Source organism: Rhodococcus sp. IEGM 1302, from assembly GCF_030056935.1.
GTDB classification, from domain to species: domain Bacteria; phylum Actinomycetota; class Actinomycetes; order Mycobacteriales; family Mycobacteriaceae; genus Rhodococcus_F; species Rhodococcus_F qingshengii.
Genome location: NZ_JASHKY010000024.1, coordinates 1 through 57,671, shown reverse-complemented (window position 1 = coordinate 57,671; position 57,671 = coordinate 1). Strand labels below are relative to the sequence as shown.

The 57,671-nt window shown below is 62.1% G+C and carries 51 protein-coding genes and 1 pseudogene (1 of these 52 running past the window's edge); 33 read left to right on the top strand and 19 right to left on the bottom strand.

What is annotated here, in order from left to right; translation table 11 throughout:
- From QM609_RS23945 to QM609_RS23910, 8 genes are all read right to left on the bottom strand, one after another.
- Positions 1 to 3,327, bottom strand: partial view of a serine hydrolase gene (locus QM609_RS23945; RefSeq protein WP_076948431.1) — the 5' portion only. Its footprint begins 33 nt before the window's first position; only the first 3,327 of its 3,360 coding nucleotides appear in the window; the start codon lies at positions 3,325 to 3,327; its stop codon lies beyond the left edge, outside the window.
- The gene (locus tag QM609_RS23940) at positions 3,324 to 4,115 is read right to left on the bottom strand and encodes an ABC transporter ATP-binding protein (protein ID WP_003940215.1); all 792 of its coding nucleotides are present in this window, start codon (positions 4,113 to 4,115) and stop codon (positions 3,324 to 3,326) included. Before QM609_RS23940 ends, QM609_RS23945 begins: the two co-directional genes overlap by 4 nt.
- Positions 4,112 to 5,992 carry a dipeptide/oligopeptide/nickel ABC transporter permease/ATP-binding protein gene (locus QM609_RS23935; RefSeq protein WP_225320135.1) on the bottom strand — a complete coding sequence of 627 codons (1,881 nt, stop codon included), beginning with the start codon at positions 5,990 to 5,992 and terminating at the stop codon, positions 4,112 to 4,114. Before QM609_RS23935 ends, QM609_RS23940 begins: the two co-directional genes overlap by 4 nt.
- A 1-nt stretch (position 5,993) precedes the next feature.
- The gene (locus tag QM609_RS23930; protein ID WP_003940249.1) at positions 5,994 to 7,007 is read right to left on the bottom strand and encodes an ABC transporter permease; all 1,014 of its coding nucleotides are present in this window, start codon (positions 7,005 to 7,007) and stop codon (positions 5,994 to 5,996) included.
- A gap of 62 nt (positions 7,008 to 7,069) precedes the next feature.
- A complete protein-coding gene (locus QM609_RS23925; protein ID WP_003940335.1) occupies positions 7,070 to 8,671 on the bottom strand; it encodes an ABC transporter substrate-binding protein in 1,602 nt (533 codons plus the stop codon).
- A 227-nt stretch (positions 8,672 to 8,898) separates the two neighbouring features.
- Complete coding sequence (locus QM609_RS23920; RefSeq protein ID WP_007731371.1) at positions 8,899 to 10,497, bottom strand: ABC transporter substrate-binding protein; 1,599 nt, start codon at positions 10,495 to 10,497, stop codon at positions 8,899 to 8,901.
- A 144-nt stretch (positions 10,498 to 10,641) separates the two neighbouring features.
- Complete coding sequence (locus QM609_RS23915) at positions 10,642 to 12,243, bottom strand: PucR family transcriptional regulator (protein WP_007731373.1); 1,602 nt, start codon at positions 12,241 to 12,243, stop codon at positions 10,642 to 10,644.
- Between the two features lie 49 nt (positions 12,244 to 12,292).
- Complete coding sequence (locus tag QM609_RS23910; protein WP_283337536.1) at positions 12,293 to 13,207, bottom strand: SDR family NAD(P)-dependent oxidoreductase; 915 nt, start codon at positions 13,205 to 13,207, stop codon at positions 12,293 to 12,295.
- A gap of 100 nt (positions 13,208 to 13,307) precedes the next feature.
- Between QM609_RS23910 and QM609_RS23905 the strand changes: the two genes are divergently transcribed.
- On the top strand, positions 13,308 to 13,925 hold the full coding sequence (locus QM609_RS23905; protein WP_050654829.1) for a TetR/AcrR family transcriptional regulator: 618 nt from the start codon (positions 13,308 to 13,310) through the stop codon (positions 13,923 to 13,925).
- A gap of 302 nt (positions 13,926 to 14,227) precedes the next feature.
- A complete protein-coding gene (locus tag QM609_RS23900; RefSeq protein ID WP_007731382.1) occupies positions 14,228 to 15,379 on the top strand; it encodes a magnesium and cobalt transport protein CorA in 1,152 nt (383 codons plus the stop codon).
- A gap of 88 nt (positions 15,380 to 15,467) precedes the next feature.
- On the opposite strand, the gene lppU is transcribed toward QM609_RS23900, so the two are convergent.
- Entirely contained in the window at positions 15,468 to 16,085 is a 618-nt protein-coding gene (lppU, locus tag QM609_RS23895) for an LppU family putative lipoprotein (protein ID WP_007731384.1), read from the bottom strand.
- A 109-nt stretch (positions 16,086 to 16,194) separates the two neighbouring features.
- On the opposite strand from lppU, the gene QM609_RS23890 reads away from it, so the two are divergent.
- The 13 genes from QM609_RS23890 (at position 16,195) to QM609_RS23830 (ending at position 28,986) form a co-directional block, all read left to right on the top strand.
- Positions 16,195 to 17,241 (top strand): ATP-dependent DNA ligase, encoded by a 1,047-nt coding sequence (locus QM609_RS23890; RefSeq protein WP_039973226.1) that lies wholly within the window; start codon positions 16,195 to 16,197, stop codon positions 17,239 to 17,241.
- Complete coding sequence (gene ligD, locus QM609_RS23885; RefSeq protein ID WP_050654827.1) at positions 17,241 to 18,281, top strand: non-homologous end-joining DNA ligase; 1,041 nt, start codon at positions 17,241 to 17,243, stop codon at positions 18,279 to 18,281. Before QM609_RS23890 ends, ligD begins: the two co-directional genes overlap by 1 nt.
- Positions 18,282 to 18,374: 93 nt before the next feature.
- A complete protein-coding gene (locus tag QM609_RS23880) occupies positions 18,375 to 18,875 on the top strand; it encodes a DUF6764 family protein (RefSeq protein WP_050654843.1) in 501 nt (166 codons plus the stop codon).
- A gap of 108 nt (positions 18,876 to 18,983) precedes the next feature.
- Positions 18,984 to 20,195, top strand: coding sequence for a serine hydrolase domain-containing protein (locus QM609_RS23875; RefSeq protein WP_003940004.1), 1,212 nt, complete (start codon positions 18,984 to 18,986; stop codon positions 20,193 to 20,195).
- 15 nt (positions 20,196 to 20,210) lie between these two features.
- On the top strand, positions 20,211 to 20,429 hold the full coding sequence (locus QM609_RS23870; protein WP_003939815.1) for a dodecin: 219 nt from the start codon (positions 20,211 to 20,213) through the stop codon (positions 20,427 to 20,429).
- A 10-nt stretch (positions 20,430 to 20,439) separates the two neighbouring features.
- On the top strand, positions 20,440 to 21,321 hold the full coding sequence (locus QM609_RS23865; protein ID WP_050654826.1) for a hypothetical protein: 882 nt from the start codon (positions 20,440 to 20,442) through the stop codon (positions 21,319 to 21,321).
- Between the two features lie 81 nt (positions 21,322 to 21,402).
- Positions 21,403 to 23,085, top strand: coding sequence for an FAD-dependent oxidoreductase (locus QM609_RS23860; RefSeq protein ID WP_050654825.1), 1,683 nt, complete (start codon positions 21,403 to 21,405; stop codon positions 23,083 to 23,085).
- Positions 23,086 to 23,301: 216 nt separating this feature from the next.
- Positions 23,302 to 24,225, top strand: a complete 924-nt coding sequence (locus tag QM609_RS23855; protein ID WP_007731397.1) for a L,D-transpeptidase — start codon at positions 23,302 to 23,304, stop codon at positions 24,223 to 24,225.
- Positions 24,226 to 24,299: 74 nt separating this feature from the next.
- On the top strand, positions 24,300 to 25,274 hold the full coding sequence (locus QM609_RS23850) for a carbohydrate ABC transporter permease (protein ID WP_003940557.1): 975 nt from the start codon (positions 24,300 to 24,302) through the stop codon (positions 25,272 to 25,274).
- Positions 25,271 to 26,173, top strand: coding sequence for a carbohydrate ABC transporter permease (locus QM609_RS23845; protein WP_003939837.1), 903 nt, complete (start codon positions 25,271 to 25,273; stop codon positions 26,171 to 26,173). The genes QM609_RS23850 and QM609_RS23845 overlap by 4 nt, the downstream gene beginning before the upstream one ends.
- Positions 26,174 to 26,210: 37 nt before the next feature.
- Positions 26,211 to 27,542, top strand: coding sequence for an ABC transporter substrate-binding protein (locus QM609_RS23840; protein ID WP_003940485.1), 1,332 nt, complete (start codon positions 26,211 to 26,213; stop codon positions 27,540 to 27,542).
- Between the two features lie 15 nt (positions 27,543 to 27,557).
- A complete protein-coding gene (locus QM609_RS23835) occupies positions 27,558 to 28,643 on the top strand; it encodes an ABC transporter ATP-binding protein (RefSeq protein ID WP_050654824.1) in 1,086 nt (361 codons plus the stop codon).
- A gap of 16 nt (positions 28,644 to 28,659) precedes the next feature.
- A complete protein-coding gene (locus QM609_RS23830; protein WP_003940244.1) occupies positions 28,660 to 28,986 on the top strand; it encodes a YnfA family protein in 327 nt (108 codons plus the stop codon).
- A gap of 67 nt (positions 28,987 to 29,053) precedes the next feature.
- Here QM609_RS23830 and QM609_RS23825 read toward each other — a convergent pair whose 3' ends face one another.
- Positions 29,054 to 31,012 carry a M13 family metallopeptidase gene (locus QM609_RS23825; RefSeq protein ID WP_007731407.1) on the bottom strand — a complete coding sequence of 653 codons (1,959 nt, stop codon included), beginning with the start codon at positions 31,010 to 31,012 and terminating at the stop codon, positions 29,054 to 29,056.
- 112 nt (positions 31,013 to 31,124) lie between these two features.
- Between QM609_RS23825 and QM609_RS23820 the strand changes: the two genes are divergently transcribed.
- Genes QM609_RS23820 through QM609_RS23810 form a run of 3 tightly spaced genes read left to right on the top strand, consistent with a single transcriptional unit; the run spans position 31,125 to position 34,403 of the window.
- Positions 31,125 to 31,574, top strand: a complete 450-nt coding sequence (locus tag QM609_RS23820; RefSeq protein WP_030535180.1) for a helix-turn-helix transcriptional regulator — start codon at positions 31,125 to 31,127, stop codon at positions 31,572 to 31,574.
- Positions 31,575 to 31,579: 5 nt separating this feature from the next.
- Positions 31,580 to 31,990 (top strand): VOC family protein, encoded by a 411-nt coding sequence (locus QM609_RS23815; protein WP_003940539.1) that lies wholly within the window; start codon positions 31,580 to 31,582, stop codon positions 31,988 to 31,990.
- A 52-nt stretch (positions 31,991 to 32,042) separates the two neighbouring features.
- Positions 32,043 to 34,403: an ATP-binding cassette domain-containing protein gene (locus tag QM609_RS23810; protein WP_050654823.1), complete on the top strand. Its 2,361-nt coding sequence runs from the start codon at positions 32,043 to 32,045 to the stop codon at positions 34,401 to 34,403.
- 13 nt (positions 34,404 to 34,416) lie between these two features.
- Here the strand turns inward: QM609_RS23810 and QM609_RS23805 are convergent, their stop codons facing one another.
- The 6 genes from QM609_RS23805 to QM609_RS23780 all read right to left on the bottom strand — a co-directional run bounded on the left by QM609_RS23805 (position 34,417) and on the right by QM609_RS23780 (position 39,873).
- Positions 34,417 to 35,370 (bottom strand): intradiol ring-cleavage dioxygenase, encoded by a 954-nt coding sequence (locus QM609_RS23805; protein ID WP_050654822.1) that lies wholly within the window; start codon positions 35,368 to 35,370, stop codon positions 34,417 to 34,419.
- 66 nt (positions 35,371 to 35,436) lie between these two features.
- Positions 35,437 to 36,363 (bottom strand): PaaI family thioesterase, encoded by a 927-nt coding sequence (locus tag QM609_RS23800; RefSeq protein WP_050654821.1) that lies wholly within the window; start codon positions 36,361 to 36,363, stop codon positions 35,437 to 35,439.
- 44 nt (positions 36,364 to 36,407) lie between these two features.
- Positions 36,408 to 37,190, bottom strand: a complete 783-nt coding sequence (locus QM609_RS23795) for a pirin family protein (RefSeq protein WP_003940511.1) — start codon at positions 37,188 to 37,190, stop codon at positions 36,408 to 36,410.
- Between the two features lie 115 nt (positions 37,191 to 37,305).
- On the bottom strand, positions 37,306 to 38,052 hold the full coding sequence (locus tag QM609_RS23790) for a pirin family protein (protein ID WP_003939960.1): 747 nt from the start codon (positions 38,050 to 38,052) through the stop codon (positions 37,306 to 37,308).
- 1 nt (position 38,053) lies between these two features.
- Positions 38,054 to 39,019, bottom strand: a complete 966-nt coding sequence (locus QM609_RS23785) for a pirin family protein (RefSeq protein WP_050654820.1) — start codon at positions 39,017 to 39,019, stop codon at positions 38,054 to 38,056.
- A 131-nt stretch (positions 39,020 to 39,150) separates the two neighbouring features.
- Positions 39,151 to 39,873: an IclR family transcriptional regulator gene (locus QM609_RS23780; protein WP_003939719.1), complete on the bottom strand. Its 723-nt coding sequence runs from the start codon at positions 39,871 to 39,873 to the stop codon at positions 39,151 to 39,153.
- Between the two features lie 138 nt (positions 39,874 to 40,011).
- Between QM609_RS23780 and QM609_RS23775 the strand changes: the two genes are divergently transcribed.
- The 6 genes from QM609_RS23775 to QM609_RS23750 all read left to right on the top strand — a co-directional run bounded on the left by QM609_RS23775 (position 40,012) and on the right by QM609_RS23750 (position 45,481).
- The gene (locus QM609_RS23775; protein ID WP_003940054.1) at positions 40,012 to 40,461 is read left to right on the top strand and encodes a nuclear transport factor 2 family protein; all 450 of its coding nucleotides are present in this window, start codon (positions 40,012 to 40,014) and stop codon (positions 40,459 to 40,461) included.
- A 49-nt stretch (positions 40,462 to 40,510) separates the two neighbouring features.
- The gene (locus QM609_RS23770; RefSeq protein WP_003939904.1) at positions 40,511 to 41,347 is read left to right on the top strand and encodes an SDR family NAD(P)-dependent oxidoreductase; all 837 of its coding nucleotides are present in this window, start codon (positions 40,511 to 40,513) and stop codon (positions 41,345 to 41,347) included.
- Entirely contained in the window at positions 41,340 to 42,122 is a 783-nt protein-coding gene (locus QM609_RS23765; RefSeq protein WP_037128614.1) for an SDR family NAD(P)-dependent oxidoreductase, read from the top strand. Before QM609_RS23770 ends, QM609_RS23765 begins: the two co-directional genes overlap by 8 nt.
- Positions 42,119 to 43,576, top strand: a complete 1,458-nt coding sequence (locus tag QM609_RS23760; protein ID WP_050654819.1) for an FAD-dependent oxidoreductase — start codon at positions 42,119 to 42,121, stop codon at positions 43,574 to 43,576. Before QM609_RS23765 ends, QM609_RS23760 begins: the two co-directional genes overlap by 4 nt.
- A 76-nt stretch (positions 43,577 to 43,652) precedes the next feature.
- Complete coding sequence (locus tag QM609_RS23755; RefSeq protein ID WP_007731424.1) at positions 43,653 to 44,966, top strand: MFS transporter; 1,314 nt, start codon at positions 43,653 to 43,655, stop codon at positions 44,964 to 44,966.
- 26 nt (positions 44,967 to 44,992) lie between these two features.
- A complete protein-coding gene (locus tag QM609_RS23750) occupies positions 44,993 to 45,481 on the top strand; it encodes a nuclear transport factor 2 family protein (RefSeq protein WP_030535188.1) in 489 nt (162 codons plus the stop codon).
- A 68-nt stretch (positions 45,482 to 45,549) separates the two neighbouring features.
- On the opposite strand, the gene QM609_RS23745 is transcribed toward QM609_RS23750, so the two are convergent.
- Complete coding sequence (locus QM609_RS23745; protein WP_050654818.1) at positions 45,550 to 47,190, bottom strand: ABC-F family ATP-binding cassette domain-containing protein; 1,641 nt, start codon at positions 47,188 to 47,190, stop codon at positions 45,550 to 45,552.
- A gap of 208 nt (positions 47,191 to 47,398) precedes the next feature.
- Positions 47,399 to 47,956, bottom strand: coding sequence for a TetR/AcrR family transcriptional regulator (locus tag QM609_RS23740; RefSeq protein ID WP_050654817.1), 558 nt, complete (start codon positions 47,954 to 47,956; stop codon positions 47,399 to 47,401).
- Positions 47,957 to 48,007: 51 nt separating this feature from the next.
- Between QM609_RS23740 and QM609_RS23735 the strand changes: the two genes are divergently transcribed.
- The 8 genes from QM609_RS23735 to QM609_RS23700 all read left to right on the top strand — a co-directional run bounded on the left by QM609_RS23735 (position 48,008) and on the right by QM609_RS23700 (position 55,749).
- Entirely contained in the window at positions 48,008 to 48,967 is a 960-nt protein-coding gene (locus tag QM609_RS23735) for a DMT family transporter (RefSeq protein WP_030535190.1), read from the top strand.
- Positions 48,964 to 50,559 (top strand): amidohydrolase, encoded by a 1,596-nt coding sequence (locus QM609_RS23730; protein ID WP_050654816.1) that lies wholly within the window; start codon positions 48,964 to 48,966, stop codon positions 50,557 to 50,559. Before QM609_RS23735 ends, QM609_RS23730 begins: the two co-directional genes overlap by 4 nt.
- 516 nt (positions 50,560 to 51,075) lie before the next feature.
- Entirely contained in the window at positions 51,076 to 51,612 is a 537-nt protein-coding gene (locus tag QM609_RS23725; RefSeq protein WP_050654815.1) for an alternate-type signal peptide domain-containing protein, read from the top strand.
- A 3-nt stretch (positions 51,613 to 51,615) separates the two neighbouring features.
- Entirely contained in the window at positions 51,616 to 52,170 is a 555-nt protein-coding gene (locus QM609_RS23720) for a hypothetical protein (protein ID WP_050654814.1), read from the top strand.
- Positions 52,167 to 52,802, top strand: a complete 636-nt coding sequence (locus tag QM609_RS23715; protein ID WP_024488237.1) for a signal peptidase I — start codon at positions 52,167 to 52,169, stop codon at positions 52,800 to 52,802. The genes QM609_RS23720 and QM609_RS23715 overlap by 4 nt, the downstream gene beginning before the upstream one ends.
- On the top strand, positions 52,795 to 53,391 hold the full coding sequence (locus QM609_RS23710) for a SipW-dependent-type signal peptide-containing protein (RefSeq protein ID WP_030535194.1): 597 nt from the start codon (positions 52,795 to 52,797) through the stop codon (positions 53,389 to 53,391). The genes QM609_RS23715 and QM609_RS23710 overlap by 8 nt, the downstream gene beginning before the upstream one ends.
- 82 nt (positions 53,392 to 53,473) lie before the next feature.
- Positions 53,474 to 55,090 (top strand): signal peptidase I, encoded by a 1,617-nt coding sequence (locus tag QM609_RS23705; protein WP_256670297.1) that lies wholly within the window; start codon positions 53,474 to 53,476, stop codon positions 55,088 to 55,090.
- A gap of 41 nt (positions 55,091 to 55,131) precedes the next feature.
- Positions 55,132 to 55,749: an alternate-type signal peptide domain-containing protein gene (locus tag QM609_RS23700; protein ID WP_158170642.1), complete on the top strand. Its 618-nt coding sequence runs from the start codon at positions 55,132 to 55,134 to the stop codon at positions 55,747 to 55,749.
- 98 nt (positions 55,750 to 55,847) lie between these two features.
- Here QM609_RS23700 and QM609_RS23695 read toward each other — a convergent pair whose 3' ends face one another.
- Positions 55,848 to 56,555 carry a hypothetical protein gene (locus QM609_RS23695; RefSeq protein WP_125051942.1) on the bottom strand — a complete coding sequence of 236 codons (708 nt, stop codon included), beginning with the start codon at positions 56,553 to 56,555 and terminating at the stop codon, positions 55,848 to 55,850.
- A 354-nt stretch (positions 56,556 to 56,909) separates the two neighbouring features.
- Here QM609_RS23695 and QM609_RS23690 point away from each other — a divergent pair.
- Positions 56,910 to 57,671: pseudogene (locus tag QM609_RS23690) on the top strand (hypothetical protein); the annotation flags it as partial.

Below are 57,671 nucleotides of genomic sequence, written 5' to 3'. Positions count from 1 at the left end.
TCCGACGTGTAGCAATTGTGTACTCCCGTTGTCGGAGAAAGTGATCCGGATCCAACCCGCTGATTGAGGTAGTTGGGTCGCGAATACTCCAGGGTGAACTTCGATCAGGCTGAGAGAGACGGACTCTGCGCTTTCGGCGGTGACCGAAGGGTCGATGTGATCGGTGCGGCGGGCGGTCAGGGAACCGCCGGTCCTTTCCAAGACGAAATCGGCTGCGGCATCGCGGTACAGGCCGCACAGCGCATCGAGTTCTTCAGGTGAGGACGTGACGCGGGTGTGGGGGTCACCAGGCGAGAATGCCGGTGTCACACTGACGCCGCCTATGGAACCGATTACTTCAGCCAGAAGATCGCCGGAGAGAGCGTCCATTGCTCCACCGTTGGCCATCAGGACCACGGCTAGACCGCACGACGGCACCACTCGCAAGAACGACTGCTGGCCGAGAGTTCCGCCATTGTGGCCATGAGCCAGTACCCCGCCCCAATTATGCAGCAGCCACGTGGTTCCCATGATGTCCGCTGACGACACGTCACCGATCTGGCGGCGCTCCTCGAGCATCGCCAGATGGGTGGACCGCTGAAGCAGAATCGGATCCTCGCGCATCGAATCCTGCGCGAACAGAAGAAGGTCCTCGGCGGTGCTGTTGATGAGACCGGCGGGGCCCATCGAGCGAGGGATGAGGAATTGTGGTGTCTGCTCGAGGTCGTCGGCAGCGCCGACGTGCCCGACTGCAGCGCGGTGCAGTGCCGTCTCCTCAGGCAGGGTCGTGGTTTTGGTCAGGCCGAGCGGTTCGATGATCCGCTCGCGCAGAACCGCGTCCCAACTCTTACCTCGGAGAACCTCGATGATTCGTCCGGCGATCACGAATCCGGTGTTGCAGTACGACCAATCGGTGCCGGGGGCGAAGAGCTGCACCGTTGATTTCAGTGATGCGACGTATCGCTCGACGCAGTCGTCGCCGCGCCCGCCGTCGATGAAAACGTCACCGTCGATGCCACTGGTGTGAGTCAACAGGTGGCGAGTCGTGACCGTTTCGGTGGCTACCGCGTCGGCAACTGCGAAGTCCGGCAGGATGTTCCGGACAGGTGAGTCGAGATCCAGCAATCCTTCTTCGACGAGCTGCATGATCAGGGTGGCCGTCCAGACCTTGCTGATCGAACCCATCTGGAACAGCGTGTCGGGCGTAGCCGCGACGCCGGTGCGGGTACTGACGACACCGGACGTGACCACGGTGCGGGAGAATCCGCTGCGGGTTGTGGTCAGAATTCCCAGTGAGGCGCCGGGCACCCCGTACTTCGCACTCAGGGTGTCGAGTCGGTACTGCCAGTAGTCGGGATCGACCGTGGTCAGTGCGGGCTTGGGGGAGAGGTGCCGTTCGATCCAGTCGACGAGACGAGTGCTGTACTCCAGTCGGTGGGACGGCCGACCCGTCAACACGAAGGCATGTGACGCGTCCGGGAAAACCACCAACTCGGTCGGGGTGCCGGCCAAACGCAGTCCACCGAACCACTGTTCGGCCTGGTTGACCGGGCAACGGACGTCGCTGCCGCCGTGAAGGATCAGCGTCGGTGTCGTCACCTGGGAGACTCGCCCCAGCGGCGAAAGTTTCCGTACCCGAGATGACTGCGGGTCGAATTCGACCGTCTGCAGCAAGATGCCCTCGTCCGAGGGGCCGGCTGTGTTCGCGATGTCGCAAACGAGACCACCGGCGACTGCGACGGCAAACCGATCGGTGACGGACGTCAGGGCGCACGTCATGAATCCGCCGTAGCTGTAGCCCGTGAGTACCAGTTGCTTCGGATCGGCCATCCCCTCGGCGACAAGGGTTTCGACCGGTTCGAGCAGGTCGGCACGATCCGCCTCACCCCAGCCGTCCCGCACACCGTCGAAGAAGTCGTTTCCGTAGCCGTCACTTCCGCGCGGATTGATCATCAAGACCGTGAATCCCAGCGCGACCAGTTCCGCGTGGTATGCGTGCATCACGGTGGGCGTTCCGGTCCAGGCATTGTGTGGTCCGCCGTGGACGTCCAGAACCAGCGGACCGGCGCCCGTGACGTTCGGGTCGCGCAGGATCCAACCCTGAACACGGGTGCCGTCGCTGATGTCGAACCAACGCTCGGAGGCGACTGGAAACGCGACGGAAGTTGTCAGTTCCGTGTTCAATTCGGTGACGGTTTCGACTGCACGAGTCTCGAGGTCGATGACGGCGACCTCGCCGAAGGATGTCGCCGTTGCCAGCGCGACGACGGCTCGCCCGGACGTCAGGGCAAGGCCTGAGACCACGGTCTGCTCGCCGGTGAGAAGTGGTGAGACGGAGCCTGATCCGAAATCGACCTTGTGCAGTTCGGTGGAGCCGTGGTTGCGGATGCAGAAGACGATGTCGCCGTCGGCGGTGAAACTCGGTGCGCCACCGGGATAACCGGTTCCGCCCGGCATGACGTTTCGGTCGAGTCCGGACGTCAGGCTGCGGTCTTCCACTCGCTGGTCGCGGTGCAGGACAAGAAGCTCGTTGTTGTGAATGATCGGTGTGTGCCAACCGACGGCTACGACCGCGTCGCCGGCAGGTGTCCATGCAAGTGGTCCTGCGATGCCGCGTGCGTGCCCCAACATCCGCGGAGTGGAGGCGAGATCAGTCAGCGATACGGTCCAGGCGGAACTCGCCCGCGTCAGATCGGCGTCGCCGTCCATCGCCGCGGTGAAAGCCAGTTCGGTGCCGTCGGGACTGTACGCGGGATGCGAAGCGTCCCAATCGCCGTCCGTCAGCTGCCGAAGCGAGCCGGCGGCCAGATCGAACTCGAACAAGTGCGCCCGAACGCTGCCCCGGACACCGGATCCGTCGACCTTGTAGTTGAGGCGCTTCGCCACCAAGAGGCATGACGATCCGGCGGCAGTGCGGTCGACGGGGGCGCTGAAGGCGATCCGAGCGCCGTCAGGAGAGAACACCGGTGCCCCCGCGCCGAGCGGGAGCTGCGCCGTGGTGGTCAGCTGTGTTGCCGGACCCCCGGTGGCGTCGACCTTCCACAGTTGTGGTGTGCCCGAGGAATCCGGCCGAACGAAGACCAACAGCGTCGAAACGGGATGCCAAGCCGGCGAGGTGTCGGCAGGTCCCGCGGTGAGCTGTAGTTGCGGGGAAGCCAACCAGATCGAGTGCTCGTTGGTATCCGCAGCCGGATTCGCTTCGGTACGTACGTATGCAATGCGTCCCGACGCCGATACGGCGATGTTGGTCGGTGTAACCACGGACGCGTAATCCTGGATTCTCGCCGAACGACGTTCTTCGGCACGGGCTACGGCAGCGGGGGAGTCGAGAGTGGTCGGCGTTGTCATTGGAACATCGGCTCCCCGAATGTCGGGATCGCGGACAACAGCTTTGCCGTGTACGGCTCCTTGGGCGAATCGATCACGTCGAGAACCGGCCCGTGCTCGACGATCTCGCCGCCGAGCATGACTGCGACGTGGTCACAGACGTAGCGGATCACCGCCAGGTTGTGACTGACGAACAGAACCGTCAGACCAAGCTGCTTCTGCAGATCCACCAACAGATTCAGAACCGCGCCCTGCACGGACACGTCCAGAGCGGAGGTGATTTCGTCGGCAAGCAGAACTGCCGGTGCGGCTGCCAAAGCCCGCGCGAGGGCAACGCGTTGGCGCTGACCACCCGACAACGACGATGGGTATTCGTGCGCCTTCTCCACCGGCAGTTGGACGGTGGTGAGGAGTCGAGCGACCTCGGCGGCGCGGTCGCCGCGGCTGCGCCGAGCTTTGTCACGACGCTCGGTGGACCGCAGCGCCTCGGCGAGTGACTGGCCGATGGTCATTCGCGGGTCGAGGCACGAGTACGGATCTTGGAAGACCATCTGGATCCGGTGGCGCAGACGAGCCGTCGCGCCGCGGGCGTGAGCGACGTCCACACCGTCGAGAAGGATCTGGCCGGAACTGGGCTCGGCCAGGCCGACAGTTGCTCGCGCCAGTGTCGACTTTCCGGAACCCGATTCACCGACGAGACCGACCACCGATCCGGAGGGGATGTCGAGATTGATGTTCTTGACGGCGTGGAATTTTTTCGAACCGCTACCGAGGTGGACGTTGACGTCACGGAATTCGAGTCTGCTCATCGGATCTCCTCTGCAACAGCCAACAGTTCTTCCAACTCGATGTCGGCGGTGCTCTCCTCGGCGTCGAGGCTCTCCACCTGCCAGGCTTCGTCGACGGTGGCAAGCGGCTTGTCGCGATCGGTGCTCATGGTGGGGACCGCGGCGATCAGCGCGCGGGTGTACGGATGCTTTGCACGGCCGGCAATCAGATCGTCGACTGCGATGTCTTCGACGATTTCGCCGGCAAACATGACGAGGACACGGGTGCACATGCCGGTGATGACGGCCATGTCGTGCGAGATGAGAAGGATTGCGGCGCCGGTTTCTTCGCGAACCTCGTGGAGCAGCCCGAGGACCTCACGCTGAACGGTCACGTCGAGCGCAGTGGTGGGTTCGTCCGCGATGATCAGAGCGGGCTTACCCATCAGACCCATGGCGATCATCGCGCGCTGACGCATACCGCCGGAGAACTCGTGGGGGTACTGCTTCGCACGCCTGGGCGCGTCGGGGATCTTGACGGCGTTCAGTCGCTCGACTGCCGCCTTCTTCGCGTCGGCCTTGCTCATACCTTCGTGGAGCCAACCGATCTCGGCGACCTGGTATCCGACCTTGAGAGACGGATTCATGGACGACATCGGATCCTGGAACACCATCGCCATACGTGTGCCGAGTTGGCGGGCAACCTTGCGCGAAGCCGCGTCGTCCGGCCGCTTGCCGTCCTTCATCAGCACGGTGCCGTCGAACTCGATGAGCCCGGCGTCGACCACGGTGGGGTGGTCGGTCAGCTGCGCGATTGCCATGCAACTCAGTGACTTTCCGGATCCGGATTCACCGACGATTCCCACGGTTTCGCCACGGTGAACTGTAAAACTGATGTTGTCGACGGGGCGACGCCAGTCGTCACCCGCGGGGACTGCGACGGACATGTTGCGGACGGTCAGTACCGCGTCTTCGTCGGTGGGCGCCGAATCGGCCTGGGCAGTTTTCCGGTTGATCGGCTTCCACTTCGGCAGGCGACTGCTGATCGGGCTGCGAACTCCCGCGCCGCGAGCAATGGCCTCGCCGAGCAGCGTGAAGGTCAAGCCGGCGAGCACGACGGCGATGCCGGGGGCGAGTGCGGTGGCCGGGTTGACGAAGATCTTCGACAGACCTTCGTTGAGCATCCGGCCCCAGTCGAATGCAGGCGGCTGAATGCCCAAGCCGAGGAACGAGAGTCCGGCGAAGACCACGAGGCCGCTGCCGACAGCGATGCTGGCATTGACGATGAGTGGTTCACGGATATTGGGGAGAATGTGGCGGAACAGCAGCCCCGGCTTGGTAACCCCGAGGATGCGCGCTGCGTCGATGAAGTCGCGTCCGTTGACCGACGAAGCCAGTGCGTACGTCAACCTCGCGAACGGCGAGGCCAGGGCGAGACCGATGGCGATCACCGCGCTGCCAGCACCCTGTCCGAGAACGACCAACAGGAAGATCGCGAGGAGCAGTCCGGGGAATGCGATGGCGAAGTTGAGGAATGCCACGACCATTCGTCCGACCCAGCGGGGAGCGAGCGTCGGGAGCGTACCGAGTATCAGGCCAATTGTGACACCGAGTGCGACGGCTCCGAGAGCCATGAGCACCGACAGTCTCGCGGCGGTCATCGTGCGGGCGAAGACGTCACGCCCGCCGGCGTCGGTGCCGAAGATGTGCTCGGAACTAGGTCCCTGAGAGAGTGCCTTCGGGTTGGCTGCGACAGCGGCGTCACCCCAGATCATCGGTCCGAAGATGACGAGGGCGATCAGAGCGGTCAGGAAGGTGAGGGCCAGGATTCCCAATGGGGTGCGGAACGTTCCGACGATCCAGTGTCGTCGCGGGGGCGTCTTGGGGGCCGCAGTGGGGGCCGTAGGTGAGGTGCTCAACTCAGTTCTCCCGAATTGTGGATCGTGGGTCGATGAGAGCGAGCACCACGTCGACGATGAAATTGATGAGAAGGACGATGGCGCCGTAGATCACGACCAGTGTCTGGGCGAGCGGGTAGTCCTTCTCGGTGATGGACTTGACCAGCGCCATGCCCATGCCGGGCCAGGCGAAGATGCTCTCGATGAGCACGGTGCCGGCAATCAGACCACCCAGGAGGAGTCCGGCGAGCGTCAGCGTCGACGTCATGAGGTTGGGCATTGCATGACGGAAGTAGATTCGTGCCACGGGCATTCGCTTGGCGCGCGCCGTACGGATGTAGTCCATGTCCAACACGCCGAGCGCCTCTGCACGGACGATGCGCGACATCGAGGCGATGGCACCGATCGACATGGCCGCGACCGGGAGGATGTAGCTTTCCGGTCCACCTCGGCCGGCGACGGGCAGAACAGGGAACGTGACGGCAAAGAGGTAGACCAGCGCCGTTCCGAACATGAACTCGGGGATCACGGCGATGGTGCCCGACGTTGCGGTGTAACCGATCTCGACTCCGCGTCGTCGACCGTTGCGGGTCAGTGCAGCGAAGATGAGGCCGATCGGAATGCCCACTAGCAGCACCGTGACGACTGTGAGTACAGCCAGTTCGAGTGTTGCCGGTAGGCGGGACGCGATCACCTCGAAGACCGGAGTCCTCAAGGTGATCGAGTCACCGGGATTCCCGCTCAGCAACCCGCCGACGAATCGGAAGTACTGCTGCCACAAGGGAAGGTCGTAACCGAGCTGAGACCTCGTTGTCTCGACCAGTTCGACCGGTGCGTTCATTCCCAGTGCCAACCGAACCGGGTCTCCCGGAATCAGTTGGAGCATCAGGAACGCCGCAGTCACCAGCGCCCAGAGTGAAATCACGAAGGTGCCGAAACGACGCAGAAGATATGCGGGCCAGCTGTCGGACTCGAGCCACTTTGCTCGAGCCTGAGGCGCCGCTTCTGGTTTCGCGGCTTCAATAGTTTGACTCATGGGCTGTCTTTCCGGAGGGCGGGATGCTGGGGCGGGAAGATATTTCAGAGTGGGTGGACGGCCTACTGGTAGAGACGCAGCGCAGAACCGTTGAGCGACTTGCCGAATGAGAGTCCGGCCTTGTTGAAGTACACGTTCATGACGGAGTCTGCGAAGGGCACGGCCGCGATCGTCTTGGTGAGCTCCGACTCGGCGTCGGCCCAGGCGTCACAAGCGTCGCTACCGGTCAGACCGGAAGCCTTGGTGGCTGCTGCTTCGTAGGCGGGGTTGCTGACAGATCCGAAGTTCTTGCCTGCTGCGGGAACCGGCCCGGCAAAGTACGCAGTGAAGGTGCTGGGCAGCGAGGAGTTGACCTGGACCCAGGCGATGTCCCAGGCAGAGTTGTCCTTGCCGCTCAGAATGACGTCGATGATCTTGTTCGAGTCGCCCCCGGTCACCTCGACGTTTGCGCCGAGTTCGGACCACGCCGACTGAGCAAGTTCGGCCGCCGCGTTGCGCGGATCGTCGGTGCCGTCGTACACGAGGCGGAGATTGAGCGGCTTGCCATCCTTGCTTCGCTTGCCGTCAGCGCCGGCGGTCCAACCAGCGCCGTCCAGTGTTGCCTTGGCGGCAGTGAGGTCGAAGTCCGGAATGTTGCCTGCGACAGAGTCGTAAACGCAGGCGCGCGGTTCGACGGCGACGAGGCTGGTTGCCCGGACCCCGTGTCCGGCGGTGATGACCTGAGTGAGGTCGTCGAGATCGACCGCTTGGATCAGGGCCTTGCGCACTGCGGGATCGCTGGTGGGATTACTCGCGATCTGGTTGAAGTACATCTGGCCTGCCGGCAGAGGCCGACCGACGGAGTCCAGATTGGCTGCCGCGACGCGGTCCTTGTCCGGACCGGCGATCGGAGCTGCGTTGAGTTCACCCGAGAGCAGCTGATTTGCGGCGGTGCTCACGTTCGGCGACATGGCGGCGACGACCGTCTTGGGGACGCCCGGGGTGTCGGAGGTCGTGCCGTCGGGGCCCCAGTTGTAGCCCTCGCGACGCTGGAACGTGTAGTGGTCGTTGGCGGCAACTTCGGTGACTTCGAACATGCCGGTGCCGAGCGACTTCTTGTTCGACGCTGTCGGATCTTTCAATCCGGCCTCGCACAGGATCGGCAGGCGACCGACGTTGAGAAGAAGGAACGGGCTCGGCGCCGGAGTGGTCACCGTGACACTGCGCGTTGCCGGATCGGCAGTCGCAGTGGCGCCGGTCGGCACGGAGGACCCGCGCAACTGTGAACCGTTGTCCGGGTTGGCCACGAAGTTGATGTTGTCCGCGACGGTCTGCGGTGTCAGCGTCGATCCGTCGGTACAGGTCACCCCGTCACGGATGGTGAAGGACGCCGAGGTCGGGGTCTCCTCCCACTTCTCCGCCAACCACGGTCCGACTTCACTGGTATCGGGATCCTGGTAGATCAGGTAGTCGTACGCCAAACGCGACAACTCGGCGGTCGCCGAGGCGGCCGACATGATCGGGTTGAGTGCACCCGGATCGGCCTGCAGGGCGAAACGGAAGGTCCCGTCGGTGGCCGGTTCACCGCCACTGGCGCCCGAGGACGTGCCTCCCGAGCCACAAGCAGACAACACAAGCGTGAGCCCTGCGGCTGCCGCAAGTGTTGGATAGAAGCGGTGTTTCATGGTGCCTCCGTGATGGAGCAGGGGCCCGAGCGAAAAACGTGAGGGCGCGGTTGAGTGTTGACTGCTAAATCTTGGCGCATGACGTGACGCGCATCTCTGTCGATCCTCACGAAAATCGGGTCGATTTTCGTCCGCTCCCACGAAAACCGTCAGGATCAGTGAATACCTGTCCGTATACCGACAGCGACCGGCGAAACACGACGATTTCCCCGGTCGCTACCGGCGGTCTACTGGTACAGGCGCAGGGCCGAACCGATGAAATTGCGGCCGAATGCAAGACCCGCATTGTTGAAGTAGAGAGTCGTGATCTTGTCGGCAAAAGGTACCGCCGAGTTTGCTTTGATGATCTCGGACTCAGCGTCTGCCCAAGCGGCACAAGCGTCCTCGCCCGTCAGCCCGGAAGCCTTGGTGACGGCTGCGTCGTAGGCCGGGTTGGAGATCGACGCAAAGTTCATTCCCGCAGCGGGCACCGGACCGGAGAGGAAGGGGACCAGCATGCTGGGCAGCGCGACGTTGATCGGCTCCCACGCGACATCCCACGCCGTGTTGTCCTTGCCGCTGAGTGCGACATCGAGAATCTTGTTCGAGTCTCCACTGGTGAGTTCAACGGTGGCGCCCAGGTCGTTCCACGCGTTGACTGCGACGTCGGCGGCAGCATCGGTCGCGTCGCCGAACGTCTCGTAGACCATCCGAATTCGGAGCGGTGTGCCGTCCTTGCTGCGTTTACCGTCCGCGCCGACCTTCCAGCCCGCAGACTCGAGAGTTGCTGCGGCCGCACTGGTATCGAAGTCCGGTAGGTTTCCGGCGACAGAGTCGTAGATGCAGGCCCGCGGTTCGATGGACACCATCGTGGTCGATCGGGTTCCGCGGCCGGCGGTGAAGATCTCGGCGAGGTCGTCGAGATTGAGAGCCTGGACCAGCGCCTTGCGTACGGCAGGATCGCTCGTCGGATTGCCGGGACTGTGGTTGAAGAACATCTCGCCCGCTGGAGCAGGCTGCTTGACGGTATCCAAGTTCGCGGCGTTCATGCGGTCCTGATCGGGGCCGGAGACGGCAGCGGCATTCAGATCACCGGACAACACCTGGTTGGCCGCTGTGCTGTTGTTCGTGATGATGGATGCGACGACATTCTTGGGTACACCGGCAGTGTCGGAGGTAGTGCCGTCCGGTCCCCAGTTGTATCCGTCGCGCCGAACGTAGGAGTAATGATCGTTGGCGACTGCCTCGGTCATCTGGAACATGCCCGACCCGAAGGTCGTCTTGTTTGCCGCCGTCGGATCCTTCAACCCGGCCTCGCACATGATCGGTATTCGCGCCAGGTTGAGAAGCAGGAACGGAGAGGGTTCCGGAGTTGTGACCGTTACGGTCCGGGTCGCCGGGTCGGCGGTGGCAGTTGCAGTTGCCGGTGCGTACACCCCGCGGAGAGCGGATTTGTTTGCTGCGTTGGTGATGAAATTGACGTTGTCGGCGACGGTCTGGGCAGTCAGAGCGGATCCGTCGTTACAGGTGACGCCGTCGCGAATGGTGAAGGACGCGGAAGTGGTTGTCTCTTCCCATTTCTCGGCGAGCCACGGCTTGGTTACGCCGGTATCGGGATCCGGATGGAGCAGATAGTCGTAGCTCAGACGCGCCAGTTGGTGCGCCGGCGAAGCGGCGGTCATCAGCGGATTCAGAGCGCCGGGGTCGGCCACGAGAGCCAATTTGAAGGTGCCGTCCGTGACGGGTTCACCCCCACCCGAACCCGATGAGCCACCCGTTGAGCACGCGGTCAGGGCAAGAACGGTGCCAGTTGCCGCAGCCAGTAGTGCGTAGGACCGTTGTTTCATGGTGCCTCCGGAAGGTGTGGTCCCGCCCGAGTGACGCGAGGTCTGTCGGGTCAGGAGCAAAAGACGATTGCTTGAATCTTCACCCAACAAAAGAACGAGAACATCGTCCGGATTTACGAATGTTTCGTGAGACTTGGTAGATCGCTACAACATTGTCGGATGGAAGAGACGAAGCTGGAGCATCAGGCTGAATCGAGTTTCCGGATCATCGAGATCGATGCCGGCAATCCCGGCAAGCTTCTTGAGGCGGTACCGGAACGTGTTGACGTGGATGTGAACCAAGGACGCAGCAGCCGGAATGTCGCCGAACGTGTCGAGCCAGGCGCGGAGCGTGTCGACAAGGTTGATGTCGTGACTGCGGTCGTACTCACGCAGTACCGCGAGCGGACCCGATGCGGTCTCGTTCTCGTCCGCCAGGGCGTCGGAGAGGCGCAGAAGTAGGGAATTGATCTGCACGTCGTCGGCGCGCGCGACGGTCCGGCCCGAAGAATTCCACGTCGACCTCAGAACGCGAAGCGCTCGGTCGGCTTCGTCGCGTGACTTCTCCAGCGTCATCACGTCGGCCACTGTCGCACCGATTCCGATGACCACCGACTTTTCCGAACGGGAACGGTCTGCAAACTCCGACGCGATCCGACGCACGTAGTCGTCGTCGGTCTGATGCCGGGTGTGTGGGATGACGGCGTAGACGGTGCCGCCGATCGCTGCCGCCACCGACAGCGGAAATACTTGGTCGAGATAGGTATTGAGTGTCAGGGCCAGTTGATCGACATCGGCTTCGGCCTCCAACGATGCACCGGCGCCGCTACGGAAGCCGGCCGCAAGTACGTTTGCCTTCGAGCGGCCGTAGCCCAGTCGCTCGGCCGCTTCCTTGGCTGAAGTGCCGCCACTCAGTAACGTGATCACCTCGCCCAACCTCAGCCGTCGTGCGGAATCGGCTGCCAGCTTGGCGCGAAGTAAACTCATCGCGGCTACGCCCGCCGCCTCGACGAGCGTTTTGACCTGCAATTCGTTCGGCTCCTCGTCCAGGATCACCCAGATCGAACCGAGGATCTGCGATGCCGCATGTATTCGCATGCCGACGCGGGGCCTGATGCCCGGCCCGATACCCGGTAGAAATACCGGCAGGGTAGAGCCGTAGATCTTGTTGAAATACCCCATTGACCTGAGCCGATCGGAATAGTGCTGCGGCACTTGATGTCCGAGGACACTCTGCTTACGTGCCTCGTCGCCGAAGGCTTGATCCGCCGAGAACGCGAGGATCCGGCTCGACTGATTCTCGATGGTGACCGGGCCGTTCAATACCTGAGCGATCGAGTTGGCAAGATCGAACAGGTCGGCGTCGGCGGCCGACGTGCGGTCCCCGTTGTTGCCGGATTCGAGGATCTCGTTGATCAACGACGCGCTTTGCAGCCAGCTTGCATCCTTGACCATTCCGAGGAGTGCGACGTCGGTGTCGGCCACCGCCTTCTCGACGAGGCCGTCGAAGTCCAGGGGCTCTTTGACGATCAGCGCTACCGCACCTGCCGAGCCGTATTCTCTTACCGCCGTTGCGATATCGGCCGAACCTGCGAGACCTGCGCCGAGTACGACGGCGCCCGCACTGTCCTGGGTAGCTTCGGACCCTTCGTGCAGGGTCACGCGGCTGACAGTGCGGGCGCCGTCGACGGTGTCGCCACCGCTGAGGAACGTCATTCCCAGTCTGTCGACGATGTCGACGATCGATACTCCCGTAGGTGTGGTCACCACCACACCTTAGGGGGAGCGGGGTCGATCAGTTGTCTGGTTGCTCTGCTCAGTTGCTGGGCTGCTCCGCCACGGCCTTCTCGACGAACCGGCGGGTCTGATCGAACGCCGCGGGCACCTGGACGGAATCGGTCATGTCACTGATCTCGGACCACCGTTCGGCGACGACCTCGGGGGAGAGTGCGCTTTCGGGGATGTAGACGCCCTGCGACTCTTCCATGCGAGCGATCGCGAAGACGCCGGCGCCGGCGCTGAGGATGGTCTTCGTCGGTGCGTCATCGGAGACCATGAACAGTGCGCCGGGTGAAATCGATTCGGGTGCAAGCAGAGCGAGAGTCTTCTCGTCGAGGAGGTCTTCGGTCATGCGGGTCGCGGCGGTCGGGGCCAGCGAGTTGACGCGGATGCCCTTGCGTTCGCCCTCGATGGCGAGAATGTTCATGAGGCCGACGACGCCGGACTTCGCGGCGCCGTAGTTCGCCTGGCCGAAGTTGCCGTAAATTCCCGATGCCGACGTAGTCATGAGGATGCGTCCGTAGTTCTGTTCGACCATGTGCGGCCAGACTGCCTTGGAACAGATGACGGAACCCATCAGATGCACGTCGATGACTTTGCGGAAGTCGTCGAGCTCGGCCTTGATGAACGACTTGTCGCGCAGGATTCCGGCGTTGTTGATCAGGATGTCCACGCGGCCCCACTTGTCCACGGCCGTCGCGACCATGGCGGCAACGGCGTCGACGTCAGTGATGTCGCAGTGGTCCGCGATGGCCTCGCCGCCCAGCTCGACGATTTCCGCCACTACCTTGGCGGCTGCGGTATCAGCGCCGCCACTGCCGTTGACCGAGCCACCCATGTCGTTGACGACGACGCGTGCGCCGCGTGCGGCGAGGGCCAATGCGTGTGAACGGCCGAGTCCGCCGCCTGCGCCCGTGATGATCGCTACCTTGCCGGAAAAATCCAACGACATTGGAAAACCTCTCTGATCTGGGATACTACTCAGTATTACTATGCGATGGCGTGGAAACAGTCAAGGGCCGGCAGGCAGTGTGAATGGGAGTGGAAGTCGAATGAGTAGTGATCTTCCGGTCGTGCGATCCGCGATCATCACCAGCGCCGCCGACGCCTTTGCCGAAGACGGTTACGCGGCCACGACTGTAGATTTACTGGCCGATCGAATCGGCGCCACCAAAGGTCTTGTCTACTACCACTTTCGTTCCAAGTTCGACATCTACCTGGCAATATACGAACGCGGGATGAGCCTGCTCCGCGCTGAGGTCGAGTCTCGGATGGGCGGGGCAGAAAGCGGCCTCGCGCGTCTCGAAGCGATGTCGCACGCCCACCTGGTCAATCTCATGACGCATCTCGGGTACCACCACACGATCCACCAAGGTGTCCGGGGCCAGATGAACTCCGCGCTCAAGCCGAGGCAACAGCAAGTCCTCGTGGAGCTGAATTCGCTGCGACTCGACTACGAGAATCTGTTCGTCGACGTGATGACCGAAGGCGTCGCGGATGGTTCCATTCGCGTGGGCTCACCACGGATGGCGGCAAAAGTACTCCTCAGCAGTCTCAACGGCATCGACCTCTGGTACCGAAGGCGTGAAGGGCAGACGTTGGCGGAGACAGAGTCGTTGGCGGACCAGATCGTCGAACTGTTGATCGGCGGATTGCGCGCTGCGAACTGACTGAAAGCTGCATTCGTCGAGCGGGTTTCCTCCGACCGGTTCGTGCTGTCCTGCGGCTTGTCGTTCGGTTTGTCGTGCTCTGACAGTCGGGGTAGCATGTTGGCGTCGTGCGCGGACTTGCGTAGGAATTCAGGGAAGAGGAGGTGTGGCTGTAATGCGTGGCCAACCTCCGAGTACCAACTGAAGCTGTAGCCGCCCGGGTTGATCCGGTATTTTGCTGCAGCTTCATCGTGTGTTCATCGGCTTCGGCTTTGCTGTGAAGCAAGCGTCGTCGTTCACTCTTCCCTCGAAAGCTGTTCAGCATGCGCGAATTTCGTCGTTCACGTTCGGTACTGCCGCGTCGTTCCGCGGGGCTCGGTGACTCACATCCCGGACACTCGCGTGCCGCACGCACCGTCGTCAAGGCGGCCCCGCCCGAGGCGGTGGCGCCCGTCGAATCGACCGTCGTCAACAGCGGCGTGTACCGCGACGGCGAGCGGATAGCGTCACCGTCCACGCTGGCGGAAGCACTGTCATGCCTTCCGGATTCGCAGTCGATGGCGTGGATCGGCATGTACCGGCCCGACGACGCCCAGTTGTATGCCGCTGCACAACATTTCGACCTCCACGAACTGGCGGTCGAGGATGCGATCGTCGCGCACCAGCGCCCCAAGCTCGAGCGCTACGGCAAGACACTGTTCGTGGTCCTGCGTGCTGCGCGGTACCGCGACGAGACCGAGCGGGTCGAATTCGGCGAGTTGCACATCTTCTGTGGTCCGAACTTCATTCTGACCGTCCGTCACAGTGAATCGCCGGATCTGTCGGCGGTGCGGACTCGCATGGAGAACGATCCTGACCTGTTGCGGTTGGGTACCGAGGCCGTTCTCTATGCCATTCTCGACGCGGTCGTCGACGGGTACGCGCCGGTGGTGGCCGGCCTGCAGAACGACATCGACGAGATCGAAACCGAAGTATTCAGTGGCGATCCCGGAGTTTCGCGTCGCATCTACGAACTGACCCGTGAGGTGATCGAATTCCAGCGGGCGACGCGTCCGCTGCTGGGAATGCTGCGTGGGTTGTCGGCAGGGTTCGACAAGTACCACACGGACGAGGAACTCCAGCGATACCTGCGCGACGTCACCGACCATGCGACGACTGTGGTGGAGCGGGCCGACGGCTTTCGTCAGTTGCTCGGAAACATCCTCACGGTGAACGCAACTCTGGTGTCGCAGAACCAGAACGAGGAGATGCGCAATCTGACGCAGGCAAGCTACGCGCAGAACGAGGAGATCAAGAAGGTCTCGGCGTGGGCGGCAATTCTCTTCGCGCCGACGCTCATCGGAACCGTGTACGGGATGAACTTCGACGACATGCCGGAACTGCACTGGCACTTGGGCTATCCGTTTGCGCTCTCGATGATGTTCCTGACCTGTGGAAGTCTCTACACGATCTTCAAGCGTCGGGGCTGGCTGTAGAAAGCGCCGGCTGTAGAAAGCGCTGTGCGCCTTGCCAACCGAGATCGGTTGGCAAGGCGCACAGGTGTTTTTCGGGAGGGCGCTCGAATCAGAGCGTTGCGACGCAGACCGTGAACTTACGTTCCGGGTGCTCGAATCCCGAGTCTGCCCCCGAACCGCATTCGTCGATCGACGTGGAGTTCTGCAGGATTTCGACGACCTCGACGACGTTGGTGCCGCTGGTATCCGAGCATTCGATGCGGGCGGGCTCATCCATTCCGCTGCCGAGGTCCATGCATCCGCCGACTACCCAGTCGACGTCGAGACAGACAGCGCCCTGCTCGTCACCCGCGAGGGTCTCGTAGTAGTACGAGTCGACGTCGGAGGCACACAGATCAGAGGTGGGAACCTTGGCGACCACCTTGTAGTTCGAATCCTTGCTACCGCAGTCCGCGTTGTCGATTTCTGCGGCCGTCGTGGTGCCTCCGAGCTTGACGCAATCACCGATCGACACGTCGATGTCGACGTCGCCGCCGTCGTCCGAGCCCTCCTGGCCGGTGATCTTCGAGGTGGTCGGGGCCGCGGAGGTAGTGGTCGAATCGGCAACCGAGGAAGATGATTCCGCAATGGCTTTCGGCTCGATGTCGGAACCGCAACCGACGGTGAAGGCGGCGATTGCAGAAGTTGCGATCACCGCAGTGCAAAGTCGCCGGACGATTCCGGACATAAGGACCCCTTTGTTGATTCTTGGATAATTCTGTTGGTTCGTGGATTGTTCGGGACCTATTCCAATACATCGGTAGTCGAATTGCCAACCGGACTGTCAGTATGGGTAGGTGGAGCTACCCCTGATGCCGCCGCTTGCCCCGATGCTCGCGAAGGCTGCGGCCACTGTGCCGCCTCAGCCCGAGTCCGGTGACCCGACGTGGTCGTACGAGCCGAAATGGGACGGATTTCGAGCAATCATCTTTCGTGACGGTGACGAAGTGGTGCTCGGATCGCGAGGAGGAAAGGACTTGGCGCGGTACTTTCCCGAGGCGGTGGAAGCCGTCAAGTCTGAATTGCCCGAAAAATGTGTGGTGGACGGAGAACTGGTGGTTCCCCGTGAGATCGACGGTGTGACGCGCCTGAGTTGGGAAGCGCTCTCCGAGCGGATTCACCCCGCCGCGAGCCGCGTCGCATTGTTGTCGGAACAGACGCCCGCGCAATTTGTCGGGTTCGATTTACTGGCGCTCGGGGATCGCGACGTCTCGATCGAGGACTTCGGGGTTCGACGTGCGTTGCTCCTCGATTGCGTCGGTGGCGGGCCGAGTTGCCACGTCACGGCAGCGACGGCCGACAGCGCCGAAGCAATGGCCTGGTTCGAAACCTTCGAAGGCGCGGGTCTCGACGGGGTTGTCGCCAAGAAGCTGGCGGGACCGTACCTGCCGAACAAGCGCGAGATGATCAAGGTGAAACACGCCAGGACCGCGGATGTCGTACTGCTGGGCTACCGTCCCCACAAGAGTCAGCCAGGTATCGGGTCGATGCTTCTTGGTCTGTACGACGGTTCCGAATTGAAGATGGTCGGTGGCGCTTCTGCTTTCACCGCGGCGCGGCGGATCGAGTTGTTGGCCGAACTCGAACCTTTGCGCCTCGGGGACGACGTTGTAGCCGAGGGAGAGGCCAGCCGGTGGAGATCGGCCGCAGACCGCTCCTGGATTCCGCTTCGTCCTGAGAGGGTGCTCGAAGTGGCGTACGACCAGATGGAAGGGGAACGCTTTCGGCACGCTGCACGATTCCTGCGCTGGCGTCCGGACAGGGTGCCCGACGAATGCACATTCGATCAGTTGGAGGTTCCGGTGCGATACGACTTCGCGGATGTTCTTGCAGGCGGTAAGTGATGGCGAGCCCGGCAGAGGAACTGGACGTCGACGGGATCGCGGTCCGATTGTCGAGCCCGGACAAGATCTACTATCCGCAGTTGGGTGAGGACGGCGGAACCAAACGGCATCTTGTCGAGTACTACCGAACGGTGGCGCTGCAGGGTGCAGCGTTGCGGGCGCTCCAAGATCGGCCCACGCATCTTCAGCGATTCCCCGACGGCATCGAGGGCGAAGAGGTTTACCAGAAGCGGCTGCCGGCAAAGCGGCCCGAGCACGTCGAATCCTGCGAGGTCACGTTCCCGTCGGGTCGCAAGGCCGACGTCCTTCGAGTGCGAAGTGCTGCGAACATCGTGTGGGCCGCCAATCTCGGGACTGTCACGTTTCATCCCTGGGCCGTGCGGTGCCCGGACACCGACCACCCGGACGAACTGCGCATCGATCTCGATCCGCAACCGGGGACCGGGTTCGACGAGGCCGTTGCCATCGCGGACGAGGTCCTTCGCCCTCTGCTCGCCGATTTGGGATTGGAAGGATTTCCCAAGACGTCCGGTGGCCGAGGCCTTCACGTCTACATCCCGCTCGAGGCGCGCTGGGATTTTGTCGAGGTCCGCCACGCGGGTATCGCCCTCGCCCGTGAAGTCGAGCGTCGTAGTGCCGATCGCGCCACAACCGCGTGGTGGAAGGAAGAGCGGGGTGAACGGATCTTCATCGACTTCAATCAGAATGCCCGTGACCGGACGATCGCGGCGGCGTATTCCGCTCGTAAGACGCCGATCGCAACTGTGTCGACGCCGGTGACCTGGGACGAACTGCGCGACGTGCATCCAGACGACTGCACCATCGCCACGGTTCCCGGCTTGCTCGCCGATCGTGGTGATCCGATGGAAGCCATGCACGACAAGGCCTTTGCCCTCGATGTTCTGTTGGAGATGTGGGAGAAGGATCTGGCGGCGGGACTGGGCGATCTGCCGTACCCGCCGAACTATCCCAAAATGCCCGGTGAACCCAAACGTGTTCAACCGAGCAAGGACCGCGATCGGAAGAACAAAGACGGGTAGCGTCAGAGGCGGACATATCGGGTAATTCGATCAGACGTCGAATGTACGGTCACGTCGAATGCACTGTGGGGGTTGGATATGGATCGCCGGAAAATGCGAGCAGCAAGCTTAGCGGTGGGCGGCGTGATTCTTGCCGCCTTCGGATTGTCACTCGGTAGCGGAACAGCGTCAGCCGCGACGTTGGATTGTTCGGCGCGCGGGCAAGATCAGACGATCGTCGACGGGTCATCCGCATGCCGAGCGGTGGCAGATGCCTCCAGTTACGCGATTTCACACGTCGAGGGCGACGGCGTCGGCGTCGCGGATTCTCGAGACGGCGGCAGGTCGGCAGGCCTCGGCCTCTTCGGCGGCGTTGCTGCGGCGGAGTCGCGCGGTGGGTTACTTGCCGCCGTCGCGTACGGCCCGGGTTCGCTCGCACTCGGTCGCACCGACTCCTCACCCTTTGCCGTCGTGCTCAGCGGACCTGGCGGCAGAGCGGCAGTGGGTGACGCGGACGTCGGGGCGATCTGCTCAGGTGGTCCCACCCTTGTTTTCAATATCGCCACAGGTCAGGGATGTTTCAGCGACGGCACTTCGACGTGGGTCACCCCGTGAGGGCACCCCGGCCCTGAGCCTCTTGCGTGACAGTGGTCACAATGGTGTCAAGCTCCTGCCACCGATCGGGTGACCGGACAACTTGATCAGCGGGGATCGGAGGACGCGATGACTCCCAGTGCACGACGGGGTTCGCTCGCCCGGGTGGAGGTGCCTTCGCGCACCGAGCTGTACGTGGACCGGCGATTCCTTCCCTTGGCCGACCGCTTTTTCGCGATGTATCGCCAACCGCAACAAGGCGGCGGCGCGCTGGTCGTGTACCTGGGAGGCGAGAAAGTTCTCGACATCTGGGCCGGCAATGCCGATCGTGATCGGCGCTGGGACCACGACACGGTGTCGCTGTCGTTCTCGACCGGCAAAGGCGTCGCCAGCACCGTCGTTCACCGACTCGCCGAACGTGGGTTGATCGACTACGACGCCCCGGTTGCTCGGTACTGGCCTGAATTCGCGGCGGCCGGCAAGGACAAGATCACCGTCCGTGAACTGATGTCACATCGCGCGGGCCTTCACCGAGTTCGCGGCTTGATGCCGCATCCTCTCGACCTGATGGACTACGACGCGGTCGTTGCCGCCCTGGCTGCCGAGAAACCGGATCCGCGTCGGCTTCGAGGCCCCGGCTATCACGCTGTGACCTACGGCTGGTTGGTAGCCGAACTTGTGGCCAGGGTGTCCGGTCAGCCGTTCATCGACGTCGTACAAGCGGAGATAGCGAAGCCCCTCGGAGTCGACGAATTCTGGTACCGCGTACCCGAAACCGAGCGTCCACGGATCGCGAAGCTGTTCCCACATATCAACCCTGCCGGCTTGAACTGGGCCTTCGCGTCGACCGTGCTCTCACACGTCGGTCCGACTCGCGGACTCGCGGAGGCCGCGATGCCGGACGGTTTCGACGTCATGGTGCGCAACCCGGCTGTCCACGACGCCGTCATGCCGGGCTGGAACGGAGTGTTCAGCGCGCGTGCTCTCGCGAAGATGTACGGCGCCATCGCGAACGGCGGCGTGATCGACGGGAAGCGGTTCCTGAAGGAATCGACCATCGACCAGATGTCGACCATCCAGACTCGCGATCGGGATTACGTGCTGGCGGTGCGGCCCAACTGGACTCTCGGTTACCACCCGCCGATCATTGCCGCGCGGCGGCAGCCGCGGAATGCGATAGGCCACTACGGAGTCGGCGGTTCAGGCGCGTATGCGGACCTGTCCAGCGGACTCTCGCTCGGTTTCACCACCAACAGGTTGGGTAGTGCTGTGACAGCTCTCGGTGATCTTCGCCTTGCGAGGCTCGGCGCCGAGGCGCAGGAGTTGGTTCGTCGAATCTGACACGAAGGGAATGCCATGAGCAGCAACGTGTACCGGGTGACCGAGATCGTCGGCTCGTCCACCGAGAGCAGTGACGCGGCAATTCGCACCGCCATCGCCCGGGCGAACGAGACGGTACGCAACCTCGAATGGTTCGAGGTGGTGGAAACTCGCGGTCACATCGAGAACGGCGCCGTGGCGCATTTCCAGGTCACGTTGAAGGTCGGCTTCCGGCTCGACGGCGACGAATCTTGAGTCGTCGTTCATGAGTGTTGATCTCAGGGCGGCCGTCGGGTTCATGGCGGGACATGCCAGAACTCTCGATCGGCATCGACTGAATTTGATTCTCGGACAGGGTGACCGGACCGCGGCATTGGCGGCTGTGGACAGTTATCGCAACCCGGACGGTGGGTACGGCTGGGGACTCGAACCGGATCTTCGCTCGGCATCGAGCCAACCTGGCGGCGCGCTGCACGCCTTCGAAGCCTTTGCCGACATCGGAACGCCGACGCCCAGAGCGGTCGAACTGTGCGACTGGTTGCAGACCAATTCGCTGGCAGACGGCGGTTTGCCGTTCGCCTTCCCGATCGCCGACCCGGCCGGTTGTGCGCCCTTCTGGGTGGATGCGGATCCGTTGGCGCCGTCGTTGCAGATCACCAGCATCGTGTGTGCTGCAGCGGCTCGCGTTGCCGAATTCGACGAGGCCGTCGCCGAACATCCGTGGTTCGCCTCTGCCGTTCGATATTGCCTCGACGCGATCGACGGAGCGGATTCTCTGCACGCCCTCGAGCTGGCCTTTGCCTTGCAGTTTCTCGACGCGGTTCACCGGAACAGTCCCGAAGCGTCGTCGTTGGTGAGCACTCTTGGTTCGCGTATCCCGGCTGACGGCTTGGTTCACGTGGACGGGGGAGCCGAGGGCGAATTCATGCGGCCCCTCGATTTCTCACCGCTTCCCGGCGGCCCGACCCGCGCGTTGTTCGACGCATCAGTGATCGAGTCCGAACTGTCTGCGCTCGCTGCGCGACAACATGGCGACGGCGGTTGGGCGGTGGATTTCGACAGCTATTCGCCCGTCGCGGCGTTGGAATGGCGCGGTCACGCCACCGTGCAGGCGGTGTGGCTGCTGAAGCGCAATGGGGTGATCTGAAAACGATTCTCGCGCCAAATTGGAACACGTTATAGTCTGGGAACCAGTTCGAGCTTCGTGTTTCAGGGATAGGGGAATGTCATGGCGTATGTGATCACGCAGCCGTGCTGCAACGACGCCTCGTGTGTTGACGTGTGTCCGGTCAATTGCATTCACCCGACACCGGACGAAGCCCCGTTCGCGACCACCGAAATGCTCTACATCGATCCCGACACCTGCATCGATTGTGGTGCGTGTGTGGACGAATGCCCGGTCGAGGCGATCTTCCCGGACAACGAACTCGACGAGGACGACGCGCCGTACCTGCAGATGAACGCGTCGTACTTCGAGAAGCATCCGATGGGCCCGGATTGGCCCGAGCCGATCACGATGGCCAAGATCGATCCCGAACTGGGAACGCTGAAAGTAGCGATCGTCGGCTCCGGCCCGGCCGCCTGCTACGCGGCGATGGAACTGACCGGCAAGCCTCGCGTCGAGGTCGACATGTTCGATCGACTTCCCACTCCATACGGTTTGGTGCGCGCCGGCGTGGCGCCAGACCATCCCGGAACCAAGGGGGTCACCGATCAGTTCCGCGCCGTCGTCGCGAAGAAGACTGTGCGCTGCCACTTCAACGTCGAGGTGGGCACCCACATCTCGCATTCGGAACTCTTGGACCATCACCACGCAGTGATCTACGCGGTGGGCGCTGCCGGGGATCGCAAGCTCGAGATCCCGGGCGAGGATCTGCCGGGAAGTCACGCCGCCACCGAGTTCGTCGCCTGGTACAACGGCCACCCGGGATATGCCGATCGGACTTTCGATCTGTCCGGCGAGCGAGCGGTGATCGTCGGAAACGGCAACGTCGCACTCGACGTCGCACGCATCCTGGTGACCGACCCTGACCAGCTTGCGAAGACGGACCTCGCCGAGCACGCATTGGAAGCGCTGCGGAACAGCAAGATTCGTGAGGTGGTCATTCTCGGGCGTCGTGGGCCGGCGCAGGCCGCGTACACCAATCCCGAACTGTTGGCGCTCGGACAGATGGCGAACGTGGACGTAGTCGTCGACCCGATCGAAGCCGAACTCGACGAGGCCAGTCAGGCGTTCGTGGACAGCGATGCCGCCGAGCCGTCCGTCCTGCTCAAGGTCAAGCAGGCGCAGGAATTTGCTTCGCGTACCGCAGATCCTTCTCGCAAGCGGATCGTTCTCCGGTTCCTCACCTCTCCCGTCGAGGTCCTCGGCGACGGGGCAGTCTCACAGGTGAGGATCGTGAAAAACGAATTGGTGGCAACGCCGACCGGTCAGCTCTCCGCCCGGCCTACCGAGACCGAGGAGACGATCGACACTTCACTGGTGCTTCGGTCGGTCGGATACCGCGGCACACCGATGGCCGACTTGCCCTTCGACGACGCTCGCGGCGTGATCCCCAACGAGAACGGCAGAGTAATCGACACCGAGACCGGCACGCCGATCCCGGGTGTCTACGTCGCGGGTTGGATCAAGCGCGGACCGACTGGCGTGATCGGCACCAACAAGTACTGCTCCGCCGAGACCGTGTCGATGATCTTCGACGACTTCGCTGGTGGGCGCCTCGCCGCCCCGACCGAGGATGCCGACAAGTTGCAGGTTTTGTTGGCAGACCGGTCGCCGGATCAGGTGGACTATCAAGGTTGGCAGCGTATCGACAAGGCAGAACGCGCATCCGGTGCCGCAACCGGACGGCCGCGAACCAAACTCATCTCCATCGAATCCATGTTGGCGGCTGCCCGGAGCGAGGGATAGCAACGTTTGGGCGAACATCCGAATTGCTCGATTGCCGCTTTTGTGTGTTAATGACTATGGAAATGTGCGGTTTGCTCTCTTCGGTGTGCTCGGGTGTGTAGGTGTGCTCCGAGCGGGTGCGTCCGAATGGTGCATCGGCATCGGTACCAGGCGGGTATCGATGCCGGCCGCGCACGATCCACGTGAGTACGTGGTCAGTCGAGCGAAGGTAGTGACATGGGCAGCAAACAGGGTCGTCGGACGTCACGGGTTGCCGTGGCAATCGTCGGAGCAGTGGCCGCCGGCCTCGCTCTGGCCGGACCCTCCGCGGCTGTTCCGCTCTTTCCCGGTGGACCCGACATTCCGTTGCCCGTGATCCCCGGCGTTCCGTACCTCGACCCGGCAATTCCGGTTCCGGGCATCCCGGGTACGCCGATCCAGGCGCCCATCGGCGTCCCCAACTTCTCCGCTCCGTCACTCAATCCGTCTGCGGGTGAGACCGTCGGTATCGCGCAGCCGATCATCATTCGATTCAACGAGGCCGTCGGCGACCGTGCGACGGCCGAACGCGCTATTCGCGTGACCACCGATCCGCCGGTCGAGGGCAGCTTCTACTGGATCAACGACAGCCAGGTCCGTTGGAAGCCGACACAGTTCTGGCCGGCGAACATCTCCGTGACCGTCGACGCCGGTGATTCGCACTCCACGTTCAACATCGGTGATGCGCTCGTCACGGTCGCGGACGACAACACCAAGCAGGTCACGGTCACCCGCAACGGCGAGGTCGTGCGCACCATGCCGACGTCGTTCGGCAAGCCGGGCCACGAAACACCGAACGGCACGTACATCGTCGGCGAGCAGCTGCGCGACATGTACATGGATTCGTCCACGTACGGCGTTCCGATCGATTCTCCCGAGGGGTACCGCACCTACGTCGAGTACGCGACGCGAATTTCCTACAGTGGCATCTTCGTCCATGCAGCTCCGTGGTCGGTTGCGCAACAGGGTTTCACCAACGTCAGCCACGGCTGCCTCAATGTCAGCACCGAGGATGCCAAGTGGTTCTTCGAGAACGCTGGCAAGGGCGACCCGGTGATCGTGCAGAACACCGCAGGTGGAGTCCTCAGCGGCGCCGACGGATTGGGTGACTGGAACCGCTAGACATCGACGAGGAAGGCCCTGCGCGAGAAGTATTCGCGCAGGGCCTTTTTCGTGTCGCGTTCAGCTCGAGTGTCTTGTACGTTCACCATTCATTCGTTGCGGGCGGTCAGACTGCCTCAGTGAGATCGAGTCCGGAAAGAACGCTGCCCACTTCAGGCAAGCCAGGTCTGTGGGGCAGACCATGGCGTGATTACGCGCTGTTCGCGCTCTTGGTAGGTCCCAATCTCGCGTTGCTGATCTTGTTCACCTATCGCCCGCTGGTGGACAACATCCGACTTTCGTTCTTCGACTGGAACATTGCGGACCCGAAGGCGACGTTCATCGGGCTGAGCAATTACCGCGAGTGGTTCGGACGAAGCGACACCTGGCAGATCGTCACCAACACAGTGGTATTCACATTGGTCACAGTGGTGGGTTCGATGGTCATCGGTTTGGCGTTGGCCATGCTGCTCGATCGCAAGCTCGTCGGGCGAAACCTGGTCCGGTCGGCCATCTTCGCTCCGTTCGTCATCTCCGGTGCAGCGATCGGTGTCGCGTTTCAGTTCGTCTTCGACCCCAACTTCGGTCTGATCCAGGATCTCCTGCACCGCGTCGGACTCCAATCGCCCGACTTCTATCAGGACCCCCACTGGGCGCTGTTCATGGTGACGGTGACATACATGTGGAAGAACCTCGGCTACACGTTTGTCATCTATCTCGCTGCGCTGCAAGGAGTTCGGCAAGAGTTGAACGAAGCCGCCGAAATCGACGGTGCCAAGCCGTGGACCAAGTTCCGCCGGGTTCTCCTACCTCAGTTGCGCCCGACGACGTTCTTCCTCTCCATCACCGTCATGCTCAACTCGCTCCAGGTCTTCGACATCATCAACGTCATGACCCGTGGTGGCCCGCTGGGTACGGGGACGACGACGATGGTCTACCAGGTGTACAACGAGACGTTCCGAAACTTCCGGGCGGGCTACGGTGCGACGGTTGCCACCATCATGTTCCTGATCCTGCTGATCATCACCGTCTACCAGGTTCGTGCCATGGATCGGGGAGAAGAGAAATGACAGCGGTAGAGGAAAAGAAAAGCGCTGCTCCGACTTCCGTCGTTAGGCCGGGGCCGGACCGCAAGAACGTGGACCGGCGTGAGGTCGGTGTGAAGATCCTCGGCTATGCGGCAATGGTGATCGCGTTGGTCATCATCGTCCTGCCGCTCTACTGGATCGTGATGACCTCGTTCAAGGAGCGCCCGGAGATCTACACGCAGCCGGCAACGTGGTGGCCGTCGTCGCTGCATCCCGAAAACTATTCGGAAGCAACCACATCGGTCCCGTTCTGGATGTTCTTGCGGAACTCGATAGTGATCACGACGATTCTGTCGGCGGCGAAGTTCGTTCTGGGGACTCTCAGCGCCTATGGGCTTGTTTTCCTGCGCTTCCCGGGGAAGAACTTCGTCTTTCTCGGAATCATCGCCGCATTGATGGTTCCGAACCAGATCACCGTGATCTCGAATTACGCGCTCGTGGCAGAGTGGGGCTGGCGTAACACGTTCCAGGGCATCATAGTTCCGCTCGCGGGTGTAGCCTTCGGTACGTTCCTCATGCGCAACCACTTCCTCTCGATCCCTTCGGAGATCGTCGAGGCGGCGCGGATGGACGGAGCCGGCCACTGGCGGTTGCTCTGGCGCGTGGTGCTCCCCGTTTCCGGACCCACGATGGTGGCGTTCGGCATCATCACGGTGGTCAACGAATGGAACGAGTACCTGTGGCCGTTCCTCATGTCCGACGATTCCTCGGTAGCGCCGCTGCCGATCGGATTGACCCAACTGCAGAACAACGACGGACTTACCAACTGGGGTCCGGTCATGGCAGGAACGGTGCTGACGATGCTACCGATCCTGGTGATTTTCCTTCTGCTGCAAAGACACATGATCAAGGGCCTCACCTCCGGTGCGGTCAAGGGCTGACAGCTTTCCCGTCACATTTCTTTCTCGAGGAGCAGTAATGGCAAACATGAACAGGCGCGGATTCTTGAGCCTCGGCGGTGCAATCGCCGCCGGAGCCGCACTGACCGCGTGCGCGGGATCCGGCGGGTCGAGCGCTGATGCTGCGGGAACATCCGGTGCGTCGGGTGATTCCAACACCATCACCTTCTGGTCGAACCACCCGGGTAAGTCCACCGACGTGGAGAAGGAACTGATCAACCGCTTCCAGACCAAGTACCCGGACCTGAAGGTCAACTTGGTGGACGGCGGCAAGAACTACGAAGAGGTGGCACAGAAGTTCAACGCTGCCCTCTCCGGTGGAGATGTGCCCGATGTGGTTGTGCTGTCCGATGTCTGGTGGTTCAACTATGCACTGGCCGGGGCAATCGAGCCGCTCGACGGACTCTTCTCCGAGGTGGGGGTCGACTCGGCCGACTACGTCGATTCACTGCTCGCCGACTACCTGTTCCAGGGCAAGCACTATGCGCTTCCCTACGCGCGGTCGACGCCGTTGTTCTACTACAACAAGGCGGTCTGGTCGCAGGCAGGTCTTCCCGACCGTGGGCCGGCGACATGGCAGGAGTTCGACGAGTGGGGACCCGAGCTGCAGAAGGTCGTGGGCAACGGCAAGTTGGCACACGGGTGGGGCAACGCGAAGGATTACCTCGGCTGGACCTACGAAGGCCCAATCTGGACGTTCGGCGGCTCGTACTCCGACCAGTGGAATCTGCAGCTCGACAACGAGAAGACCATTGCCGCAGGGCAGTTCCTCTCCAGCATGATTCATGACAAGAAGTACGCCGCGGTCTCCACTGACATCGCGAACGAATTCGGTACCGGCATTCTGGCGTCGACCATCGCGTCGACGGGCGATCTGTCCGGCATCAAGAAGACTGCCAACTTCGACTTCGGCACCGCTTTCCTCCCGGCAGTGGACGGAACTCCCGGTTGCCCCACCGGCGGTGCCGGGCTTGCCATCCCGTCCAAGATCTCCGATCAGCGTAAGAAGAACGCGCTCAAGTTCATCGACTTCATCACCAATGGTGAGAACACGGCGTACTTCTCGCAGAACGTCGGCTACATGCCGGTCCGCAAGTCGGCAACCTCGGAGCCGAGCATGAAGGCGTTCCTCGACGCGAACCCCAACTCCCGTACCGCTGTGGATCAGCTCTCGCGTACGCGCTCGCAGGACTACGCACGCGTGTTCGTCCCGGGTGGGGATCAGATCATCGGCACCGGACTCGAGCAGATCGCTCTCCAGAAGGCCGACGTCGCATCGACATTCGCCGGCGTTGCCACGCAGTTGCAGCAGATCATCGACCGGCAGATCACCCCCAAGCTGCCGAAGTAGTAGGAGAGAACACTCATGGCCAACGTGCAATTCGCGGGAGTCACGCACCGCTACGAAGGAACCGATCGACCGGCAGTCGACCGTCTCGACCTCGACATCGCCGACGGTGAGTTCCTGGTACTCGTAGGACCTTCCGGTTGCGGTAAGTCCACCAGCCTGCGAATGCTCGCCGGTCTCGAGTCCGCGTCGGACGGCCGGATCGAGATCGGCGGCACGGACGTCACGCACCTCGCTCCGCGAGCACGTGACGTCGCCATGGTGTTTCAGAGTTACGCGCTGTACCCGAACATGACCGTCGAGCAGAACATGGGTTTTGCGCTCCAGAACGCGGGAGTGGGAAAGGCCGAGCGACGGGAACGGGTACTCGAGGCCGCGCGGATGCTCGAACTCGAACCCTTGCTCGGACGGAAACCGGCAAAGCTGTCGGGCGGGCAACGTCAGCGAGTTGCCATGGGTAGAGCCATCGTTCGCCATCCCAAGGTGTTCTGCATGGACGAACCACTCAGTAATCTGGACGCCAAACTGCGCGTCAGCACACGGTCGCAGATCGCCGCCCTACAGCGTCGACTCGGCACCACGACGGTCTACGTCACCCACGATCAGGTCGAAGCGATGACGATGGGGGACCGAGTGGCGGTGATGCTGGACGGTCGCTTGCAGCAGGTGGCGAAGCCGCGCGAACTCTACGACAACCCCGTCAACACCTTTGTGGCCGTCTTCATCGGATCGCCCGGCATGAACCTGATCGAAGCGCCGGTCGAGGGAACCGTCGCAGTGCTCGGTGATCTGCGGATTCCGCTGCCCACCGGGGCGTCCGAGCGGGAGCGGGTCGTCGTGGGAGTGCGCCCGGAATCGTGGGATCTGGTGGGAGCGTGGCGAAAGGGCTCGCTGGCCGTGGATGCCGATCTGCTCGAAGAGTTGGGAGCCGAATCGTTCGTCTATGCAAAGGGTGCCCCGGATTCGCAGTGGCAGAGCCGATCCGGTCGAATCGTCATTCGCGTCGACCGGAAGATGTCGGTGGCACCGGGGGAGTCGCTTCATCTGCTGCCCAAGGCCGGCGAGGTGTACTTCTTTTCCGCGGAGACCGGAGTACGTCTGTAGCGATACTGTGTGCGGCATGACCGTCGCACGTTCGCTGTTGCTGTTCGTACTCGCCGCGCTGCTCGAAATCGGGGGCGCGTGGTTGGTGTGGCAGGGAATTCGCGAGCACAAGGGATGGATCTGGGTGGGGCTCGGCGTCATCTCGCTCGGCCTCTACGGTCTGGTGGCCACCATGCAACCCGATGCGAACTTCGGGCGCATCCTCGCCGCGTACGGCGGGATCTTCGTCGCAGGTTCACTGCTGTGGGCGGTGGTGATGGACGGATTCCGCCCGGATCGTTTCGACATCGCCGGTGCGCTGATCTGTCTGGTCGGCGTCGGGGTGATCATGTACGCCCGGTAGGCCTTCGGCCCCGTGCGCGCTCAGGGAGTCCAGGGGGTCCCTAAGCGCGCACAGGGGCTTGCCCCTGCTACCAGATCTTCACACGCTTCTCCGGCTCCAAATACAGTGCGTCACCGGGCTTGACGTCGAACTCCTCGTGGAACGTGTCGAGGTTGCGGACGACGCCGTTGCACCGGAACTCCGGCGGCGAGTGCGGGTCGACGGCCAGACGGCGAAGCGCTTCGGCCTCACGGGCCTTCGTGCGCCATACCTGCGCCCACCCGAAGAACACGCGCTGCAAGCCGGTGAGTCCGTCGATGACCGGAGGTTCGGTACCTTCGGTCGCGATCTTGTACGCCGCGATCGCGATCGACAGCCCGCCGAGGTCGCCGATGTTCTCGCCGATCGTGAACTCGCCGTTGACGTGGTGGCCCGGCAGTTCCTTGGGCTCGAACTCGTTGTACTGCTCGATGAGAGCCTTTGTGCGCTTGCCGAATTCGCTGCGGTCCTCGTCGGTCCACCAGTCGACCATGTTGCCGTCGCCGTCGTACTTGGCGCCCTGATCGTCGAATCCGTGACCGATCTCGTGGCCGATGACGGCGCCGATGCCGCCGTAGTTGGCAGCGTCGTCGGCTGCCGCGTCGAAGAACGGCGGCTGGAGAATGGCTGCGGGGAAGACGATTTCGTTCATGCCCGGGTTGTAGTAGGCGTTGACGGTCTGCGGTGTCATGAACCACTCGTCACGGTCGACGGGGCCGCCCAGCTTGGCCAGGTCACGGTCGTACTCGGCGGCGTATCCGCGACGGTAGTTGCCCACCAGGTCGGTTGCCGAGATCTCGAGTCCGGCGTAGTCGCGCCACTTGTCGGGGTAACCGATCTTCGGGGTGAACTTCTCGAGCTTGGCCAATGCAGCCTCACGAGTCTGCGGGCTCATCCACTCGAGGTCGGAGATGTTGCGGCGGTACGCCTCCTGCAGGTTTGCGACCAGTTCCAGCATGCGGGTCTTCGCCTCTGCGGGGAAGTGTCGATCGACGTAGAGCTTGCCGACTGCCTCGCCGAGCAGATCCTGGACCAGGCTTACCCCGCGCTTCCAGCGCTCACGGTTCTCTTCGGTCCCGGACAGTGTGGTGCCGTAGAAAGCGAAAGTCTCGTCGACCAGGGCCGAATGCAGGTAAGGGGAGCGGGCATGAAGCACCTTCCACGCCGCCCATGCCTTCCAGTCGTCCAGTGACTCCGACGCCCAGAGTGCGGTGAAGGTGTGCAGGAATTCGGGCTGGCGGACCACGATCTCGGCGAACTTCTCCGAATCGGCGCCGAGACCGGACAGCCATGCCGCCCAGTCCAAACCGGGGTTCTGCTCGGTCAGTTCCTCGAAGCCCACCAGGTTGTAACTCAAATCTGCGTCACGACGCTTGACGACGTCCCAATGCCCGGCCGCGATCTTCTTCTCGAGCTCGAACACACGCTGGGCGTCGTAGCCGACGCCGGCGAGGGTGAACATCTTGTCGATGTGCGCGACGTACTTCTCGCGGATCTCCGCGTAGTTGTCCTCGCGGTAGTACGACTCGTCGGGGAGGCTGATTCCCGACTGGCTGAAGTGGATCAGGTACCGCTCGGAGTTCTTGGCATCGGTGTCGACGTAATGCGAGATGGCACCGCCGACGCCGACGCGCTGGTGGCGTCCGATCACGGTGGCCAGCGACGACCGGTCCGGCGCATCGGCGACGGCGTCGAGCTCGTCGTCGATGGGGCCGAGGCCTGCGGCCTCCACGGCGTCGGCGTCCATGAAGCTCGAGTACAGGTCGCCGATGCGCTGTGCATCGGTACCGGCGGCCGAGTTGGACTCCGCGGCTTCAGTGATGATGGTCTGTACGTCTTCTTCGGCCTTGTCGTAGAGCGTCCGGAAGGCCCCGTCGACTGCGCGGTCTGCCGGAATCTCGTATTCGGCGAGCCATTTTCCGTTGACGTGGACGAACAGATCGTCCTGCGCCCGTGTGTCGCCGTCGAGGTGGGTGAGGTCGATGCCTGAGCGATGAGCCGTGGTCATTTCTCCATCCTTACACGATCATGACGAACTGCTCGGTGTGTGCGCGATCGCTCCACGCCGAGTTCATCTCTTGTGCTGGGCAACGTCGGTATGGCATGGCACGATCGAATACGTGACCAGCAGACCTGCCGCAGATCCGCACCTGCAGGACCTCGCGCGACTACGACGTGTGCGAGACCGTATCGACCGGGAGTACGCGCGGCCTCTGGACGTGGAGGCGCTCGCGCGGGGAGTGAACATGTCTGCGGGGCATCTCAGTCGCCAATTCCGTCAGGCATACGGAGAACCGCCGTACGCCTACCTGATGACCAGGCGAATCGAGCGAGCGATGGCGTTACTGCGGCGCGGAGATCTCAGTGTCACGGACGTCTGCTTCGAGGTCGGTTGCAGCTCTCTCGGCACTTTCAGCAGCAAGTTCACCGAATTGGTGGGGGTTCCGCCCAGTGTCTATCGGCGCGAGGCCGAGCAGTCGACGGCAGGAATGCCGTCCTGCGTGTCCAAACAAGTCACCAGACCGATCAGGAATCGAGAAGCGCAGACCGCGCAGCCGCAATTAACGTGATCGCCATGGACATCACCATTCACTCGAGTTTCCTTCCGCAGGACGACCCTGAAGCCGCCCTGAACTTCTATCGCGACACGCTCGGCTTCGAGGTTCGCAACGACGTCGGCTACGACGGGATGCGTTGGATCACGGTGGGGCCGCCCGGCCAGCCCGGCACCTCCATCGTGCTGCATCCGCCGGCCGTCGATCCCGGAATCACCGACGAGGAGCGCCGCACCATCATCGAGATGATGGCCAAGGGCACTTACGGCGGACTTCTCCTGGCCACCAAAGATCTGGACGACACGTTCGAGCGGCTTCAGGCCGGCGACATCGACGTCGTCCAGGAACCGACCGAGCAGCCGTACGGCGTTCGCGATTGCGCCGTCCGGGACCCAGCGGGAAACCTGATCCGTATTCAAGAACTGCGCTGAGCCCGTCAACTGCGCTGAGACCGTCGGCGATCGACTGACAGATGGAGACACGATGACTGCCTTGCACACCGCAGACAGCCACGATTTGATCCGCGTGCAAGGCGCGCGGGTGAACAACCTCGAAGACATCAGTGTCGAGATCCCGAAGCGGAGGCTGACGGTATTCACCGGCGTCTCCGGTTCGGGGAAGAGTTCGCTGGTGTTCAGTACGATCGCCGCGGAATCGCAGCGGATGATCAACGAGACCTACAGCGCTTTCGTTCAAGGATTCATGCCGACGCTCGCGCGGCCGGACGTCGATGTTCTCGACGGCCTGACCACCGCGATCATCGTCGATCAGCAGCGGATGGGAGTCGACCCGCGCTCGACCGTCGGAACCGCCACCGACGCCAACGCGATGCTCCGCATCCTGTTCAGCCGTCTCGGAAAGCCTCACATCGGTTCGCCTCAGGCGTTTTCGTTCAACGTGGCCTCGATCTCCGGAGCAGGCGCGGTCACGATGGAACGCGGCGGACGTCAGACGAAAGAGCGTCGCAGCTTCAAGATCACCGGCGGCATGTGTCCGCGGTGTGAGGGACGAGCGGCGGTCAACGATTTCGATCTGACCGCGTTGTACGACGACACCAAGTCGCTCAACGAGAGTGCGATCACGGTCCCCGGCTACAGCATGGAGGGTTGGTACGGCCGGATCTACCGCGGCTGCGGTTTCTTCGATCCCGACAAGCCGATCAAGAAGTACACCAAGAAGGAACTGAACGATCTGCTCTACAAAGAGCCGACCAAGATCAAGGTCGAAGGCATCAACCTGACGTACACGGGTCTGATTCCGCAGATTCAGAAGTCGTTCCTGGCCAAGGACGTCGACGCGATGCAGCCCCACATCCGGGCTTTCGTCGAGCGGGCGATCACGTTCACCACCTGCCCCGAGTGCGACGGGACGCGACTGAGCGAGGGGGCGCGGTCGTCGAAGATCAAGGGCGTCAACATCGCCGACGCCTGCTCGATGCAGATCAGCGATCTCGCGGAATGGGTCAGCGGACTGAAGGAGCCTTCGGTCGCGCCGTTGCTCACGACGCTCGGTGAAACGCTCGACTCGTTCGTGGAGATCGGACTCGGCTACCTCAGTCTCGATCGGCCGTCGGGAACCCTCTCCGGCGGTGAAGCTCAGCGCACCAAGATGATTCGTCACCTGGGTTCCTCGCTCACCGACATCACGTATGTTTTCGACGAGCCCACTACCGGCCTGCATCCGCACGACATCGCGAGGATGAACGACCTACTGCTGCGCCTGCGCGACAAGGGCAACACCGTGCTCGTGGTCGAGCACAAGCCGGAGACGATCGTGATCGCCGACCACATCGTCGACCTCGGTCCGGGTGCGGGTAGCGCCGGCGGAAACGTCTGCTTCGAGGGCACCGTCGACGGTTTGCGTGCCAGCGACACCGTCACCGGCCGTCACTTCGACGACCGGGCCGCAATCAAGGAGACCGTTCGCGAGTCCACCGGGGCAATCGAGATTCGTGGAGCGAACGCACACAACCTGCAGGACGTCGACGTCGACGTACCGCTCGGCGTCCTGGTCGTGGTCACCGGTGTCGCCGGGTCGGGCAAGAGTTCGCTGATCCACGGCTCGCTCGCGAAACGCGAAGACGTGGTGTCGGTCGATCAGAGTGCGATCCGTGGCTCGCGCCGGAGCAACCCGGCAACGTACACCGGGCTGCTCGACCCGATCCGCAAGGCATTCGCGAAGGCCAACGGCGTGAAGCCGGCGCTGTTCAGTGCCAACTCCGAGGGTGCCTGCCCGACGTGCAACGGCAACGGCGTCATCTACAGCGACCTGGCGATGATGGCCGGCGTTGCCACTCTCTGCGAGGAGTGCGAGGGCAAGCGCTTCCAAGCCGAGGTACTCGAATACAAATTCGGTGGCAAGGACATCAACGAGGTTCTCACGATGTCGGTGGCCGAGGCCGAGGAGTTCTTCGGCGAGGGTGAGGCCAAGACCCTCGCTGCGCACAAGATCCTCGTCCGACTGGTCGACGTGGGGCTCGGATACCTCACGATCGGCCAGCCATTGACGACGCTGTCGGGCGGTGAGCGTCAGCGCATCAAGCTGGCAACCCACCTGGGTGAGAAGGGCGGCGTGTACGTCCTCGACGAGCCGACCACCGGACTGCACCTGGCCGACGTCGAGCAGTTGCTCGGCCTGCTCGATCGACTGGTCGATTCCGGTAAGTCAGTCATCGTGATCGAGCACCACCAAGCGGTGATGGCACACGCAGACTGGATCATCGACCTCGGCCCTGGTGCCGGTCACGACGGCGGTCGGATCGTCTTCGAGGGCACTCCCGAGGAGCTCGTCGCCGACGGCTCCACACTCACCGGAAAGCACCTCGCGGTATACGTCGGCAGCTGACCGGGCTCCTACCTCAGGCGTCGATACCCAGGTTGATGACGGCGAGGTAGGACCCGTCCGACTGCTTTTCGACGGTCATGAGGCCGGTGTCGTCGTAGATGCCGTCACTGGCGTTGTTCGTGTTGTTCTCACGACCGGTGTGCTCGCTGTACGGGGACTGCGAGTACACCTCGTCGAGAAGGGTCTCGTCGAAGAAGGTCTGCGACGTGAGGACCGTCTTCTTGTCGATGTGAACCTTGACGTGGATGTGGGTGGTGCGGCCCATGTACCAGCCGGGGAAGATCGTGGTGAAGTGTGCGATGCCGTTTGCATCGGTGGTCTGCGCCCCGCGCAGATAGGTGCCGTCGTCGGTGGTGGTGGCTTCGGTGTCGCCGACGCTGTACGAACCGTCGGAGGTCTCACCGGACCCTCCCATGCCGCCGCCCATTCCGCCTCCGGGTGCACCTGACGGAGGTTCACCCATCCCGCCGGCCGGGGGAGTTCCGCCGCCACCGCCGCCGCCGTTGGCGCTCAGCGAACCGGATTCGAAGCCGGAGTACACGCCGCCGGCGTCGCAGTGCCAGATCTCGACTACGGCGTTGGAGACCGCGCCGATGCTGCCGTCGACGTTGCACTGGCTGTTGTCCTGCACGCGCATTGCCACCTGCAGTGTGGTGCCCGGACGGTCTTCGCGGATGTCGCCGCGAATGGAGTCGACGTCGAACCAGTAGGGGCCCTGTGTCTCTTCCTTGCTCATGACGCACTGCGGTGCTTTGGCCAGAAGTGCGGTGACGGCATCGCCGGACGTGGCCGCTGCGGAAGCGCCGGAAGTGGTTGTCGTCGATGCAGCCGCGGCCGAAGTCGTCGTGGCGGTGCCACTGTTACCGGAACAGGCTGCGATGAGCCCGCCGAGACTGATGGTTCCGCCGAGAGCGAGGGCCCGTCGACGGCTCACGCGCAGCCTGCTCGCTTCGATGTCTTTGTTCACGCCGCTGTACCTCCATTGTGTGGGCTGTTGTCTCAATGGTGGACGGGCGACCTGGTGCGGAACTGGTTATCCGCTGTGAACTTGCTGGGAGAGCATCTGAATGCTCGAAGTGGCCCGCACATAGACCTGTCCGCCGGCGTCGACGATGCGAGTTTCGATCAGCGCGAGCCTGCGCCCGGCACGAATCACGGAGGCCTCGGCGCGCAAGACCGGCCCGCCGATGTCGGGTGAGCGCAGGAAGTCGATCTTGTGGTCGAGGACGCGATAGTCCTGGTCGACGCTGGTCAGGGTCTGGGCAGACAGGCCAGTGATGGCGTCGACTGCCGAGATGAGGACACCGCCCTGAACGGCGCCCAACGGGTTGGCCATCCAGTCCACGGGTGTGAACTCGCCGACGACGGAACCCGGGGTCACGTCGACGACAGCAAGATCGAGGAGTCCGGCGAGTGGACCGCGTTCGAGTCTGCCGTCGCGGATTCCTTCGACGACGTCGGACCCGGACAACCCGCTCAGGTTGCTTGTCTTCTCCGGCGTCGGGACGGGCAGCGGCTCGCCCTCCACGTAGTCGTCGATTCCCACGACGGGGGGACGCGAGACCACCATGGCGCGACCGGCCATCACTGCCAGAAGGGTGCCGTTCTCGTCGCGAAGTTGCCCGGATGCGAGTCCGACGCCGTCGTCGAGATGCACGAGTGTTCCGGTGGCACCGACGTCCGCGACGTCGGGGATGTCGGCGCCCGCACTGACCGTGACCTGCGCGAGCACGGACTGATGGCCCGAGGTCAGTCCCGAGTACACCGCGCCACCCATGGCACCGTCGATCATGACGCCGATGGAACCGAGCACGGTCTTGCCACGGTGATCGTGGAATCGCTCGCCGACGGCCTGCGCGAAGGCCAGGTCCCCGGGCTCGACCGAAACGGCGCGCACACCCATCAATGTGTTGAGTGGGTCAAGCTTCTTGACGGGCGCGGCGGAGTTGTCGATGCTCATCCGTCGAGTATCTCCAGCGCGCCGAGTCCTGCCGAGACCGGGTCTCAACCACCGATGCGTGAATGCATCTCCCAGACGAGGACTTCGGCCCCGGCGTCGGAGGTCAGCTGCTGGCCACCCGAATCGCTCAACCGGACAGCATCGCCCTCGTACAGTGTGCCGACGCCCTCCATCTCGGCAGTGCCCTGCGCGACGAAGACGTGCAGGAACCGTGCGCCCGGAAGATTCACGGAGGTGCCGGGCAGAATGCGTGCGACATGCATGGCGGCGTTCTTGTTGTTGATGCGAATCGCCGAATGATCCTTGTAGCGCTCCATTCCGGAGGCAACCGGGATCAGACCGCCGCGCAGCAGTTCGTCGTCGATCTCGAGCTGTTCGTAACCGGGGGTCAGTCCACCTTCGTCCGGTACCACCCACATCTGGATGAAATGCACGGGGTCGGAATGCTGTTCGCCGCCGATACGCCACGAATCGTTCTTCTCACTGTGCATGATTCCGGTACCGGCGCTCATGCGCTGGGCGAGTCCCGGATAGATGACGCCGGTGTGGCCGATGGAATCCTGGTGCACGAGCGAACCGCGAAGCACCCAGGTCACGATTTCCATGTCCTTGTGCGGATGGGTGTCGAAACCGGTTCCCGCCAGTACGGTGTCGTCGTTGTTGACGAGCAGCAATCCGTGATGAGTGTTGTCCGGATCGTAGTGCTGTCCGAACGAGAACGAATGTTTCGAATCCAGCCAGGAGACGCGGGATTTCAAGCGATCGCCGGAGCGGTGCACATCGATGTGCGGTGTCGTCCGTGGGGCCTGTGCTCGACCAGATGCCATGGCTCCTCCTTCTGTACCACCGGGATCCACCACAATCGGGATCCGCCACTACCGGCATCCACCCTACGACGAACCTGCTGTGTAGTCCGAACATTGGGCGTACTCGGTGGTGTCGTCAGTTCGTCGACGCGTGCATCTCCCACACGAGTATCTCCGCATCGCCGATTCCCTCGACTCGTTGACCGCCAGTATCCTTGAGTCGCAACGAATCTCCCGGACCGAGCAATCCGACTCCCTCGACGTCGACAGTGCCACCGGCGATGAAGCCGTGCACGTACGGCGCATCCGGGAGAGATACCGACCCACCGGTCTCGAGGCGAGCAACATGCAGTGCCGCATGTTTGTTGTGCAAGCTGATCGCGCTGTGGTCGCGATGCGCGGGCATCCCCGACGCCAGGGTGATCAGGCCACCGCCGTCGAGTTCGGAGTTGATGTCGAGTTCCTGATAGCTCGGAGTCACTCCGGATTCGTCCGGGGGTATCCACATCTGGACGAGGTGAACGGGCTCGGTGACACGTGAGCCGTCGGCCCGGAAGCGATCGTTGCGCTCGGAGTGCAGGATTCCGGTACCGGCGCTCATTCTCTGCGCGAGTCCGCGATGGATGACCCCGGAGTGCCCAGCGGAATCCTGGTGAACCAGAGATCCGCTGAGCACCCACGTCACGATCTCGGTGTCGCGGTGCTGATGAGTGTCGAAACCGTAGTCGGCTTCGATGATGTCGTCGTTGTTCACCAACAGAAGTCCGTGCGCGTACGCGGCGTGATCGAAGTTTCCGGCGAAGGGGAAACTGTGACGCGCCGTGAGCCAGCCGTAGTTGAGATGCGCACGTTCGTCAGCTCGTTGGACGACTACCGACGACATGTCAGTTCAGCGTCTCGTGTGCCGCCGGGATGGATCCCAGGCGTCCGGCCTGGAAGTCCTCGAAGGCCTGCATGACCTCGGACTTGGTGTTCATGACGAACGGCCCGGCCATCGCGATGGGTTCGCGGATCGGCTTGCCGCCGAGGATGAAGACCTCGAGGGATTCGGTCCGTGAATCCTGGCGATCGGAAGCGGCGACGGTGATGGAGTCACCACGTCCGAAGACAGCTGTCTGTCCGGCACGAATGGGCCGACGCTCGGCCCCGACGGTGCCTTCGCCGGCGAGGACGTAGACGATCGCGTTGAACTCGGGATTCCACGGAAGTGTCAGGCTCGCACCCGGGGCCACAGTCGTGTGGGAGAGCGCGATGGGTGTGTACGTCGAACCGGGTCCGGCGTGGCCGGCGATGTCTCCGGCGATGACGCGTACCAAGGCTCCGCCGTCGGGGGAGGAGAGCAGCGCCACCTTGTTACCGGTGATGTCCTGGTACCGCGGCGCTGCCATCTTGTTGTCGCGAGGCAGGTTGACCCACAGCTGGACACCGTGGAACAGGCCGCCACTGACGACGAGGTGTTCCGGCGGAGTTTCGATGTGGAGGATGCCGCCACCCGCCGTCATCCACTGGGTGTCGCCGCCGCCGATAATGCCGCCGCCGCCGTTGGAGTCCTGGTGCTCCATGATGCCGTCGATCATGTAGGTCACGGTTTCGAAGCCGCGGTGGGGGTGCCACGGTGTGCCCTTGGGTTCGCCGGGTGCGTAGTTGACCTCACCCATCTGGTCCATGTGGATGAAGGGGTCGAGGGCGGAGAGGTCGATGCCGGCGAAGGCGCGGTGAACGGGGAAGCCTTCACCTTCGTATCCGACCGGTGCGGTGGTGATGCTCTTGACCGGGCGGTCGACTGCCGACGCTGCCGGCTCGTCGAGGCGGGGCAGGGCCAAGATGTTCTCGACTGTCACAGCAGGCATGTCGTACTCCTCGTGTCCGTGAAGCTGAAGTCAGGTAGTTGATTGTTCAACTATCTCATCAGGAGTCAACAAAGTCGAGCCCCGGGTATTCCCGGGGCCCGACTGGTGTTCGGATCAGCCTGTCGTCTGGATCAGCGCAACATGCTGCCTAGGGTCTTTGCAGCTGCCATGACCTCGGCGCCCAGCGCTGCTTGGTCCTCGGAGTCGAAGACGGAAATTCCGAGGCTGGAGATGGCGTCGCGGCGTCTGCCGGGAATCACTGCCGATATCCCCAGGACGGACGGGATGACTTCGCCGACGGTCACTGCGTAGCCGCGTGCGCGTGCAGCCGTCACTTCCTCTCGTTCCCCACTCGTCGGCGGGAGTGAGGCAAGGATGGAAAGCCCGGCGGAGCCGCGGTCGATCGGATCAACCTGCCCTGGGTGGAACGCGACGTGGACTTTGGCGCTGCGCGGTTCGACCACCATCAGGGCGCGCACTTCGGTGTCGCTCTCGCGGACCACCAGGTGTGCGGTCGCCTCGGTGGCCTCGGCGAGTTCTTGAAGAATCGGGCGAGCGAGGGTGCGCAAATCTTGTTCCACCGGTTCGGCGAGGGTGACCAGCCCGGCGCCGAGAGTGACGCGCTTGAAGGAGTCCTTGCGGCACAGGTGATGAGCCTCGAGTGTGCGGATCAATCGATGTGCGACGGTTCGGTGGACTCCCACGCCGTCGGCGATGTCGGTGACCGACAAGCCGTGCGGATAGGACGTCAGGAGTTCCAGGATCTCGAGTCCGTGGTGCAGCGTTTTCGACATGCTCGAGTCCACTTGAACTGCACTTTTGCGCGGTCGGTGTTCCTCGCTCAGCTCTGACATCAAATCCCTTTCTTGACGTTTGTGAGGTATGCCACCTACGCTTTGAACATATCGCACAGTGTGTGCGATTATCGCACACTTTACGAAGCTGCACAACCTTCGGGTGGATGCAGCGCAGCGTGTTCGGAGAGAACCTTCATGAGCAACTACCGCGTCGTGGCAACGGAGGACGTTGTCGCAATCCATCAGCTGTACGGCTACCAGAGTCATTGCATAGACTCTGGGCGCCAGCAGGATTGGGCGCAGACATTCACCGAAGGCGGTGAGTTTCATTCCCCCAGTTATCCGGAACCCGTGGTCGGTTTCGACGACCTTGCGGCTTTTGCTGCTCGCTTCTACGCTGCGGCGGAAGCTGCCGACGAGGTGCATCGTCACGTTCTGACCAATGTCGTCGTCGAGGCGGTGGACGAGAGTGCTCTGGCAGTGCGCGGGTACCTGCAGATCTTTGCCACCGCTCGCGGCGGCGAGTCGCGACTGGTGCGGATGACGACTGTCGCTGATCGTGTGGTTCGGGTCGGTGAGGAGTGGAAGATCGCCCGCCGCACCGTCTCCCGTGACGACGCGCCCCGAGCGTCCGAACACGCGTGAAGTACCGAAATGTTTCTTGCACAACAATATTCAGTAGGAGAAGTTCATCATGACCGAAAGCTCTGACCAGACGAACCCGGGCCGCACCGTAGTGACGCAGATGTCGGCGGTATACCCGGAGTTGGCAGGCAAGGTCGCAGTGGTGACCGGTGCGGCCCAGGGAATGGGTGCGACGTTCGCCGAAGGACTGGCAACACGTGGCGTACATGTCGTCGGCGCCGACATCAACGAAGAGCAGATGCTCGCCACGGCCACGCGAATCAACACGGACCTGGAGTCGAATGCACTGGCGGACAAGCCGGGTCGCGTCGTCGGAGCTCGGGTCGACGTCACCAAGCCCGACGAGCATGAATTGCTTGCGCAGTTGGCGTTGAAGGAGTTCGGCCGGGTCGATTTCTGGATCAACAATGCGGGTATCTTCCCGTTTGCGCTGGCCGAGGAGATCACCCCGGAGCAGATCGGCGCAACGCTGAGTGTCAATGTCGAAGGAGTGCTCTACGGTGCTCAGGCGGCGGCACGTCACCTCGGTCCCGGCGGCGCCATCGTCAACATGTCTTCGGTGTCTGCGCTGCGTGTGCGGAAGGGGAGAGGCGCATACTGCACGTCGAAAGCTGCCGTTGCGCACCTCACGGAGTCTCTCGCAGTGGAGTTCGGCGACAAGGGTATTCGGGTCAACTCCATTGCACCCGGCTACATCGACACGGCGATGACGAAGTGGGTCCAGGAAGATCCGATCGCGCTCGCGAACGCACTCGACGCGGTACCACTGCATCGTCTGGGCTCGCCCGAAGAGGTCTTCGGCCCGCTGCTGTTCCTGCTCTCGGACAGCGCGCGTTACGTCACCGGGCACAGCATTGCGGTGGACGGTGGTTCGCGGCATGTCTGAGTCCACGACATATCCCGGCGTCGTTCTCGTTACCGGCGGTGCTGCCGGGATGGGAGCGCATCACGCGCGCACTCTCGCCGCGCGCGGTTCGCATGTCTGCATTGCCGATGTTTCGGATTCATCCGGCGTGGTCGACGACATCGTCGCCGCAGGCGGATCGGCATCCGCTCATCTTCTCGACGTCACCGATGCCGATGCCTGGGACCGGGTTGTCGACGAAATTCGCACCACCCGTGGGGAACTCGGCGGACTGGTCAACAATGCCGGTATCTCGCGTCGGCTCGAATTCATGGACACCCCGAACGACATCTGGGAGCTGACCATGAAGATCAACCTCTTCGGCCCGTTCTACGGTATGAAGGCGGTGGCGCCGCTGATGCGCGAGAGTGGTGGCGGATCGATCGTCAACATCTCGTCCATCGCCGGTCAGATCGGATACTTCTCTCCGGCTTACTCGTCGAGCAAGTGGGGTCTGACCGGTCTGTCGAAGTCGGCCGCAGGCAACTTCGCGCAGTGGGGGATTCGCGTCAACTCGGTGCACCCGGGACTGGTCGGTACGGCGCTGCTCGGCGGCGCGAACGACTTCGTCGCCGCGTCACTGAAGTCGGTTCCCTTCGGACGCATGGGAACTCTCGACGAGATCACCGAAGCAGTGCTGTTCCTGCTCTCGAACAGTTCGACCTACACCACCGGTACGGAACTCACTGTCGACGGCGGGTTGGTGTCGAACGGTCTTTACCACCGCATCATCGCGGAGACTGGAGAACTTTCATGACCGAACACTGGGACGTCGTTGTCATCGGTGGCGGCGGAGCAGGTCTCGCCGCTGCGGTGTCGGCAGCTGAAGAAGGCGCATCCGTTCTGCTGTTCGAATCCGAAACCGAACTCGGTGGATCCACCGCGCTGTCGGCCGGCATCTTCACGGCCGCCGGAACGAGCGTGCAGGCCGGCCTCGGAGTCGACGACTCGGCAGAGAAGTTCTTCCAGCACTACATGGACCTCAACCAGTGGATGCTCTCACCCGGATTGATTCGTGCGTTCTGCGAAAACGCCGGTCCGACACTGGAATGGCTCATCGGACTCGGCGTCGAGATTCCCGCGACGATCTCGGGTAACGCTCACCAGCCGGGACTCGCCCAAGCCGGCGTCGAGGACGTCTGGCGCGGCCACGTGCCCAAGGATCAGGGATACGGACTGATTCAGGTGCTGGACAAGGCTCGTCGTAAGCACGGGATCGAGGTCATCTTCGGAACTCGGGTGCAGAAGCTGATCGAGGAAGACGGTCGGGTTGTCGGTGTTGTCGCCGACGACATCGAGGTGCCTGCGGGCGCCGTCGTTGTTGCTTCCGGTGGATTCGCGCAAGATCCGGGTTTGGTGGAACGCCACTTCCCGGACGCGAACAAGGCCGGAGAGGCCTTGTTCGTCGTCGCAGCCGAGGGGAGCCGCGGAGACCATCTTCGTTTTGCCGAAGACCTCGGTGCTTCCCTGGCGGGCGACGGCTGGGGTCTGATGCTGCCCACCGTCTACTTCCAGCGATTCCACCACTGGCAGGCCGGCTTTCCGCCGAAGTCGCGGATCTACGTCAACCAGGACGGCCGTCGTTTCATGGACGAGGACAGCTCGTACGCGGTCTCGACCGGCATCATCGACCATCAGGGTGGATACGGTTGGATGATCTTCGACGAGAACGCTCGCGTGAATCTGGCTCCAGGATATGCGGATTGGAATCCCGAACGCATCGAGGAAGAAGTTGCCGCCGGTGGCACGATTCGTGCGGACACGATCGAAGACCTCGCAGTGGCTACGGGTGTTCCGGTTGCGACGTTGGCGCAAACCCTGCGTCGATGGAACGACCAACTGCCCAGCGGTCACGACGACGACTTCCTCCGCCATCGCACGTTGCGGAACAAGGGTGCCGTCGGCAATCCGGATCCTATTGCGACAGCTCCGTTCTATGCCGCGAAAATCCTTCCGGCAGAGCTCGTCTGTACGCATGCGGGAATGGAGATCAACACCGATGCGGCCGTGCTCGGCAGCACCGGAGTACCTATCGAGGGTCTGTACGCCGCAGGTGAGGCCGGCGCCGGAATCCTCGGACTGAGATACGTGGGCGGCGGCAATGCGGTTGCCAACGCTTTGACCATGGGCCGCGTAGCGGGACGTAATGCGGCGAATTACACCAGGACCAGCGCTGAGAGCGCACCGGTCCATTCCATCGCGCACTCCTGACGTCCGACGTCTGCGCGGCACCGAATCCAGTCAGTATCCAATCCAGGCAGGGAACAACATGTCAGAGAATGAGACCATGGCGAGAGCCGAATCCACCGAGGGCAGCAGCGTGGCAACCGAACGACAGTCGACGACGAAGGTAATTCGCGCGGCCATCGTCGGTACCGTCGTCGAGTACTACGACTTCGGTATCTACGGATACATGGCCACGACGATCGCCGCGCTGTTCTTCGTTTCCCATGACCCGAACGCAGCACTGCTCGGTACCTTTGCAGCATTCGCCGTGGCCTTCTTCCTACGCGTGCCCGGCGGCATCTTCTTCGGCCACATCGGCGACAAGTACGGCCGCAAGAACGCGCTGTCCTGGACCATCCTCCTGATGGTTCTCGCGACAGCCGGAATGGGCCTGCTGCCGACTTACGCCACGTTGGGTGTGTGGGCGACGTCCATCCTGGTTCTGGCTCGTTGCCTGCAGGGCTTCGCGGCCGGCGGTGAACTCGGCGGCGCCAACGCGTTCGTCTCCGAGTCCGCTCCCAAACGGTGGCGTGCGACGCAGACCTCGATGGTCAATACCGGCACCTACCTGGGTTCGCTGGCAGCTTCGCTCATGGCCCTCGGCCTGACGTCGGTGTTCTCGCAAGAGCAGATCCTCGAATGGGCTTGGCGTATCCCGTTCCTGCTCAGCCTACTGATCGGTGGCATCGGTATCTGGATCCGCAGCCAGATGGAAGACACTCCTCAGTTCGAAGAACTGCAGGACAAGGGTGAGACCAAGAAGCTTCCCATCCGTGAGTTGCTCAGCACCTCCGGTGGCAGCGTCGTCAAGATCATCCTGCTGGGCGCACTCATCACCGGCGGTTACTACATCGCCTCGGTGTATGCCGCGACGTACCTGCAGACCACCGGCGGTCATTCGTCGCGCGTTGCTTTCCTTTCCACCTCTCTTGCACTGGTTCTCGGCGTCATCACGTTGCCGATCTCGGGATACATGGCAGACAAGTACGGGCGTCGGCCGGTGCTGTTCGCCGGTAGTGCCGCCGCAGTGGTTCTCGGAATCCCGATGTTCATGATGATGGCCGGTTCTGGCATCTGGCAGGCGGTTGTCGGTCAGTCAGTGCTCTTCATCTGCGTTTCCGTTGTCAACGGTGCTTCGTACGTGACCTATGTCGAAATGCTGAAAGCATCTGTGCGGTACAGCGGTCTGGCATTGGGTAACAACGTCACCAACATGTTCCTCGGTGGCACCGCGCCTTTCATCGCCACCTATCTCATCAGCTTGACCGGTAACTCTCTCGCTCCGGCTGGATACTTCGTCTTCTGTGCGGTGATCACCCTCGTCACGGTCTTCTTCATCAAGGAGACCAAGGGTGTTGAACTGCAGGTTGATTGATCATCGGGTAGAACAGGAGCCTGACCGTGTCCCTCGCTGACAAGCAAGAAATCACCGAAGTTCTGTATCGCTACGCTCGGGCCGTCGATCGGAAGGATTTCGACAGCGTGGCCCTCTGCTACTTCGACGACGCGATAGACAACCACGGCGGTTACATCGGAACCGTCGACGGGCTGATCGAAGACATGAAGCTCAGACACAAGACGATCGACTCGTCGATTCACTGCATTTCCAACATACTGATCGACGTCAACGGCGATGTCGCTCAGTGTGAGTCGTACTGTTTGTGCTTTCTGCGGCAAGAGCGTTCCGGTACGGATACGGTGCAGACGCTTGCGACGATCAAATGCCGTTACGTCGACAGGTTCGAAAGGCGCCATGGTGAATGGCGAATCGCCGATCGGATTGTCGTGTTCGACGAATCCCGTGAAGACGTGATCGAGAACATCCTGTCCACGGACTGGGTGACGCAACGTCGATCCTTCGACGATCCGGTGTACACCAGGACGCCTTGACCAGTAGTGCAGACGAAGGCCTTCACACACATCGTGTGTGAAGGCCTTTCGCCTGTTCACTTCTCGTGTCAGCCCAATGCGCCTGGTGCGGCGACCTCGGTCAAACGGCCGTCCGAGAGCCTGAGCCAGCGTTCGACCTTGACCTCGGCCAGGAATCTCTCGTCGTGGCTGACCACCACGAACGCCCCCTGATATGCATTCAGGGCACTTTCGAGTTGAGCAACGCTCACCAAGTCGAGGTTGTTGGTCGGCTCGTCGAGAAGAAGCAGCTGCGGGGCCGGATCGGCGAAGAGAACGCACGCCAATGTAGCCCGCAGTCGTTCACCGCCCGAGAGTGCAGCGACGGGAAGATGAGCACCCGCACCCCGAAAGAGGAAGCGCGCCAGGATGTTCATGCGTTCCGGTGCCGGTAGGCCTGGAGCAGACAAGGCAAAGTTCTCTGCGACGGTGCGTGCGGGGTCGAGTAGGTCGAGCCTCTGCGACAGGTATGCCACTCGACCGTCGGCTCGCGTGATCTCACCGGAAGTCGGCGCCACATCCCCGTTGACGATGCGTAGCAACGTCGACTTTCCGACGCCGTTCGGCCCGGTCAACGCGATACGCTCCGGTCCTCGAATGGCCAGGTCGATTCCGGAGTCGGCGAAGATCGCATGATCGCCGAACGCGATTTGCATTCGCTCACCGAGGAACACCGTCCGGCCGGCGGGTACATGTGTGCCAGGCAATTCGAGTGAAATCGTCTGGTCGTCTCGAAGAGCGCGGCCCGCTTTGTCGAGTCGGTCCTTCGCCGCGTCGACCCGGGCGAGGTGTGTCTCGTTGGCCTTGCCTGCCGACTCCTGAGCATTGCGCTTCATGGTCCCCGCAAAGATCTTGGGCAAGCCCGCGTTCCCGAGATTGCGGGCAGCGTTACTTGCGCGTCGCGAAGCACGTTCTCGGGCCTGCTGCAGTTCGCGCTTCTCGCGCTTGACCTCTTGCTCGGCGTTGCGGATGTTCTTCTCCGCCACTTCGCGAGCCGAGCGTGCCGCGGCTTCGTAGTCGGTGAAATTGCCACCGTAGAAGCTGATCTCGCCGCTGTGAAGTTCGGCGATGCGGTCCACGCGGTCGAGTAGTCCTCGATCGTGACTGACCACCAACAGACAACCACTCCAGTCGTCGAGAACGTCGTAAAGCCTGCGGCGCGCGTCCAGGTCGAGGTTGTTGGTGGGTTCGTCGAGGAGAAGGACATCGGGGCGTCGCAGGAGTTGCGCCGCCAGTCCGAGCGAGACGACCTGCCCGCCGCTCAGAGTGTCGAGGCGACGATCGAACGTCATGTCGGCCAAACCGAGTCGACCGAGTTGGGCTCGCGTTCGTTCCTCGATATCCCAGTCGGACCCGATTGTCGTGAAGTGTTCTTCTCGTGTGTCCCCGGATTCGACTGCGTCCAACGCAGCGAGCGTCGGGGCGATGCCCAAGACCTCGGCAATGGTCAGATCGCCCGTCAGTGGCAGGTCCTGCGGAAGGTATCCGAGAACGCCGTCGACGGACACACTGCCGGCGCGCGGCCGCAACTGGCCGGCGATCAATCTGAGCAGAGTGCTTTTCCCGACGCCGTTCTGGGCCACCAGCCCGGTTCGGCCGCCGGGCACGGTGAATGACAATTCGTCGAAGACCGGAGTGTCGTCCGGCCAGGCAAAAGACAGATTCGAGCAAACGATGTAGGTATCGGACATGAATAGACCTCAGGTGTCGTGCGGGCGCGGCAACGCTGCTCCGCGAAGAGTCGGGTAAGTGAACGACAACATGGCCACGACGGCAGCGCTCCGAGGCGTCTGCCGGTGGCCGTCATGCCCGGTTTTATCCGGAGATGTCGAGTTCACCAACCATGTCTGATCCTTTTTGGTCTGTGTTGTTTCATCCGACGATAACAGGAGCCGGTATCTACATACGAGCAATACCGGCGCAGAGAAGTTCGACCAGTCGTCGATACACCCGATCCGGGTCGGTGCCGGCCGGTTGTCCCTCTACCGATTCGAGGATGCAGAAGCCGTGCAGCGCACTGCGAAGAGACCACGCCGCCTGCTCCGAATCATCCGGGCTCAGACCGTATCCCGCGATCACCCGGTTGATGACCTCGACCACCTCGCCGACGGCGGAGACCAGATCGGGATGCGGAGCAGTGGGGTAGCGGTCGGTGATGGCGTAGAGCCCGGGGTGTACTCGGACGAACGCACGCCATGCGTCCGCGAGCGCCATGACGGCGTCGTCGCGCGAGAGACCGACCGCGGCGGCACGCAGTTGTTCGGCGAGAAGGTTGCGTGCGAGGAGGCTGAGTTGATGGTGGACGTCGTCGACCCCGTCGACGTGTTTGTACAGCGCTGACTGCCGGACGTCGAGGGTCTCGGCGAGTTGACTCAGTACCAGAGCGTCGGCGCCTTTGCTGTCGACGAGATCGGCTGCGGCAGCGATCACGCGTTCACGGGTAACCGGAGTTCTCATGCACGCATCTTCCCTGTATGACAGGCTTCGCGTCGGTGATACATTATCACCATGAGTGATGAAGTATCGCCACGCGAGCCGTCCGGCGATCAACTACGCCGTCGTGACCTGCGCGTAGTCGTCACCGGTGCATGCATCCTCGGGTTGACCTCGGTGCTCTACGAACTCTCAGGAGTGTCTCCGTCGACGGGTGCATTCTTTCGGTGTCTCTATGCGCTCATCCCTCTCGGCATGCTCGTGCTCGTTCAGCGTCGTCGGTCACCCCGGCCTTCGGTCTCGGCGCCCTGGATCGTGAAGTCTCTACTTGCCGGCGCGTTCCTCGGAATCGATCTGGTGCTCTGGCACGAGTCGATTCATTCGATCGGGGCAGGTCTTTCGACTGTGATCCTGAATTTGCAGGTGCTGTTCGTCGCAATCCTCGGCTACGTTGTCCTGCGCCAACGGATCGGCCGGGAACTGGTCGCCAGCCTTCCGTTGCTCTTTGTCGGAGTTGCTCTGGTAGCCGGGACGAGCACAACGCTCACCGGGTCGAATCCTGCTGTCGGAGTGTCGTTTGCCGTGATCGCCGCAGGCGCGTACGCGGTCTACATCTTCCTCATGGGTCTGGCTACTCGGGCGGCGGGCAGAACGGCGTTGCCGATGTTCGTCTCGACGGGAGCCACTGCCCTCACGGCAGGTGCATACGGCCTCGTGAGTGGAACTTTGGATCTGACCCCTTCGCTCGTAGCTCAAGGCTGGCTTGTGCTGCTCGCGTTGGTATCTCAGGTGATCGGGTGGCTGCTGGTAGCCAGCGCCAGTCAGCGTCTGCCTGCAAGTGCAGTCGCCGCCAGCCTCGTGTTGCAATCGGCGTCAGCACTGTTGTTCGGCGCAGTGCTGCTTGCACAGACCCCAACTCTTGTCCAACTTGCGGGTGCCGGAATGATTTTGGCCGGAGTGGTTGTGGCGACGCGGATACCCGCGAAGAAATCCTCGACGACTGTTGTCGGAAAACGAATGGAGACAAGCGTATGACCACGGCGGCTGACCACATCTACATCAACGGCGACATCAGGGCCATGGACGGTGCGGTCGGCGATAACGCCACCGCTGTGGCAGTCAAGGACGGCAGATTTGTCGCCCTCGGAACTGACGCCGAGATCTCGGCGCTGACCGATTCCGAAACCTCCGTTGTCGATCTCGCCGGAGCGGTGGTTGTGCCGGGGTTCATCGAGACGCACCTTCATCCGATGATGTGGGGTTTGATGCTCAGTGGGGTCGACGCAACGACGAATACGTGCCCGACCATCGAGAAGTTGATCACGGCGTTGGCCGCGCGGGCCGCGATCACACCAGTTGGCGAGCCCATCGAAGCGTGGGGCTTCGACGACAGCCTCGTGGCGGAAGATCGAGGCCTGACCGTAGCTGATCTGGACAAGGCTTCCACCGATCATCCGATTCTGGTGCGGCACTTGTCTGCTCACGGAATCTATGTCAACTCGGTCGCACTGGAGAAGGCCGGGATCGATGCCACCACGGTCGATCCGGAGGGTGGTGTCATCGTTCGGGACAGCGACGGTGTACCCACCGGTGAACTGTGCGAGGTTCCGGCAATGTCTCTGGTGCACGGACTTGTTCCGGATATGAACCCGGATGCGTCCAAGATCGCGATGCTGCGGGCGCAGGAAGTCATGGCGTCGGTGGGCGTGACGAGTTTCCACGACATGTACGTCACGGCCGAGATGTACGAGGCGTACCGGCAACTCGACGCCGATGGTGACTTGAGGCTGCGTGCGCGCCTCTATCTCGGCCACGGGGTTCACGATCAGTTGGGTGAACTCGCCGATCCGACCGAGCGAGTTCGTGTGGGCGGCGTCAAACTCATTTCGGACGGGTCGATTCAGTTGCACACCGCTGCGCTGACCGCGCCGTACCACGATCTGGGCGGATGCCACTGCGGCGGAATGGCAATCCCGGCAGGTGCGCTCGGGGCACTCGTCGAGGAACATCACGCCGCCGGCCGACAGGTTGCGATTCATACCAACGGTGATCAGGCCATCGATTTTGCATTGGACGCAATTGCAGCGGCACGGACGGCGCACCCGGACATCGAAGTTTCGCATCGCCTCGAGCACGTTCAGACGTTGCGGGAAGATCAGATCGCGCGGATGGTCGAACTCGGGGTGGTGGCGTCGATCTTCGTGAACCACGTCTACTACTGGGGTGACCGGCACCGCGATCGTTTTCTCGGACCGGGTCGCGGCGAGCGGATCAGCCCCGTGGCGTCGGTCGTGGCGGCGGGGCTTGCCTACGCGCTGCATTGCGACTGCCCTGTCACTCCAGTGAACCCGCTCTTCACGATGAACACCGCCGTACATCGTGTGACGCGAGAAGGTCATGTTCTGGGTGCGGAGCAACGGGTTTCCGCGTCCGAGGCGCTGGCCGGCTACACAAGCGCAGCCGCCCGTCTCACCGGTGAGTCATCGGACAAAGGTCGGATAGCGGTGGGACTTTTGGCGGATTTTGTTGTGCTCGACGGAGATCCGCTGCGCAGCGATTCGACAGACTTGAATGAACTGTCGGTCCTGCGCACGGTTGTCGGAGGTGAGACCGTCTTCGAGGTGTAGGGCCTCCGCCTTAGTTTGTTGCTCGATTGTCGCTGCTTTCAAAGCGGAGGCAATCGAACGATCCCCAAAACAAACCAAAAGTGTGTAGAACTTGTTTCAGGTGAATTTCCGACTGTATGGACCATCCGGGCGAAGGTTACTTCAGCAAACGGGTTGCAACAAAGTGCTGCGTCTTTTAAATGATCCAGGTGAGAGGCGATTCTGTAGTCAAGTTCAGGTTTCAACAAGCTTCTGGACATTCGACCAGCTTTTCGCCAAAAATTCCTGATACGTGTGGTAAAAATCTAAACGACGCAAGCGGACGTCGACAGCACGAGAGAGGAATGACCCGTTCGCGAGAACGGCTCGCAATCTTTCCGCAACACGCTCTCGCTCTGCACTTACCGCTACGACCCCTCACTGACCACGGATGAACGAAACCCTCTGCCCGTACCAGGGCGCACATGACTGGATCCGACCAGCTTTCTCACCCTGCAAGCTCCCCGCCACGGGGACCAGACGAAAAGAGTGTTCTCCATGAACAAGGCAACCAAGGGCGCAGTCGCGGCCGGTGCAGCAGCACTTCTCCTCGCCGGTGGCGCGGGAACCATGGCGGCGTGGAACGCAAACGCACCGATGACCGGCGGAACGATCAACTCAGGTCATTTGACGCTGACAGCGTCGGGAACTCCCACCTGGTCAGTGAATGGCACGGCCCTCGCGCCTGGCGCAATCGACACCTACAAGGTAGTTCCAGGCGACAAGGTTGTGTACTCGGGCAAGGTCACCATCGGCGCTGTGGGTAACAACCTGAGCGCGACGTTGAAGGCCGACCTGTCCTCAATCGGAGGAACCTCCACCTTGCCGACCGAGATGGCGCCTGTTGTGACCGCCAGCGTCGGTGCCGCCACCCTCCCGACCAACGGAACCGGTGTTGCGATCACGTCCGCTAACAACGGTGATCTCGTCGATGTGAATGTCTCGTTCGACTTCACCAAGGCTGCTGCAACCAATGGTTCGCAGGATGGTTCGATCAGCTTGGCGAACTTCAACGTCACTCTCGATCAGGCATAAGTCTTGCGTAAGCACTACCGTTGGTGGGCAACCGCCGCCGCGCTGGTCATCGGACTGATCTTCGTATCGGTGCAGCAGACCAGCGCGCGGTGGACGGCCGCTGAAACACTGTCCGGTGGCACGATCCAGTCCGGGATCCTCGACCTGACGGTGGGCAGTGCCGGGAGCGGCCAGAGCAGTTACGACTTCACTGCTCTGGGCGCCACCGGTATGTTCCCCAACGCATATGCACAGGCTCCGTTGACAGTTCACAACTCCGGTAGCGTTCCACTCAATTACCGGATCCAGAACGTCACGCAGTCTTCCGCTGATGTTCCGCTCGCGTTGGTAGTGACGCCAGTGGCTACCGAAGCCGGTTGCCCTGCCCAGGGCGCAGCTGCCGGCACCGCGATCTACGACGGTCCTATGGTCGGCGCTCAGGTACCGACAGCTTCGGGATGGCGCACGGTTGCTGCCGGCAGTACCGACATCTTGTGCCTGCGTGGCACTGTCGGTCCTGACGTCGCATCGGGTGTTTCCACGAGCGTGCATTTCTCGTTCGAAGCGGAGTCGGTATGACGCACGCAGTGAAGGGTTCTGATCAGAGAACCGGCGCCTGGTGGTGGATCCGCAATATTGTCTCGTGGGCTCTGCTGCTGGGTGTTCTGGCGATTCTGTTGTCGACGGTCGTTGTTCCACGTTTGACGGGGTCGACGCCCTTCACTGTGTTGACCGGTTCGATGCAGCCCACCTATCCACCCGGCACCCTTATCGTGGTGAAACCGCAGGACGCTGCCCAATTGCAGGCAGGTGATGCGATCACCTACCAGATCGAGTCGGGGAAGCCCGATGTGGTTACGCACCGAATCACGATGGTGCGACTCAACTCCGCCGGTGATCTCACCTTCGTCACACAAGGCGATGCAAATCCGATAGCGGATCAGAATCCCGTTGTACCGGAGCAGATTCGCGGCAAGGTGTGGTACAGCGTGCCGTACATCGGGTACGTATACAACGCCATCACTGGGCAGATGCGCTCGGTGATGCTGACGGTTGTCGTCGGCGCACTGTCGATCTATGCCGTGTTCATGTTCGTCGGATCGGTCCGTGACCGTACCCGGCGACGTTCTGCGTCTGCAGACCCCCAACCTTCCGAACCGAGTGCGCCGGCGCCTCGAGTTGAGCAGCAAGAAAGGCACAGCCATGTCTAAGCACGAGGAGCAGCAGGCGCCCGCCTCGCTCGGTACACGTCTGGTCGGGGGCGCAACCAGCGGCCGCGCACGCGCGATCATGTCGGTGGGAATTGTTCTGGGCCTCGGTGCCGTTGGCACTCTTGCTGCGTGGACTGACAACGCTACAGCGACTTCCGGCGTATTCAGCACCGGTTCGATCGAGATGAAGCTCAACGGTGACCCGGGAGATCCGACTGCTTACGGCTTCACCGCGTTGACCAAGACGGGCATGATGCCCGGCGACAGTGTCACGGCAACTCTGCCTGTACAGAACACTGGCGCGGCACAGTTCAAATACACCATGGCAGCAACCGCAACAGGCGAGGCCGCGCTTGCCCCGTTTATGAAGGTGACTGTTCTCGATCAGAGTTGCACAACCCCGATTGCCGGCCCGGTCGGCTTGTCGACGACTGCCGCGACTCCGATCATCACAACAGGACGTCAGTTGGCTGCGAATACAGGTTCTGAGACGCTGTGCTTCAAGGTTGCGCTCGATACGGGAGTGCTTTCGGCACAACAGAACAAGTCGATCAATGTTTCATTCCAGTTCGCGGCGACGACAGCCTGAGGTGACCATGTCTGATCACACAACTCCCGGCAGTTCGAGATCGGCACGTGCCGGTCGCGAACTCGCGCTGACAATAGGGGCGGTGGCTGGACTCATCTGTGTTCTCGCCGCCGCGGCATCGATGCTGTTCGGCATCAAGCCGCTCGTCTTTCGCTCGGGTTCGATGTCTCCCGAAATCACCACTGGCTCCCTGGCATTGGCCCGAACCGTGCCCGCCACCGACCTCTCAGTGGGCGACATCGTAAGCGTCGTCAACGGACAGGGCACGCGCATCACACACCGCGTGTACGAACTTGACCAGCAGGCTGGTAACTCCGTCACGGTGACTCTCAAGGGTGACGCAAATGCCAAGCCAGACGTGGAGCCCTACTTCGTCACCGAAGCCGACCGCATTTTCTTCAGCGTCGGGGGCCTGGGCTACGCAATTGCTTGGCTCTCCAGCCCACTCGCGATCTTCCTCGGCGGAGCGTTGGTCGGCGGATTGGTGATCATTGCCTTCCGGCCCAACTCTCGCCGCAAGGATTCGGATGACGGTCCGAGTGGAGGAGTTGGCAGTGTGGACACGGAAGCCGCTGCAACGATGGAGTTTCCGATGGTTTCTTCGAACAGCGGGACAGGCGGACATCGCTCGGCGTTCTCGCTCCGAAAGCTTGCGGTTCTCGGTGTTTCGGCATTTGCACTGATCGGTGTTACGCAGGTGAGCGGCACCGCAGCGGCCTTCACAGACACTGCCGTCGCAACGAGTGGTGCCATTACCGTGAGCGGGAAGATCAATCCCGCAACGAGCAGCGTCAGTTGCACGACAAACGGCATAGGTGGCTCTCAATCGTCCACTGTTAAGTGGAGTCACATAGGTCCCCAATATCGCTACGAGGCGCGGTACTACAACGGAAACTCGTTGATGAAAACATGGGGATACGATCCCGGTGTTGGTGCCGCAGTAGGAACCCAGGTCTCATCCACTATCTACTACACAGATGCTGGTTACAGCGTTTTCAACTCATACACGTACACGCTTCGCATCTACACGATCAACCGAATCACGGGCGAATCGTCAACGGACTGGCGAGGGTGGAACCTACGCCAACCTGCGTCTCAGACAAGCATCTATTGCCAAGGTGAGGCAGGCTCGATCGCCGGCGCGGCTGTCGCTGAAACTGAGCAGCTTGCTCGCGGAGTTGCTCCGACAACCGCGACGGCTGCCGAGACCACCACGTCCAGTACACCGACAACGACAGGCACGTCGACGACGACTCCCACTACGGCTGACGTGACAACCACGACCGGTCCCACCACAACAACGGAGACCTCGACCAGCACTACGACTCAGTCGACAACTCCGGCAACGACAACGGATGCAACGACGACAACGGATGCAACCACGACAACCAGCACGACCACGAGGGAAGCGCCGGTGGCATTGGGTGCGGCCGAGACGTCGCTGACTGGCTACGACGCAACGTTGATGCAGGACGGTGCCAGCGTCGCGGTGGTGGTCACCGACAGTTCGGGTGCAGAAGTGTCGAGCATACCGGTGAGCGCCACTGCAACCGTGATGTGGCAGTCCGATGCAGACGAGCTGTGGATCGTGGACGGCGCCAACGTCTATCGCGTCAACGCCGAAACAGGGGTCTCGGAAAAGAACCCCTCCGGCGAAGCTCCCGCAGAGATCGCTGCCTGGATCGACGGGCAGAAGTGATGAATATAGAAGAGACGGAATTCGGGAACGGGAGAGTTCGAATGAATAATCGCATCGTTCCCGCAAGTCGATGGAATACGCGACGTACCAAAATGATCGGCACATCGCTGGTCATGCTCGGAGGGGCGGCATTCCTGACTGGCTGTGCTGATACCGGCTCATTGGGTTCGTCCGGCGGCGGTAAGCCCACCACGACCACGTCCGTTCCGGCCACAACTACGCCTGTGGTGACTACTCCGGTCGAATCCGGTTCGTTGGCGCTGAAAACCGTCACCGCACCTACCTGGACGGATCAGAACGGTCCGATCGATCTGTCGACGATGGTTGTCGTGCCGGGCGACGTTCTGACCTACCACGCCAGTTTCGCGTTGGAGATCAAGGGAACTGGAATGAAGGCAAAGCTGTCGACCAGTGATCTGGGTGTCTCCGGTGGAGCTGCGCTGGTTGCCCAGCTGAAGCCGGTCACCGAAGTCAAGCTCGACGGGGTGCCAGTGCCTGTCGGTGCCGACGGAACTGTGGTCAGTACGGCGAAGGACGGCAAGATAGTCGACGTGGCAATACGTTTCACCTTCGACAAGGATTCCGCGACAGCGTTGTCGATGGATCAGTCGTTGAACTTGGCGCGATTCGACGTGAATCTGGTGCAGATTCCCGCATGATGTCGGTGCGGACAACACGAGCGCTGTAGCTGTTCAGAAGTGAGGCCGGGTAGCAAATCTGCTATCCGGCCTCACTTTGTGAATTGTTGTAGGGGAGGTTATCCGATGAATGTGACCGGCTTGCCGAGCGATCCGACATCAAGCGATCCGGAGCTGGTAGATCCGGTCTTCACTGATCCGGTGTCGAGTGAACCGAAGCTCGCCGACCCCAAATTCAGGGAACCGAAATCGAGTGATCCGGTTCCGCCGGGCGTGACGGGTGTATCGGTGGAATCGAGTGTGAGGTCCACACTCCAGTTCGGCGTAATACTGCCGTTCTGCGAAGAATTCCCTGCCTCGACGGGCATTCCGATCACGAAGGCAACCTTGGCACTTTGGCCCGGTGCGAGGCGGACCGAGTTCAACTGGGTCCCTGGTGTGGCGGCATTGCCGGTGGCGGTGAGCGGATTGCCGGTGACGCCGTTTACGTCGACACGAAGGAAGGCTTCCATGCCGTCGCTGATTTCGTAGTCTCCGACGTAGAAGTGTGCCTCACCTGCGCGGTCCGATGCGTTTCGGACGTAGAATGTGGTTGTGTTGGTCCCACCCGGGATGAGTATGTCTGTGCTCCAGACGATTTTGGAAGTATCTCCCCAGGTCGAGTTGTCTGCGGAGTACTCGATGATTCCACTCTCACCGTCCGCTGCGTGAGCGAGCGACGGCATCAGTGCTCCGCCCACCAGTGCAAGTACGAGGGCCGTGAGTATCCCTATGACTGTGCTCCATAGCGCGCCAGGCTTTCGAGATGAGTAACTGGTAGTTTTCATAACCCGAATTCTAGTCGGACAAACGTCCAAGCGTGAGGAGTTGTGAGAGTTAACTGTCTGTTGTGCAACCGTTTTCGGAAGTTTGATCAATAATCTGCGAGGGAGCTGAAAATGAACTGTAATCGGAGTGGATGCGACACGTAGATTGGGGCGCGGATAGCTGGACGATCGCTTGTCGAGTGGGTTTCGATGCCGACTATTCGGGGTAAAAGATTCTCATCTGCAATGGCTTCAGTCGCTGCAGAGATGTTGATTCGGAATTTGGATTTTCTCCCAGATTCAGTTATCTTACTGCAAAGTAGGTAGGATTCGGCAATCGATCGGGGCGGTGCCGACCTGAGTACAGGGATCGATATGCGGATGAACCTGGGGGCAGGTGTTCGGCGACGTCGTTGGGCGCGCGACGTATTGGCAGCCGCGACGGCATGTGCGCTGGCGATGTCCGCGTTGCTCTCGGTACAGATTTCAGCGTCGGCGTCCGAGCTGGACGAGTACGTGAATTTGCCTTTGGTGAATCGGAATGCCGAACACGGTCCGGGCGGTGTCCATCCCGCGTTGCCGACTGATCTCGGCACCTTGCAAGCCCTTGTGAAAGAAGCCCGCGCCAGTGGTCGCAGTCCGGAATCCTATGCGGCCTTGCTGTTTCAGTATCGATTGGTCGCTGCCACGGAAGCCGCCGGAATCGATCTCTCATCGTGGAATCCGCGCGCCGGAGTGTCGGCTAATCGCACGAACCTGGTGAAGTCGTACCGCTACTACGAGGATCTGCAACTCGGTCACCCGGAATTGCAGTGGGCGGGCATGGGCGGACAGGTTGGTGCGGACTTCGGCGGGGGACTGATCGACTTCGAACTGATGGCGGACATGTACTCGTTTCCGAATCTGCAATATGTTGCCAATTCGATAGTTTCTCAGGTCACGGATCAGGTTGGCGTGCAAGCGCTGAACCAATTGCCGGCAGGGCTGCGCGCACTCGCCGCGGTGGGCAGGAACGTCACAGCGGACGACTTGGATTATGTGCTGGGGATGATCCTGGTGATGCAGAAGAACATCTTCTCGGATCTGATGCCGATGCATCAGGCATACGTGGATGAAGGACTTCCCGCGCTGGAAGAA

Coding starts and splice junctions, on each gene's coding strand:
- QM609_RS23845 (WP_003939837.1), top strand. CDS start 25,271: ATGACAGCGGTAGAGGAAAAGAAAAGCGCTGCTCCGACTTCCGTCGTT.
- QM609_RS23930 (WP_003940249.1), bottom strand. CDS start 7,007: ATGAGTCAAACTATTGAAGCCGCGAAACCAGAAGCGGCGCCTCAGGCT.
- QM609_RS23760 (WP_050654819.1), top strand. CDS start 42,119: ATGACCGAACACTGGGACGTCGTTGTCATCGGTGGCGGCGGAGCAGGT.
- ligD (WP_050654827.1), top strand. CDS start 17,241: ATGGCGAGCCCGGCAGAGGAACTGGACGTCGACGGGATCGCGGTCCGA.
- QM609_RS23790 (WP_003939960.1), bottom strand. CDS start 38,052: ATGTCGTCGGTAGTCGTCCAACGAGCTGACGAACGTGCGCATCTCAAC.
- QM609_RS23825 (WP_007731407.1), bottom strand. CDS start 31,012: ATGACCACGGCTCATCGCTCAGGCATCGACCTCACCCACCTCGACGGC.
- QM609_RS23695 (WP_125051942.1), bottom strand. CDS start 56,555: ATGAAAACTACCAGTTACTCATCTCGAAAGCCTGGCGCGCTATGGAGC.
- QM609_RS23870 (WP_003939815.1), top strand. CDS start 20,211: ATGAGCAGCAACGTGTACCGGGTGACCGAGATCGTCGGCTCGTCCACC.
- QM609_RS23700 (WP_158170642.1), top strand. CDS start 55,132: ATGAATAATCGCATCGTTCCCGCAAGTCGATGGAATACGCGACGTACC.
- QM609_RS23855 (WP_007731397.1), top strand. CDS start 23,302: ATGGGCAGCAAACAGGGTCGTCGGACGTCACGGGTTGCCGTGGCAATC.
- QM609_RS23745 (WP_050654818.1), bottom strand. CDS start 47,190: ATGTCCGATACCTACATCGTTTGCTCGAATCTGTCTTTTGCCTGGCCG.
- QM609_RS23875 (WP_003940004.1), top strand. CDS start 18,984: ATGACTCCCAGTGCACGACGGGGTTCGCTCGCCCGGGTGGAGGTGCCT.
- QM609_RS23830 (WP_003940244.1), top strand. CDS start 28,660: ATGACCGTCGCACGTTCGCTGTTGCTGTTCGTACTCGCCGCGCTGCTC.
- QM609_RS23755 (WP_007731424.1), top strand. CDS start 43,653: ATGGCGAGAGCCGAATCCACCGAGGGCAGCAGCGTGGCAACCGAACGA.
- QM609_RS23795 (WP_003940511.1), bottom strand. CDS start 37,190: ATGGCATCTGGTCGAGCACAGGCCCCACGGACGACACCGCACATCGAT.
- QM609_RS23725 (WP_050654815.1), top strand. CDS start 51,076: ATGAACAAGGCAACCAAGGGCGCAGTCGCGGCCGGTGCAGCAGCACTT.
- QM609_RS23770 (WP_003939904.1), top strand. CDS start 40,511: ATGACCGAAAGCTCTGACCAGACGAACCCGGGCCGCACCGTAGTGACG.
- QM609_RS23880 (WP_050654843.1), top strand. CDS start 18,375: ATGCGAGCAGCAAGCTTAGCGGTGGGCGGCGTGATTCTTGCCGCCTTC.
- QM609_RS23710 (WP_030535194.1), top strand. CDS start 52,795: ATGTCTAAGCACGAGGAGCAGCAGGCGCCCGCCTCGCTCGGTACACGT.
- QM609_RS23800 (WP_050654821.1), bottom strand. CDS start 36,363: ATGAGCATCGACAACTCCGCCGCGCCCGTCAAGAAGCTTGACCCACTC.
- QM609_RS23840 (WP_003940485.1), top strand. CDS start 26,211: ATGGCAAACATGAACAGGCGCGGATTCTTGAGCCTCGGCGGTGCAATC.
- QM609_RS23735 (WP_030535190.1), top strand. CDS start 48,008: ATGAGTGATGAAGTATCGCCACGCGAGCCGTCCGGCGATCAACTACGC.
- QM609_RS23920 (WP_007731371.1), bottom strand. CDS start 10,497: ATGAAACAACGGTCCTACGCACTACTGGCTGCGGCAACTGGCACCGTT.
- QM609_RS23815 (WP_003940539.1), top strand. CDS start 31,580: ATGGACATCACCATTCACTCGAGTTTCCTTCCGCAGGACGACCCTGAA.
- QM609_RS23730 (WP_050654816.1), top strand. CDS start 48,964: ATGACCACGGCGGCTGACCACATCTACATCAACGGCGACATCAGGGCC.
- QM609_RS23780 (WP_003939719.1), bottom strand. CDS start 39,873: ATGTCAGAGCTGAGCGAGGAACACCGACCGCGCAAAAGTGCAGTTCAA.
- QM609_RS23785 (WP_050654820.1), bottom strand. CDS start 39,019: ATGCCTGCTGTGACAGTCGAGAACATCTTGGCCCTGCCCCGCCTCGAC.
- QM609_RS23740 (WP_050654817.1), bottom strand. CDS start 47,956: ATGAGAACTCCGGTTACCCGTGAACGCGTGATCGCTGCCGCAGCCGAT.
- QM609_RS23940 (WP_003940215.1), bottom strand. CDS start 4,115: ATGAGCAGACTCGAATTCCGTGACGTCAACGTCCACCTCGGTAGCGGT.
- QM609_RS23910 (WP_283337536.1), bottom strand. CDS start 13,207: ATGTCGTTGGATTTTTCCGGCAAGGTAGCGATCATCACGGGCGCAGGC.
- lppU (WP_007731384.1), bottom strand. CDS start 16,085: ATGTCCGGAATCGTCCGGCGACTTTGCACTGCGGTGATCGCAACTTCT.
- QM609_RS23775 (WP_003940054.1), top strand. CDS start 40,012: ATGAGCAACTACCGCGTCGTGGCAACGGAGGACGTTGTCGCAATCCAT.
- QM609_RS23835 (WP_050654824.1), top strand. CDS start 27,558: ATGGCCAACGTGCAATTCGCGGGAGTCACGCACCGCTACGAAGGAACC.
- QM609_RS23865 (WP_050654826.1), top strand. CDS start 20,440: ATGAGTGTTGATCTCAGGGCGGCCGTCGGGTTCATGGCGGGACATGCC.
- QM609_RS23925 (WP_003940335.1), bottom strand. CDS start 8,671: ATGAAACACCGCTTCTATCCAACACTTGCGGCAGCCGCAGGGCTCACG.
- QM609_RS23900 (WP_007731382.1), top strand. CDS start 14,228: ATGCGCGAATTTCGTCGTTCACGTTCGGTACTGCCGCGTCGTTCCGCG.
- QM609_RS23810 (WP_050654823.1), top strand. CDS start 32,043: ATGACTGCCTTGCACACCGCAGACAGCCACGATTTGATCCGCGTGCAA.
- QM609_RS23765 (WP_037128614.1), top strand. CDS start 41,340: ATGTCTGAGTCCACGACATATCCCGGCGTCGTTCTCGTTACCGGCGGT.
- QM609_RS23905 (WP_050654829.1), top strand. CDS start 13,308: ATGAGTAGTGATCTTCCGGTCGTGCGATCCGCGATCATCACCAGCGCC.
- QM609_RS23715 (WP_024488237.1), top strand. CDS start 52,167: ATGACGCACGCAGTGAAGGGTTCTGATCAGAGAACCGGCGCCTGGTGG.
- QM609_RS23860 (WP_050654825.1), top strand. CDS start 21,403: ATGGCGTATGTGATCACGCAGCCGTGCTGCAACGACGCCTCGTGTGTT.